This window comes from Synechococcus sp. MU1651 (assembly GCF_023630635.1).
GTDB lineage: Bacteria > Cyanobacteriota > Cyanobacteriia > PCC-6307 > Cyanobiaceae > Parasynechococcus.
On record NZ_JAKUHJ010000008.1, the window covers coordinates 1 to 54,060 of the forward strand.

The following is a 54,060-nucleotide window of genomic DNA, read 5'->3' on the forward strand; positions in this document are numbered from 1 at the left end:
CCCCCAGGCTTTCCCCGGCCCGGAGCTCGAAACTCACCCCATCCACCGCCTTCAGCCAGAGGGGTGCCCAAGGTGCGCCACCCACGGCATGCCAGCAGCGCATCTCCTCCACCCGCAGCACGCTGCCGTTGTCGGGACGTGCCGGTGAGCGTCCCCCTTCCCGGGCCTGGGCGGAGGCCACCAGCCGTTGCCCCACCGGCGACTGCGGCTGGGTGAGCAGCCGATGGCTGGGGCCGTCCTCCACCTTGCGTCCGCCGTCGAGCATGGCCATGCGCTCGCACCAGCGGGCGGCCATGGCCAGGTCGTGGCTGATCAGCAGCAGGGCGCTGCCCAGCTCCTGGCAGAGGCCGCTGAGTTCGGCCATCACTTGCCCGGCCACCGCCACATCCAGGCTGGTGGTGGGTTCGTCGGCGATCAGCAGTGGTGGTTCCAGGGCAATCGCTAAGGCAATGGCCAGGCGCTGGCGCATCCCACCACTGAGCTCATGGGGGTAGGCACGGAAGCGGTTGGCGCCAATGCCCACCCGCTCCAGCAGTTCTCCGGCCCTTTCCTGGTGAGCCCCTGCACTGATTTGAGGTCGGTGGGCCCTGAGGGTGTCGATCAGATGGCCGCCCACGCTCATTAGCGGATTCATCCGCGTCATCGGGTCCTGGAACACCAGACCCACGGCCTCACCCCGCAGCTGCCGCAACTGCGGTCGCCGGAGTTGGCGTGGATCCTGGCCGGTCAAGGCCAGCCGTCCTTCACAAACCGTTCCCTGGGGCAGCAGCTGCATCACGGCCCGCGCCACCGTGCTTTTGCCGCAGCCCGAAGATCCCACCAAGGCCAGGGTCTCTCCCGGCTCGAGGCTCAGATTTAGCCCATCCAGCGTCCAGGAGTTGCTGCCGGGATAGCGCAATCGCAGCTGTTCGAGTTCCAGAACAGGCCGGCCCATGAACAGTGCTGCGCGAGCGACAGGGGGTCCTGCACTGAATACCATGGATTGACCCGATGGGTCGGATGCTCAACGCTGCCTCCACACCCAAAGAGCCCCGAACCAGCACGGGTTCGGCCACTGCGGGCTGCGCGTTGCCCGAAGTAAGGCGTCATCCCGTCCGCCATCCGGACGATTACGGCATCGCCCTCCCGGACTGGTTGAGGGAGTGCATCGCCAATGTGCCGCCCGGCATTGGCCAGAGCTGCCCCACCGATCCCGAGGCGCTGCTGGTGTCGGCCTTCGATTTCGGCTTTCAGCTGCACGAAGGCCAGTTCCGCGCCAGTGGGGACCCCTACATCGTCCATCCGGTGGCGGTGGCTGATCTGTTGCGGGACATCGGCGCCAGCGCTCCGGTGATCGCCGCAGGGTTCCTCCACGACGTGGTCGAAGACACCGACGTCACCCCCGATCAGATCGAGCTGCACTTCGGTTCCGAGGTGCGTGAACTGGTGGAGGGGGTCACCAAGCTCGGCGGCATCCACTTCAACGACCGCACGGAAGCTCAGGCGGAAAATCTGCGCCGGATGTTCCTGGCCATGGCCAGCGACATCCGTGTGGTGTTGGTGAAGCTGGCCGACCGCTTGCACAACATGCGCACCCTGGGTGCGTTGAAGGAGGAGAAGCGTCAGCGGATCGCCCGCGAAACCCGTGAGATCTATGCCCCCCTGGCCAACCGCCTCGGCATCGGTCGCTTCAAGTGGGAGCTTGAGGATCTGGCCTTCAAATTGCTGGAACCGGAGGCCTTCCGGGAGATTCAGGAGGAGGTGGCCACCAAACGCAGTGAACGGGAGCAACGGCTCGGCGTCACGGTGGGGCTGCTGAATGAGCGGTTGGAACGGGCCGGCCTAGAGCACTGCGAGGTGAGTGGTCGCCCCAAACATCTTTTTGGCATCTGGAGCAAGATGCAGCGCCAGCAGAAGGAGTTCCACGAGATCTACGACGTGGCTGCGTTGCGGATCCTCACCCCCAATGTCGAGAGCTGCTATCGCGCCCTCGCGGTGGTTCACGACACCTTCCGCCCGATTCCTGGACGCTTCAAGGACTACATCGGGTTGCCGAAGCCCAACGGCTACCAATCCCTACACACGGCGGTGATCGGTCGGCATCGCCCGATCGAAGTGCAGATCCGCACGCTTGAGATGCACCATGTGGCCGAATTCGGGATTGCGGCCCACTGGAAATACAAGGAAGGTGGCTCGCCGGCCAGCAGCAGCAGTGATGCGGAGCGGTTCAACTGGCTGCGTCAGCTGGTGGATTGGCAGCAGGAAGGCGGCAACGACGACCACAACGACTACCTCTCCTCGATCAAGGAAGACCTCTTCGACGAGGAGGTGTTTGTGTTCACCCCGAAGGGTGATGTGCTCGGTTTGCGCAAGGGAGCAACCGCCGTCGACTTCGCCTATCGCATCCACTCCGAGGTGGGCAACCACTGCCATGGCGTTCGCATCAACGATCGGCTGTGTCCGCTGGCAACGCCGCTGCAGAACGGTGATTTCGTTCAGGTGCTCACCAGCAAAACGGCCCATCCCAGCCTCGATTGGCTGAACTTCGTCGCCACGCCGACGGCCCGCAATCGCATTCGCCAGTGGTACAAGCGCAGCCACCGTGACGAAACGATTGAACGGGGCAAGGATCTGCTGGAGCGGGAGCTGGGGCGGGATGGCTTCGATGCCCTACTCAACGGTGAGGCGATGCAGCGGGTGGCGCAGCGCTGCAATGTCCCCACCACCGAAGACCTTCTGGCTTCACTGGGATTTGGAGACGTCACGCTGCAGCAGGCGCTCAACCGTTTGCGGGAGGAGATGCGTCTGCTGGCGGAACAACAGCAGGCCCCGCCCAGCAACGAAGACGTGGCCGCTGCGCTGCTGCCATCGCGGGGTCCGGCGCCGGACCGTTCCGGAGGCGAAGGGGCGATCCTTGGCCTGGAGGGCTTGGACTACCGCCTCGGTGGCTGCTGCAGTCCGCTGCCGGGTGAGTTGATCGTGGGCACGGTGGCCCTCGGCAACCACGGCATCACCATTCACCGGCAGGACTGCTCCAACGTGGAGACAATCCCGCGGGAACGGCGGCTCCCCGTGCGCTGGAACACCGCCCATGCCGAACAGGAGAAACAGCGCTTCCCGGTGCAGTTGCGGATCGAAGTGATCGATCGCGTCGGCATCCTCAAAGACATCCTGCTGCGTCTCTCCGATGGGGCCATCAACGTCAGTGATGCCCGGGTCACCACGGCAGCGGGCAAGCCGGCCCGCATCGATCTGCGGGTTGAGCTGGAGGGTGCCGATCAGCTCAGCCGCACCATGGACCAGATCCGCTCGATGGCGGATGTGATCGGGATTGCCCGGGTGGGCACGAGCTAGCTGCCTCGGCTCACGACGGCACGGGCTTCACGCTGCAGAAACAGGCGGTAGGCCATCCAGCCGCTGGCGATGGCCATCACCATCCCCACAACGGTGGAGCCCAACAGGATGCGCTGGCTGAACTCCCACCCCTGGGCCCACAGGCTGCTGCGATTCAGCTCCGCCAGGTTGATCCCGCCTTGGCCTGGGCCCAGCAGCCGACAGCCCACCAGATAGTTGAACCAGTAGAGGGGCAGATAGGTGAGGGGATTGCTCACCAGGGTTCCTGCGGCGGCGAGCAGGTGATTGCCACGCACCACGCTGGCCACACCCACGCTGAGGAAGATCTGCAGCCCGAAGAAGGGGTAGCAGCCGCAGAACACGCCAGCGGCCAGGCCACGGGCCCGTTGGCCTGGGGTGCCTTCCTGTCTCCACAACCAGAGGACCCCGCGGCGCATCCGGATGCGACTGAGGCGCAGCAACCGGCGCATGAACCCAGCAGAAATCGGCCGGATCCTAGGTATGGATCACCAGCGGCGACTGCTGTGCCCAGCACCGACACGATTGCGGCCGTGGCCACCGCCGTGGCCCCAGGGCAGGGCGGCATCGCCGTGATTCGTCTCTCCGGGCCGGCTGCAGAAGCGACGGGGCGCAGCGTGGTGCACTGCCCGGGCCGACAGGAGTGGGGATCGCACCGGGTGGTGTATGGCCATGTGATCGATGGCGAGGGCCGCCGTCTTGATGAGGTGCTGCTCCTGCTGATGCGCGGGCCCCGCAGCTTCACCGGTGAGGACGTGGTGGAGATCCACTGCCATGGCGGGGTGATCGCCGTGCAGCGGGTGCTCGAACAGGTGCTGCGGCAGCCGGGAGTGCGGCGGGCCCTGCCGGGCGAGTTCAGCCAGCGGGCCGTGCTCAACGGCCGGCTCGATCTCACCCGTGCCGAGGCGGTGAGTGAGCTGGTGGCGGCCCGCAGCCGCCGGGCGGCCGAGTTGGCGATGGCAGGCCTCGATGGCGGCATTCAGGCCCAGATCACGGCGCTGCGGGAACGGCTGCTCGATCAGCTCACCGAACTGGAAGCTCGGGTGGATTTCGAGGAGGACCTGCCGCCCCTCGATGGCGAGGCCCTGCTGCAGCAGCTGCAGGCCGTGCGGCTGGAGCTTCAGCTGCTGGTGCGCGATGGCGAGCGGGGCGATGCCCTGCGCCAGGGCCTGCGCGTGGCCCTGGTGGGTCGCCCCAACGTGGGGAAAAGTTCCCTGCTCAATCGGCTCAGCCGCCGCGAGCGGGCGATCGTGACCGATCTGCCGGGCACCACCAGGGATCTGCTGGAGAGCGAGATCGTGCTGGAAGGGGTGCCGATCACCCTGCTCGACACCGCCGGCATCCGCAGCACTGATGACGCGGTGGAGCAGCTGGGGATTGCCCGCAGCGAGGAGGCACTGGCCACGGCGGATGTGGTGCTGTTGGTGCTCGACGGCCATGCGGGCTGGACCTCTGAAGATGCCGCCTTGCTGGCGCGCATCCCCGAGCAGATCCCCAGGATCCTGGTGGCCAACAAGGCGGATCTCCCTGTGGGGGCCTTCCCCCAGCCGGTGGATGTTCAGTTGTCGGCCTTGGAGGGCACGGGGGAGGCCGACCTGGTGCAGGCCCTGCTGGAGCGTTGTGGTGCTGCAGGGACCGACGGCATGTTGGTGGCGTTGAACCAACGCCAACGCGATCTGGCAGCGCGGGCGGCCGAGGCTCTGGCCCGCAGCCAGGAGGTGGCGGCCCAGCAGCTCCCATGGGACTTCTGGACGATCGATCTGCGGGAGGCAATCCGCGCACTGGGTGAGATCACTGGAGAAGAGCTCACCGAAGCGGTGCTGGATCGGGTGTTTTCGCGCTTCTGCATCGGAAAATAGGTTCAGCGGACGTCTGAAACGGTTTGGACTGGCAATCCCCGGCACTCACCGCTGCCTTGGAGGCCTGGCTGGCGGAAGACATCGGCCGCGGTGATCTAACGGCGGCTGCCTTGCAGGGACAGCAGGGTCAGGCCCATTGGGTCGCCAAACAGCCGGGCCGCTTCTGTGGTGGGCCGTTGGTGCAGCGCCTGTTCCAGCGCCTGGATCCCGGGGTGAGCCTTCGCCTGCTGCGGCAGGACGGTGACGCCGTCGAGGCCGGGGACTGCCTGCTGGAGCTGCAGGGGCCCGCAGCGGCCTTGGTGGCGGGGGAACGCACCGCCTTGAACCTGGCCATGCGCCTCTCCGGTATTGCCACCGCCACCGCTGCATTGGTGGCCCAGCTTGAGGGCACCGGTGTGCGTCTGGCCGACACCCGCAAGACCACGCCTGGGCTTCGTCTGCTGGAGAAATACGCGGTGCGTTGCGGCGGCGGCATCAACCACCGCATGGGGCTGGATGACGCGGCCATGCTCAAGGAGAACCACATCGCCTGGGCGGGGGGCATCACAGCGGCCATCACGGCTGTGCGTGAGCAGGCCTCTTGGCCCACAGCCGTGATTGTGGAAGCGGAGACGGAGGCTCAGGCGCTGGAGGCGGTGCAGGCGGGCGCCAATGGGGTGCTGCTGGATGAATTCAGCCCTAAGCAGCTCACGCAGCTGGTGCCGCGCCTGCGGGACTGCAGCACCGGTGGGGTGGTGCTTGAGGCCTCCGGCATTCAGCCCGAGCAGTTGCAGGCCTACGCCGCCACCGGCATTGATCTGATCTCCACCAGCGCGCCGGTCACCCGCAGCCGCTGGCTCGACTTGAGCATGCGTTTCACCTGAAGAGGGATGATCAGAGCCGGATTCCCCCGGCCACGCACTGCCCATGCTCAGCCTGTCCCAGTCCCTGGATGCCCAGCTGCGGGCGGCGATGCAACGGGCCTTCCCGGAGGTCGATGCGGGGCTGGACCCCCAGTTGGCCCCTGCCAGCAAGCCGGAATTCGGCGACTTCCAGGCCAATGGCGCGCTGCCCCTGGCCAAGCCCTTGAAGCAGGCTCCTCGGCAGATCGCCACGGCGATCGTGGAGCAGCTGCAGGCTGATCCTGCCTTCACCGACCTCTGCCTGGAGCCGCAGATCGCCGGGCCGGGCTTCATCAACCTCACGATCCGCCCGGAGCGGCTGGCGGCGGAGGTGTCGGCACGGCTGGGGGACGAGCGTCTCGGCGTGCCGGCGGTGGAGAACCCGGCGCCGGTGGTGGTGGATTTTTCCAGCCCCAACATCGCTAAGGAGATGCATGTGGGGCATCTGCGCTCCACGATCATTGGCGACTCCCTGGCGCGGGTGCTCGAGTTCCGCGGCCATCCGGTGCTGCGCCTTAATCATGTGGGCGACTGGGGCACCCAGTTCGGCATGCTCATCACCCACCTCAAGCAGGTGGCGCCGGAAGCCCTGGACACCGCCGATGCGGTGGATCTTGGAGATCTCGTGGCTTTCTACCGCGAGGCCAAGAAGCGCTTCGATGACGATGAAGCGTTCCAGTCCACCTCCCGCGACGAGGTGGTGAAGCTGCAGGGGGGCGATCCGGTGTCGCTCAAGGCCTGGGGCCTGCTCTGCGACCAGTCGCGGCGCGAGTTCCAGAAGATCTACGACCGGCTCGACATCCGACTGAGCGAACGCGGCGAGTCGTTCTACAACCCCTTCCTGCCAGCGGTGATTGATGGCCTGAAGGCGGCTGAGCTGCTGGTCACCGATGACGGTGCCCAGTGCGTGTTCCTTGAGGGTGTGCAGGGCAAGGACGGCAAGCCCCTGCCTGTGATCGTGCAGAAGAGCGACGGCGGCTTCAACTACGCCACCACTGATCTGGCGGCGATCCGCTACCGCTTCGGAGCGGCTCCTGAAGGGGATGGTGCCCGCCGCGTTGTGTATGTCACCGACGCTGGCCAGGCGAACCATTTCGCCGGGGTGTTCCAGGTGGCCGAACGGGCCGGCTGGATCCCGGACGGTGCGCGCCTCGAGCACGTGCCCTTTGGCCTGGTGCAGGGGGAGGACGGCAAGAAGCTCAAGACCCGTGCGGGAGACACCGTGCGTCTGCGGGATCTGCTCGATGAAGCCGTCGAGCGCGCCGAAACCGATCTGCGTTCACGCCTGATGGAGGAGGAGCGCAGCGAGTCGGAGGAGTTCATCCAGCATGTGGCGGGCACCGTGGGTTTGGCGGCGGTGAAATACGCCGACCTCAGCCAGAACCGGATCACCAATTACCAGTTCTCCTTCGATCGGATGCTGGCGCTGCAGGGCAACACGGCGCCTTATCTCCTCTATGCCGTGGTGCGCATCGCCGGTATCGCCCGCAAGGGGGGCGACCTTGCGGCGACCAATGCCCAACTGAACTTCAGCGAGCCCCAGGAGTGGGCCCTGGTGCGGGAGCTGCTCAAGTTCGATGCCGTGATCGCAGAGGTGGAGGAGGAGCTGCTGCCCAACCGCTTGTGCAGCTATCTGTTCGAGCTCAGCCAGGTGTTCAACCGTTTCTACGACCAGGTGCCTGTGCTCAAGGCCGATCCTGAAGCGCTGGCATCCCGCCTCGCCCTCTGCCGTTTGACGGCCGACACCCTCAGACTGGGGCTCGGACTGCTGGGCATCGCCACCCTGGACCGCATGTGAGCGACAACACTCAACCGTTCACAGCCGGTGGTGCTCCGGTGGCCCGCGCCGCCGTTGAGCAGCTCAAGGCCTACAGCGCGCCGTTGGAGGGCCGCCGCCAGATGCTGCGGCTGGATTTCAACGAGAACACGATTGGCCCCAGTCCCTTGGTGGCCCAGGCCCTGCGCAACTTCAGCACCGAAGAGATTGCCGTTTATCCGGAGTACGACGGCCTGCGGGAGGCGTTACTGCAGAACCTGGAGGAAACCGGCTGCCGGCCTGGATTGAAGCCGGATCAGGTGGGCCTGTTCAACGGTGTGGATGCCGCTATCCATGCGGTGTTTCAGGCCTATGGCGATGCCGGTGAGACGTTGCTGACCACAGCGCCCACCTTTGGTTACTACAGCCCCTGCGCCGGCATGCAGGGCATGACGATCGAGGCGATTCCCTACGAAGGGGAGACGTTCGACTTCCCGCTGGCGGCCATTCAGGAGGCGTTAGCGGCTCGAGCGCCGCGGCTGCTGTTGATCTGCAACCCCAACAACCCCACCGGCACGCGCTTGCCAGCAGATCAGGTGATCGCCTTGGCGGCCTCAGCCCCGGGCACCTTGGTGGTGGTGGATGAGCTCTACGAAGCCTTCACCGGAGACAGTGTGCTTCCGAGCGCAGATTTCACGGCCACACCGAACCTGCTGGTGTTCCGCTCCTTGGCCAAAACTGCTGGTTTGGCGGGGTTGCGGATTGGCTTTGCCATCGGCCATGCCGATGTGGTGGATCGGGTTAGCCGCGTCACGGGCCCCTACGACGTCAACAGCGTGGCCGTGGCCGCGGCCTTTGCCGCCTTGGCGGACCAGTCCTATGTGGATGCCTATGTGGCTGAGGTGCTGCGGGCTCGCGACTGGACCCTGCAGGCGCTGCAGGACGCGGGGGTTCGGTATCACTGCGATGGCGGCAACTATCTGCTGATCTGGCCCCAGCGACCCGTTGATGCCGTGGATGCGTCGTTGCGCGAGGCGGGAATTCTGGTGCGTTCGATGGCAGGCAAGCCCCTGATCGATGGCTGCTTCCGGGTCAGCATCGGCACCACCAGCCAGATGCAGCGCTTCATGGAGGCGTTCCTCCCCCTGGAGCAATGAACCGCCTGCTGCTGCTGGCCACCGGCGGCACCATTGCCGGCTGTGCTGAGAACAGCGCAACGCTGAACAACTACACCGCGGGCGTGCTGGGGGGCGACGCCCTGCTTGCGGCGGTGCCGCAGCTGCAGGAGTTGGCGGCGATCGATGTGGTGCAGATCGCCAACGTCGACAGCGCTGATCTGTTGTTTGCCCATTGGCGTGCGCTGGTGGGGCGCATCCGTGCTGCCTTTGCGGCAGACCCTGAGCTGGCTGGGGTGGTGATCACCCATGGCACCAACACGCTGGAGGAAACCGCCTGGTTGCTGCAGCTGTTGATCGACGATCCTCGGCCGGTGGTGCTGGTGGGTGCGATGCGGCCGGCCACGGCCCTCAGTGCCGATGGCCCCCTCAATTTGTTGCAGGCGGTGCAGGTGGCCTCAAGCCCAGAAGCTCGCGGTCAGGGCGTGCTGGTGGTGATGGATGGCCAGATCCATGCCGCCCAGTTGGTCACCAAGCTGGCCTCCCAGGGGGTGGGGGCCTTCGCCAGTCCCGGCCGCGGGCCCTTGGGCTGGGTGGATGACGTTGGCGTTCATCTGCCCATGGCGAGTGGATCCCGGCAGGTGCCCTTTGCTGGGCTCGATTTGCCGGAGCAATGGCCCCAGGTGCCGATCGTCTACGGGTGTGTGGAGCCCGAGCCGCTCCTGCTCAGCGCTTGCCTCAACGCCTGCGTTGATGGCCTGGTGTTCACCGGTACCGGTGCCGGCCAGTTGTCGGCGTGCGAATGCCGTGTGTTGGAGGCGTGGGCTGGACCACGGCCGTTGATGCTGCGGGCCAACCGTTGCGGGTCGGGGCCCGTGCACCACCATCCCGAGGATGAACGGCTCGGGCTGCTGCCGGCAGGGAGCCTCAATCCCCAGAAAGCCAGGGTGATGTTGTTGTTGGCTGTGCTGGCGGGTTGGGACAGAAATCAGCTGCAGGTGCTGATCACTGCATCACCGTGATCACGGTGGTGTCGTCGAGGTGGCCCGGCAGGGTTTGCGACTGGCCCACCCGGCGCACGGCGGTGCCGCCCATGGCATCGAGGAAGGGCTGCACACCCTCTTGATCACAGCCTTCAGGTGCCTCGCCGTTGACGTACTGCACAGGAATGACGCGCTTGGGGTTCAACTGCTCCACCACCGCCGCAGCTTCTTCGGCGGTGTAGATCTTGCTGCCGCCACCCACGCCGATGATCAGCACATCGGGGTTGCCGAGCAGCACGCGGTCGGCAGCCGTGAGCTCTCCAGCGGTGGCACCGAGATGGGCAAAGCTGAGGCCCCCCTGCTGCCAGCGCCAGAGGGTGGCGTTGCCAAAGCGGCGTCCGCCCACGCGGTCGTGGGGATTGGCAAAGCCCTCAAGGCTCAGCCCGCCGATGCGGTACGACCCAGGTTGGGCCAGAAAGCGGCCGCCGGCCACATCGCGGGCCCCTTCATCGGCGAGTTCGGAGTTGGCCAGAACAACGCCGGCCGTCAGCCGAGGCTCGGGCAGGCCTGCTGCACAGCCCACGGGCTTGTAGGGGTTGAGCAGCACCGACTGGCCGCCCCCCTGGATCAGCAGGGCACGTTGCCCGTAGCTGTTGATCGACACCCCACCGCCCGCTAAGGCCGGAGACGTGAGGCTGAGTGCCAGGCCTGCAGCGGCGGTCACGGCGGAACGCAGGACGGACATGGGCGGGGTTGAACGTATTTCGGACGCTAACAGCGTTATCCCTCAGCTTCCCGCAGGAAATTGGCCAGCAGTTGGTGGCCTTGATCGGTGAGCACGCTTTCGGGGTGGAACTGCACCCCCTGTAGGTGCTGATGCTCCCGGTGACGCAGGCCCATGATCGTGCCGTCCTCAAGCCAGGCGGTCACCTCGAGGCAGTCCGGCAGGGTGTCGCGTTCGGCGATCAGGGAGTGGTAGCGGGTGGCCGTCAGCGGTTGGGGCAGTCCCGCGAACACCCCGTCGCCCTTGTGCAGCACGGGGGAGGTTTTCCCGTGCATCTGCTGCTGGGCGCGCACCACCCGGCCGCCGAACACCTGGGCAATGGCCTGATGGCCCAGGCACACCCCCAGGGTGGGCACCGTTGCGGAAAGCTCTTTGAGGATGTCGAGGCAGACGCCCGATTGATCCGGGTCGCCAGGGCCTGGGGAGAGCAGGATCGCGTCGGGCTTCAGGGCACGGATCTGCTCGAGGCTGATGGCGTCGTTGCGATGCACCTGCAGATCGGCCGCCACCGGATGCTGAGCGGCGAGCTCACCGAAATACTGCACCAGGTTGAAGGTGAAGCTGTCGTAGTTGTCGATGACCAGCAGCATCTGCGAATCGGGAGTCAGAGCCCCAGGCGGAGCAGGAGCGGCGGAAGCAGGAGAAACAGAGCGATCAGCAAGGAGCTGATGGCGGCCGTCAGCACGGCGGCAGCAGCACAGTCTTTGGCGATGCGGGCTAAGGGGTGATAGCGCCGGCCAATGGCCAGATCCACCACCGCTTCCATCGCTGTGTTCAGCAGCTCCAACACCAGAACGGCAGCCACCGTAAGCACCAGCACGGCCAGGCGGATCAGATCCAGTTGCAGCCAGGTGGCCAGGCCAAACACCACCAGCCCCGTCACCACATGGATGCGGAAGTTGCGTTGCGTGAGAAAGGCGTAGCCGAGGCCCTGGGCGGCGTAGCGAAAACTTGAGGGCAGATCACCGGCGATGCGCCAGCTGCCCCGTCGTTGCATTCCGTTGGGCACCATGGCCACCTCCTCCGAAGCTGCGTCTGCGGATGGTGTCCGGGGCGATTCGGTGGTCATCGGAACGGAACTCTTACTCCGCAGGGCGCAGACCCGCTCATCGAAGACTACCCGGGTTGTCCAGGCCACCCGTCCCCGAGAAGCCTTTCCTGCAGGGCGAGCATCGCGGCGAGGCTGGCGTCATCGGGATGGTCCCAGCCCAGCAGATGCAGCAGGCCATGGCTCACCAGCCAGCGCAGTTCCCGCTGGAGGCTGTGCCCCTGTTCCTCGGCCTGACGGCGGGCCGTCTCCAGGGAAACCACGATGTCTCCCAGTTCGATGCTGGGGCCTTCCATCCAGTCGCCGGCGTCGTCGAGGGTGGCAAACGACAACACGTCCGTGGGGCCTGTTTTCTGGCGCCAGGCGCTGTTCAACTCGGCAATGCAGGCGTCATCGGTGAAGCGCAGTCCCAGGCTCAGCTCCTCCGCGGATCGCACCAGGGTTGGGCAGTCGAGGCTTGCATCCCCGCAGATGCCTTTGAGCCAGTGCTCCAACTGCTGGAGCCAGGCCGTTTCATCAAGCAGATCGGTGCTGTCGGAGGGTTGCAGCGTCACCCCCTCCCGATCCAGTGCGAGGTCGAGCTCCATGCCTACCCCGGCAGGGTCGGCCGCCCCAGCCAAGCCACGAGGGTGATGAAGCCGAGGAATCCCAGGGCGGTGAGGCCGAAGTGGAACAGGCTCTTGCTGCCCTTGCGCACCATGTTGCGCATGGCCTGTTTGACGAAGCTCGGCGGTGGGGTGCTCTCGCTGGCCATGGGATCAGGAATCGGCGTCGGCGCCGGGGCTGTCGACACCCTGGCGTAAACAGGCATCGATGAAGGGGTCGAGGGCCCCATCCATCACCGCTTGCACATCGTTGGTTTCTTCATTGGTGCGTAGGTCTTTCACCATTTGGTACGGGTGAAACACGTAGTTGCGGATCTGGTTGCCCCAGGCCGCTTCAACGATGTCGCCGCGGATGTCGGCGATTTCGGCGGCCCGTTGTTCCTGGGCGATCACCAGCAGCTTGGCCTTGAGCAGGGCCATTGCTTTTTCCTTGTTCTGAAGCTGGGAGCGTTCCTGGGTGCAACGCACGGCCAGGCCGGTGGGGATGTGGAGAATCCGCACGGCGGTTTCCACCTTGTTCACGTTCTGGCCGCCGGCGCCACCGGAGCGTGAGGTGGTGACTTCGAGGTCCTTTTCAGGGATGTCGATGTCGACTTCCTCCTCTAACTTCGGCATCACTTCGATGCCGGCAAAGCTGGTTTGGCGCTTGTCATTGGCGTTGAACGGTGAGATGCGCACCAGGCGATGGGTGCCCTTTTCGTTGCGCAGATAGCCGTAGGCGTAGCGCCCTTCGATCTCGATCGTGCAGCTCTTGATCCCGGCTTCTTCCCCTTCGGAGAGTTCATCCACGGTCACCTTCATGCCGCGGTCTTCCGCCCAGCGGGTGTACATGCGCAGCAGCATCTGGGCCCAGTCCTGGGCGTCGGTACCCCCGGCGCCTGCATTGATGCTGAGAACGGCACCCTCTTTGTCGTATTCGCCGCTGAGCAGGCGCTCCAGTTCCCAGCGGTCCAGCCCCTGGCGCAGCTGGTTCAGCCCGTTCTGAGCTTCCTGTAGCAGGTCCTCATCGGGCTCCAGTTCGTAGAGCTCAAGGGTGGCTTGGGCGTCGTCGACCGCACCGCGCCATCCGGCCAGCTGAGACAGCTGGGCCTTCACCTCATCCAGACGCCGCATCTGGTTCTGGGCGTTCTGCTGGTCATCCCAGAAATCGGGCTGGGCTGCGAGTTGTTCGAGATCCTGTTGCCTGGCGTTCAGTGCAGGAACGTCAAAGACAGTCCTGGGCATTGCCCAGGCGGTCAGTGAGCTCGGAGAGATCGCGTTTGAAGTCGGTGAGATCCAGCAAGGACTCGGTCCTGATCAGCCTCTGACGCTATCAGCGCAGTAGCTGCATAGGATCCGACCACCGGCATCACCAACGCAATGGCCAAGGTTGAGATCTACACCTGGCAAACCTGCCCGTTCTGCGTCCGCGCCAAGGGGCTTCTGGACCGCAAAGGGGTGAGCTACACCGAACACAGCGTGGATGGGGATGAGCCGGCTCGGGATGCCATGGCGGCGCGGGGTGATGGTCGCCGCAGCGTCCCGCAGGTGTACATCGACGATCGCCACATCGGTGGTTGCGACGATCTCCATGCCCTGGATCGCGCCGGTGAGCTCGATGCGCTGCTGAAGGCCTGATCGATGCGCCAGCTGTTTGTTCTGGATCCGCTGGGGCAGATCAATCCAGCCAAGGATTCCTCTGCTGCGCTGATGCAGGCCGCCCATCGCGCCGGCGATGAGATGTGGGCCTGCACGCCCTCCGATCTGATTGCACGGGGCGATGAACCCCTCGCGATTGCCCTTCCGGTGACGCCGGAGCCCTGGATCACGGTTGGGGTGGCTGAACGTCAGGCGCTGGCTGGGTTTGACGTGATCTGGATGCGCAAGGATCCGCCGGTTGATGAGGCGTATCTGTACGCCACCCATCTGCTGGAGGTGGCGGAGCGAGCGGGGGTGCGGGTGCTCAATCGCCCCAGTGCGCTGCGCAGCTGGAACGAAAAGCTGGGGGCCTTGCGCTTCAGCCGTTGGATGGCTCCCACGCTGGTGGCGGGGCGGGTGTCTGAACTGCTGTTGTTTGCCCAGGAGCAGCAGGAGATCGTGCTCAAACCCTTGGGGGGTCGTGCCGGCCTGGGGGTGATTCGGGTCAACGGCCAGTCGCCGGGCTTGAAGGCCCTGCTGGAGCTGGTGACGGAACAGGAAAGCCTGCCGGTGATGGCCCAGGCCTTTCTGCCATCCGTGAGCGAGGGTGACAAGCGCATCCTTCTGGTGGACGGCGATCCCCTGGGGGCGATCAACCGGCGTCCTTCAGCCGGAGAATTCCGCAGCAATCTGGCCGTGGGTGGCCAGGCGGAAGCCACGGAACTCACCGAGCGGGAACGTCAGATCTGCTCTGCTCTGGCCCCGGCGCTGCGGGCGGAGGGGTTGTTCTTCGTGGGCATCGATGTGATCGGCGGCATGCTCAGCGAAATCAACGTCACCAGCCCCACCGGGGTGCGGGAAGTGGAGCGACTGATGAACCAGCCCCTGGCGGATCAGACGATCGAGCGGTTGCGCGCGCTCGTCTGAAGTTCCAGCTGGTCCGCCAGCACGGCCAACTTCAGCCCTACCTCCTGCAGCTCGCGTTCGGCAACGGATCCCCGCACCAGGCCGGCTCCGGCGGTGAGGTCCAGCTCGCAGCCGCGGGCATGACCGCAGCGGATCGCCACCCGCAGTTCCGCATCTCCAGCACTGTCGATCCAACCGATCGGCGCTGCGTAACTGCCCCGTTCAAACGGTTCGAGGGTGCGCAACCAGGCCATCGCGTCGCGGCGCGGCAACCCGGCAACGGCAGGGGTGGGGTGCAGCTGTTCAGCCAGTGCCAGCACGGGCTGACCCTGGGTTTCGGCCGTGATCGGGGTGTGCAGGTGGGTGAGGTTGCCGTGGCGGGCCAGTTGGGGCTGGCGCCGCCGCCGGGGTGTCAAGCCGTTGCGGCGTAGTTGGTCGGTGATGGTTTCCACCACCAATTCATGTTCGCGGCGGTCCTTGTCGGAGCGCAGCAGCTGCGCCCCGGAATCCCCTTGCCCCGCCGTGCCGGCCAGGGCATCGCTGCGCAGCCAACCGGTGCGCAGGCTGAGCAGCCGTTCCGGCGATGCACCGAAAAAGGCATCGCCGGTGTGACGCTGCCAGAGAAAACGGCAGCTGCCGGCCTGCTGCCGCCGCAGCCGCTTCAACAGCGGCAAGGGGTCGAAGGTGTCGGCCAGAACAATGCGGTGTCGCACCGCCAGCACGAGTTTGTGCAGGTCGCCGCTGTTGACCAGATCAATGCCGCGGGTGAGGGCTGCGGCGTAGCGCTGCCGCCAGGTTTCCGGTTCCGTTGCCGCCACCAGCGCCTGGGGCTTGAGGGGGGGTGGCGTGGCTGGCGTCTTGAGCAGCTGTTCATGCTTGAGCCAGAGATGTTCCGCCAGCTCGCGACAGTCCGCTGCACTGCTCACGACCCCATTCAGCCGCAGCCAGCCGCGGCGTCCCTGACGGCTGAGTTGCCATCGGGGCAGCACGGCCTGCACCGATGGCACCACCGATTCACTGCGGCGGCGCTCACTCACCTGATCAAAGAAGCGGAAGCGCAGCAGCACCCGGGGCCGCGCATGGGCTGGGCTGTCCGCTGCCGTGTCGTGCAGCCGGCTCAGGCAGAGGTCGGCGAAGCGCTGGGCCTGCTCAAAGCGACGGCTGCCGGCCAGCTCCAGTTCCTGGCAGGGCCCGGCGGCAGCCAGGCAGAGGCCCGGTGCGCTGTCCCACAGCACCTGCAGGCTTTCCTGCTCCGCCAGCTGCGGCAAGGCCAGAAGCGGGTCGATCCCTTCGATCGGCAGGGCCAGGCTGAGCAGCGCTTCATCGCCGTCACAGGCCAACCATCCCCGCTGGGCAGCGGAGAGGAGGGTGCTGAAACAACAATCAGCCGACATCCGCGGCGTTTCCGGCCAGGGTTACTGCTCAAATGTATGGGTCTTCGCCCTGCGGGAACGGGTCCTGTCCATGGTTGAGCCGCAGGCTGTCGCATCCCGTTACGCCGATCGGCGCCGTTTGTGGAAGGCAGCGATCAAGTGGCCGATGTATTCCGTCGCCGTGATGCCTGTGCTGCTGGCGGCTGGATGGCAGTTCGGGGTGGCGGGCTCCCTGCGCTGGCTGCAGTTGGGGGGCTTCGTGCTGGCGGCCATCCTGCTGTTGCTTTGGGAAAACCTCAGCAACGATGTTTTTGATGCGGCCACGGGGGTGGATGCCACCGGCAAGCCCCATTCCGTGGTGAACCTCACCGGCCGCCGGGACCGTGTCGCCCAGGGGGCGACCGCTGCGCTGGTGCTGGGGTTGCTGGTGATGGCCGGGTTGGCCTGGAGCAGCAGCGGGGCGGTGCTGGCCCTGGTGTTGGTCTGCTGCGGCCTGGGTTACGTGTACCAGGGCCCGCCGTTCCGCCTGGGCTACCGCGGTCTGGGTGAGCCCCTGTGCTGGCTGGCCTTTGGACCTTTTGCCACCGCAGCGGCCCTCGTGGTGCTGCAGCCCCGGGGGGCAGCTCCGATTCCTTGGGGCACGGCCTGGATCTTGGGATCAGGCCCCGCCCTGGCGACCACCCTGGTGTTGTTCTGCTCCCACTTCCATCAGGTGGAGGAGGACGCCGCCCATGGCAAACGCTCGCCGGTGGTGCGTCTGGGCACGGCCCGGGCGGCAGCCTTGGTGCCCTGGTTTGTGGCCTTGACGCTGGCGTTGGAGTGGGTGCCCGTGCTGCACGGGGACTGGCCTCCGACGGTGTTGTTGAGCGCTCTCGGCCTTCCTGCCGGTGTGCAGCTGATGCGTCTGCTCCAGCGCCACCACGACAGGCCGGAGCTGATCAGCGGCAGCAAGTTTCTGGCCCTGCGCTTCCAGGGCTGGAATGGTCTGGGGCTGAGTGCGGGCCTGGCTCTGGCGCGCGTCTGGACGGGCGGATGACGCTCCGGCTGCAGCGTCGCCGCTTTTGCTTTGCCCTGCTGCAGCCGCTGCGCACCGCAGCCGGCGAGCTGCGGGAGCGTTGTGGCTGGTTGCTGCGGCTGGATGACGATCAGGGGGCCGTGGGCTGGGGCGAAGTGGCTCCGCTGCAGCTGCAGCAGTTCATGGCCTGTGAGCACGCCCTCGCCGCACTGCCGGACGAGCTTCCTCAGGCTCAGCTGGAGGCTGTGTTGCGGGAGGCACCGGGGCCCGTGGGTTTTGGCCTTGGGGCGGCCTTGGCGGAGCTGCAGGGTGTGGTGGGTGCTGCTGCGCCCCAGGGCTGGCTGAAGGCCCCTGCCCCGGCGCTGTTGCTGCCGGCTGGCGAGGCGATGCTTTCGGCTCTGGAGGTTGCTGCGGCATCGATGGGTGGCCTGGAGAGCTGCACCTTCAAGTGGAAGGTGGCCACGGCGCCGGATGAGCTTGAGCGTCAGCTGCTCGAGCAGCTGCTCCAGCGGCTGCCGCCCACGGCCCGGCTGCGTCTGGATGCCAACGGCGGCTGGGATCGCAGCACGGCTGAGGCCTGGATGCAGCGGTTGCGCGATGACCCTCGCTTGGACTGGTTGGAGCAGCCGCTGGCGGTGGAGGATCCAGCCGGCCTGGATCAGTTGGCGGCGCTGGGGCCGGTAGCCCTCGATGAATCCCTCCACCAGCACCCCGAGCTGCGCAGCAGCTGGAGCGGCTGGCAGGTGCGTCGGCCCGCGCTGGAGGGCGATCCCCGCCTGCTGTTGCGGGAGCTGCAGGCGGGGCTGCCCCAACGGATGCTGAGCACGGCGTTTGAAACCGGCATCGGTCGGCGCTGGCTGGAGCATCTGGCCGGTCTTCAGGCCCAGGGCCCCACGCCGGCGGCCCCGGGCCTGGCTCCCGGTTGGACGCCAGCGGGGCCGATGTTCTCCAACGATCCAGAGCAGGTCTGGGCTGCGGCGGCATGAGCGAGCTCGAGCGGCTGGAGCAGGGGCTGGCGGCAGGGCAGTGGGTGCCCCTCTCGCCTGATGCCGACGCGGCCCCCATCGCTCAATTGCCTTCGGGCTCGGGGGTGGTAGTGCGCAGTGGTGGCAGCACTGGCGGCAGCCGTTGCTGCGCCCAACCATCGCTGCATCTGGACCGTTCGGCCGCCGCCACCGCCCATTGGTTGACGGGCATCGGTTTGGACTCAGCGTCCACCTTGTTGCTCAATCCACTGCCGCTGGCCCATGTGAGTGGTCTGATGCCCTGGTGGCGTGCCCGCTGCTGGGGCGCGGTGCATCAGCCACTGGCGCCGGGATTGATGAAAACCCCCACGGAATTGCTCGCGTTCTGTCAGGGTCTGCCCGCTTGGGGCAAGAACCCAGCCGTGCTGTCGTTGGTGCCCACGCAGCTGGCACGTCTGCTGGCCCATCACGACGGGGTGGCGTTCCTGCAGCAGTTGCAGCTGATCTGGATCGGTGGCGCTGCCCTCCCGCCTCCATTGGCGGATCAGGCGCGGGCCTTGCAGCTGCCGCTGTCTCCCTGTTATGGGTCGACGGAGACGGCGGCGATGGTGGCGGCGCTCCCGCCGGACCGCTTTTTGGCCGGCGAGCCCGGGTGTGGGGACCCGCTGGTGGATGTGGAGCTGCGGCTGGCTGCTGATGGGGCGCTTGAGGTGCGCACTGATCGGTTGGCGCTGGGTTGTTGGCGGGCGGATCAGCCGGATCGGTGGGAATCGCTCGGGGATGGCGATGGCTGGTGGCGCTCCGGGGATCAGGCCGCGTTGACCCCCGGTCTCCAGATTGCCGGGCGCATCGATGGAGCCATCCACTCCGGGGGGGAAACCGTGTTCCCCGAGCAGCTGGAGCAGCGCTTGATGACGGCGCTGCAGGCGGCATCGCTCCCGGTGAGCGCCGTGCTGCTGCTTGGTGTGGACGATCCGGAGTGGGGGCAGCGGTTGGTGGCGCTGGTGGGCAGTTCTGACGCTGCCGTGCTGAAGCGGCTTGAGGCCCTCACTCGGCCTTGGCCGGCGGCGGAAACGCCACGGCGTTGGGTGTTGTGTCCTGAGCTGGCCCCCTCCGCGCTGGGGAAATGGCAGCGCCAGCGCTGGCGAGAGTGGTTAAAGCGGTTGGATGCGGCCGAGGCTTGATGCTTCCAGCCAACGGTCCACGCCATCGGGCAGGGCACAGCGGTGCCGGGTTTGCGCGTCGATGGCCACATGACGCAGGCAGCCTTGGGCCACCAGCTGCTCCTCCAGCAGCACTTGGCTGTTCACCGCAAAACTGCTGGGATCGAGCCGTTCCGGTTCCAGGTGGATCAGCAGCTTGTCGCCCACCTGCACCGGGGCGCGGAAATCGGCATGGCAGTGCACGATCGGCAAGGCCACGCTCGGTTGCTCCCCGCGGCCGCCAGGGAAGACTGAACCCGCCGGCAGGCCAAAGCGTTCCAGGCTTTCCTCCCAGGCCTGGTGGCACCAGCCCAGCAGCTGCTGGAAGTGCATCACGCCGGCGGCGTCGGTGTCGCTGAAGCGCACGGTTCGGCTCAGCTCCAGCCAGGGGGCAGAGGTCATGGCGATGTGTTGTTCAAGCCGGTGCCGACTGTCACCCTGACAGAAATCCCGCCCGAACCATCGCCGCGCCGATTGCCTTCGAGCCTCCGTCCATTCAGAAGGCCTGGCAGGCCTTTCTGCAGCACATCCCTGTGGTGCTGGTGAGCTGGGTGGGCTCAATCGAGCTGTCGCTGCTGGCTGTTCTGGCGTACGAACTGATCATCGTTGCGGTGTCGGCGATCATCGGCAGCAGCGATGCGGCATTGGGGCTCGGAGCGGTGCTCGCCCAATTGGTTCAGTTGCCTTTCTCCATCCTCGCCAGCCTGTTGTCGGTGCTGTTGGTGGCCGTTCCTGCCCTTTATTACGAGCGCGGTGAGGTGGTGACGATTTCAACGGCCGCTCAGCTGCTCACCGGCCGTTGGTGGCGTTATGTGCTGGCGGGGCTGTTCTTTTCGCTGGTCACCACCATCGGCTTTCTGCTTTGCATCCTTCCCGGGATTGCCGTGGCGTTGGTGACGCCGGTGTTTGTGAATCGCATCTTCGTCACCGACATGGGCATCGGTGAAGCCTTCTCCAAGTCGTTTCAGGTGGTGTATCGCTCGGAAAACGGCTTGAGCTTCGTGGGGCTTGAGGTGTTGACGGGCATCGTTGTGGGGCTGCTGGCCCTGGCGACCTGCGGTCTGGGGGGCTTTGTGGTGATTCCCATGGCCAGCTTCTTCCTTCAGAACGTCGCCTATCAGCGCGGACTGTTGCGCTGAACGCTCAGCCGCTGGGCCAGCTGTTGGTGCTCAGGCGCAGCAGCCAGTAGCTGATCAACCCTCCAGCCACCAACGGCAGGGGCCAGAGGGGAAGACCTCTGGGGATGAGACGCCGTTGCTGGAGCGCCAGCACACTCCAGAACACCATCCCAAGGGCGGCAATGGGGCCAAACAGATGCCATTGCAGCGATCCGCCCAGATCACCAGTGAGTGCTGCGCTTGTTGCTCGGGTCAGAAAGCAGGTGGGGCAGGGCACGCCGGTGAGGGCGCGAAGCGGGCAGCTGAGGCCGGGTATCCCTGGATGCAAGCCCTTCAGCCATAACGCACCTGTCACGGTTGCGGGCAGCAGATAGCCCGCGCGTTGCAACCGCCGCAGAAACCGGTTCAGAGATCAGCGATCCACCGATCCCATGATCACGTCGATGGAACCGAGGATGGCCATGATGTCGGCCACCTTGTGTCCCTTGAGGATGTGAGGAAGGATCTGCAGGTTGTTACTGTCGGCAGCGCGGATCTTGAAGCGCCAGGGGGTGACGTCGTTATTGCCCTGGATGAACACGCCGATCTCGCCCTTGCCTGATTCCAGCCGGGTGTAGAGCTCGCCGTTGGGGATCTTGAAGGTGGGTGCCACCTTCTTGGCCACGTACTGGAAGTCGAAACCAGCGGCGTCGCTGCCTTTGCCTTCATTGAGGCGCTTGGCCTCGAGGTTTTCGGTGGGTCCGCCGGGGATCATGTCGCAGGCCTGGCGCAGGATCTTGAGCGACTGGCGCATTTCTTCAATGCGCACGCGATAGCGGGCGTAGCAGTCACCTTCCTTCTCCCAGGCCACCTGCCAGTCGAAGTCGTCGTAGCACTCGTAGTGATCCACCTTGCGGAGATCCCAGGGCACGCCGGAAGCGCGCAGCATCGGTCCGGAGAGGCTCCAGTTGATGGCGTCCTCCTTTTCGATCGTTCCCAACCCTTCAATCCGGCGCCGGAAAATGGGGTTGTTGGTGATCAGCTTTTCGTATTCGTCGATCTTGGGGCCGAACCAGTCACAGAAATCACGGCATTTCTCCAGCCATCCCCAGGGCAGGTCAGCGGCAACGCCGCCGATGCGGAAATAGTTGTTGTTGATCAGCCGCTGGCCGGTGGCGGCTTCCCAGAGGTCGTAGATCATCTCCCGCTCGCGGAAGATGTAGAAGAACGGAGTCTGGGCCCCGACGTCTGCCAGGAAGGGTCCAAGCCAGAGCAGGTGGTTGGCGATGCGGTTGAGTTCCAGCATCAGCACCCGGATGTAGCTCGCCCGCTTGGGCACCGGGATGTTCGCCAGTTTTTCCGGGGCGTTCACCACGATCGCCTCGTAGAACATCCCCGCCGCATAGTCCATGCGGCTCACGTAGGGCACGAACATCACGTTCGTGCGGTTCTCGGCGATCTTCTCCATGCCGCGATGGAGGTAACCGATCACCGGTTCGCAGTCGACCACGTCCTCACCATCGAGGGTGACCACAAGCCGCAACACCCCGTGCATGGAGGGGTGGTGGGGCCCGAAGTTCACCACCATGGGCTCCGTGCGCGTTTCCAGCTGCGTCATGGGAGCGGTGGTCCGATCGATGAGTAGATCTTAAGGAGTCTTCGCCTGTGGCTTGTGCCCCCCTTCAGCCATGTGCCCGTGCTGGCCGATGCGGTGCTGGATGCGGCCCGGCAGATCCCCCGTCCGGATGGCCTGTTGATCGACGCCACCCTTGGGGGCGGAGGCCATAGCGCCCTGTTGCTGGAACAGCATCCCGGCCTGCGCCTGATCGGACTGGACCAGGACGCCACGGCCCGGGCCGCGGCGGCGGAGCGTCTGGCCCCCTTCGGTGATCGAGTCTCGATCGTGGCCACCAACTTTGCCGACTATGTGCCGCCCGAGCCCGCCGTGATGGTGCTGGCGGATCTGGGGGTGAGCAGCCCGCAGCTGGATGTGGCGGAGCGGGGCTTCAGTTTTCGCCTGGATGGTCCCTTGGACATGCGGATGAATGCCGGCGGTGAGGGGGAGACCGCGGCTGAGTTGATCGATCGCCTGGAGGAGAACGAGCTTGCGGATCTGATCTATGGCTACGGGGAGGAGCGGCTCTCCCGTCGTATCGCCCGGCGGATCAAAGCGGACCTCAAGGACAAGGGCTCCTATGAGGGCACCGCGGCCTTGGCCTATGCCGTGGCCGGTTGTTATCCCCCCAAGGCGCGGCGGGGACGGATTCATCCCGCCACCCGCACCTTCCAGGCCCTGCGGATTGCGGTGAACGATGAGCTGGGGGTGCTCGATCGCCTTCTCCAGCAAGCCCCCGACTGGCTCGAGCCCGAGGGGCTTCTGGGAATCATCAGCTTCCATTCCTTGGAAGACCGCCGCGTCAAGACCGCCTTCCTGCGTGATGAGCGCTTGCAGCGGATCACCCGCAAGCCGGTGGTGGCCACCGAGCAGGAGGAGGAGGCCAACCCCCGCAGCCGCAGTGCCAAATGGCGTGTGGCCCAGCGTGTGACCCCTGTTTAGCGACCGCTGAGGAACCCGGTGGCAGCTGCGGCGTCGGTGATCGCTGTGATGGCCTGATCCACGTCGTCGGTTGTGGTCTCGCGCCCCAGGCTGAGCCGCAAGGAGGCTTCGGCCTCTGCTCGCGAGCGGCCGATCGCCTGGAGCACGTGGGACGGCGCGCCGTTGCTGCAGGCGGAGCCGCTGCTGCAGGCCAGCTGCGGGCGAAGGGCCCGGTGCAGGCGGCTGCCGTTCACCCCGGGCAGGCTGATGTTGAGGTTGTGGGGCAGGCGAGGCTGCAGGGCCCCATTGAGCAGCACACCGGGGAGGCGCTGCTGCAGGCCATCCCACAGCTGATCGCGAAGGTGCTGTAGGCGGCTGTTGCGTTGATCCTGCTCCTGCAGGGCGATGCGGGCGGCGGCGGCAAAGCCCACGATCAAGGCGGTGGGCAGGGTGCCGGCCCGGAGCCCGGCTTCCTGGCCGCCCCCCCACTGCAGCGGTTCGATGGCGATGCCCTCCCGCAGCACCAGGGCGCCGATGCCCTTGGGCCCGTAGAGCTTGTGGGCACTGAGGCTGAGCAGGTCAACCCCCAGGGCATCAGGGTTCAGCGGCAGCGTCCCGAAGGCCTGGGCCCCGTCGCTGTGCAGGGTGATGCCATGGCGGCGGCAAACCGCTCCCAGTTGCTCGAGCGGCTGGAGCACGCCGATTTCGTTGTTGGCCGCCATCACGCTCACCAGCTGCGTTTCGGGGGTGATCGCCGCCTCCAGCTGCTCGGGGCTGATCAGTCCATCGGGGCCTGGGGTCAGCAGGCTGACGCTGAAACCTTCCCGTTGCAGTTGCTGGAGCGGATCGAGCACGGCGTGGTGTTCGGTGGCCACGCTGATCAGATGGCCGCTCCCAAGGGCGCGGGCATGGCCCAGCAGCGCCAGGTTGTTGGCTTCCGTGGCACCGCTGGTGAACACCAGCCGTTCCGGCTTCACCTCCAACGCCTCCGCCAGCTGGCGCCGCGCCACGTTCACCGCGGCAGAGGCGCTGAGGCCGAGCCGATGCTGGCGGCTGGAGGGATTGCCCCAGTCCGCACTCCAGAAGGGCGCCATCGCCTCCACCACCTCAGCCGCACAGGGGGTGGTGGCCTGGAAATCAAAGGCGAGAGCGGAGCCGCTCAGGACGATGCAGGCAGATGTTGCGATCATGGTGCTGCATTGCGAACGGCACTGGCATGGGTTTGCGATTGCCAATGGCTCTGCTGGGCCTGGGCGGGCTGGTGTGTCTGCAACCCGCCAGTGGCTTCGACCGTGAGCAGGTGCTGGAGCAGATGCGGCAATCGCGGCCAGCCGATCTCAAGGTGCTGATCGAACGCCCTGCCCCCGTCGGCACCCTGTCGATCGGCATCTATGCGGTCAAGCCAGCCTCGTCCAATCCCGATACCCGCAGCTACAGCCTGTGGGAGGAGTCGGCGTCGGATCTGAACGTCTATGTGGAGAGCGTCAACTGCTCCCCAGAGAAGCCCTTGCGGGTGAAACGCACGCCGTCGACGGTTTACGTGCGCACCCTCAACCCCGGCGGTCCGATCACGGACGTGAACCGGGAGGATCACCTGGTGTGGTGGGCAGCCTGCGTGCCGGAGGTGGCGGGAACCGACCCTGCCACGTTGCGCCAGAAGGCCCTGGATCTGGGCTTTTCCACCCTGATTCCCGAACAGCAGGAGCAGTTACCCGCACTGGCCCGTTGAGCGTGCTCTCCATACATTGCGGCCAGAGCGATTCCAGCCATGAGCGACGCGCCCACCCCCACCGCTGAATCCGCAGAGGCCGCGGCGCCCGCCCCGCGTCTTTTGCTGGTGGACGATGAGCCGGGTCTGCGCACGGCGGTGCAGGCCTACCTGGAAGACGAAGGCTTTGAGGTGACCACCGCGGTGGACGGGGAGGAAGGCTTCGCCAAGGCGCAGCAGATGTTGCCCGATGTGGTGATCAGCGACGTGATGATGCCGCGGCTGGATGGCTATGGCCTGCTGCAGAAGTTGCGCGCCGATGAACGGCTTGGCGGCACCCCGGTGATTTTCCTCACCGCCAAGGGCATGACGGCGGACCGCACCCAGGGCTATTTGGCCGGGGTGGATGACTACATCCCCAAGCCGTTCGATCCCGATGAGCTGGTGGCGCGGGTGCGCAACGTGGCCCTGCGCCAGCAACGGCTGCTGCAGGAGGCAGCGCGCTTTGCGGATACCGATATGGGCCAGATGGCCAAGCAGATCACGGAGATCCGTTCGCTGCTGGCCCAGGCCGAAGCATTGCCCTCCACCGAGCCGGTGGTGCACAGCTTCACGCCGCGGGAGGCGAGTGTGCTGCAGCTGGTGGCGGAAGGATTGATGAACAAGGAGATTGCCCGGCAGCTGGAGACGTCGATCCGCAACGTGGAGAAGTACGTGAGCCGGTTGTTCAACAAGACGGGCACCTCCAGCCGCACGGAATTGGTGCGCTATGCCCTGGAGCACCGTCTGGTGACTTGAAGGCGGGCTGGCGCGAGGCGGCGTTCAACAACGGTTGGACCTACTGCGACCGGGTGCCGCGGGCCGCTGCCGGCACCTTGGTGAGCGAATGGCTGGCGGATCGCTACCGCCACTCTGATGCTGGGTTGTGGCAGCAGCGGATCGCCGCCGGTGAGCTGGATTGGAACGGAGCGCTGCTGGCCATTGATCGATCCTTGCAGGGCGGTGAGACCCTCTGTTGGCGGCGTCCGCCCTGGTTGGAGCAGGCGATCCCCGATCAATGGGAGACGATCCACGACGACGGCGACCTGTTGGTGATCAACAAGCCTTCCGGTTTGCCGGTGATGCCCGGTGGTGGCTTCCTGCGCCACACGCTCACGGCCTTGCTTGAACCCACCGGGGCCCGGCCGGTGCACCGCCTGGGGCGCTTCACCTCCGGTTTGCAGGTGTGTGCCCGCACGCCGCAGAACCGTGCCCTCTGGTCGAAGCAGTTCCGGCCCGACGGCGGTTGCCGCAAGGTGTATCAGGCCTGGAGCCAGTGGGTGCCGGGGTTGGAGTTGGGGCAGTGCCTGACGCTGAGCAGTGATGTGGTGGAACGGCCGCATCCGCTCTTGGGCTGGATCTGGGGGCCGGAACCGTTCGACGATGCGCCGATCCGCAAACGCCTCTCAGCCCACTCCGAGCTGGAGTTGTTGGAGCGCACGGCCGAGGGCGATCGACTGCAGGTGACGATCACCACCGGACGACCCCATCAGATCCGCATTCATCTGGCGCAGTTGGGCAGTCCGCTGCTGGGGGATCCGCTCTATCTGATGAATCGCGAGATTTCAGCCACCGCAACGCCCGGTGATGGGGGCTATCGGCTGCATGCCTGGCGGCTTTCGGGTCTCCCTCACTTTAGGGAGATCAACCTCCAGGTGGATCCCCCAGGCGAGGGAGATCAGGCCTTGCGGAATTCGATCAGGCGCGAGAAGTAGAAGGGGGCCTTGTTCAGGCTTCGGCGCACCAGCTTGAAGCCGCAGGCTTCCGCTGCTTTTACGATGCCGTCTTCCTTGAGGGTGTAGGCCCGGGTGGTTTTGCTGGGGCCGGGGAACAGCTGGCCGATGCCCTTCAACAGCGCCAGCAGCGGGGTATAGGGAGCAAAGCTCACGATCAGCCGCTCTTCAGTGAGGCTGCAGAGGTGCTTCACCATCTCCTCGGCCGGTTGCTGGGGGTAGTGGATGAACACATCCAGGCAACACACCGTGTGGAAGGAGCCGCTCAGGCTTTCCAGGTCGCTGGCGAAGAAATTCAGCTTGGCCATGTCGAGGCCGGCCTCGCGGGCCCGGCGCTCGGCTTCCTGGGCCATGGCCTCGGAAATGTCGCTGGCGCTGATGGAACCGGCCCCCATCGCCGCCAGCGGCAGGCTCAGGCTGCCAACACCGCAGCCCGCGTCGCAGAAGCTCGCCTGGCTGAGTTCACCGCTCTCCTTGATCCAGGCCAGCACCTCATCCACGGTCTTCTGGTGACCGATGCGGATGTTGCGCTGCACCTTGTTCACGTCATCGCTGTCGCTGTAGATGCGGTTCCAGCGGTCGAAACCCGTGGTTTCGAAGTAGCCCTTCACTTCCTTTTTCTCGGCCTGTTTCTGCTCCAGCAGCTGATCGGGGGCCATGGCGGAAGGGTTTGCGTCGGCGGGATCCTAAGCAGCGCAGGCCCAGTGCAGCTCACCCTCCTTCAGCTGCCAGCGCAGCAGTTGCGTCAGTGGCCGTCCCATCAGGGCATCCATGCACCCCGTTGCATCGCCGATCACCCGCCGCGGTGCCACCGTGGCGCTCCAGATCGCAGCCCTGGGGGCGTCACTCCAGCGGGCCAGCCGTTTCACCCCCTCCAGTTGCGGCAGGGTCACTCCCGCCAGGGTGCCGTCATCGAGGCGGCAGGTGCCGTTCTCCACCAGCAGCACCCGCTCGTCCCAGCGGTGCTCCCCGTCGGCCAGGCCGTAGGGGGCCAGCGCATCGCTCACCAGCACCGTCTGCTCCGGTGCCAGCCGTTGCAACAGCACCGCCATCGTGGGGTGCACGTGCACGCCATCGGCGATCAGCCCCAGGGCCACCCCTCCGCGCCTGCAGGCTTCCCCAAGAGGGCCCGGTGCCCGGTGGTGCAAGCCCGGCATGGCATTGAAGGCGTGGGTGAGCATGGCCACCCCCTGATCGAAACCGGTGCTGGCCTGTTCGGCCGTGGCAGCGCTGTGGCCGAGGGCCACGCTGATGCCCAGCTTCCGCAGTCGCCCGATCACCGCAGCGGCTCCCTCCAGTTCGGGGGCCAGGGTCACCAGGGCAATCTCCGTTTCGAACCCACCGATTCGTTCCTCGAGAGCCTCCAGGCTGGGGCTGGCCAGGTGTTCACGGGGATGGGCACCGCGGCGGGCTTCGGCCAGAAAGGGGCCCTCCAGATGGGCCCCCATCAGCCGGCAACGGCCTGGTCGGTGCAGGCCCCGCGCTTGCCGCAGCACGGCCAGGGCCTGGCGCAGCGGCGCGATGCCGCAGGTCACCAGGGTCGGCGCGATGGCTTCGACCCCATCGCGCCACAGCAGCTCGAGGAGTTGCTCCAGCCGGGGCAGATCGCTCTCGCTCAGCTCCGGGAAGGCCAGCCCCAGCCCGCCGTTGATCTGCAGGTCCACACCCCGGGGGCTGAGCCAGTCGCCGTTCCAGTCCGCATCGGTTTGTTGAGCCTCTTGTCGCGCCTCGGTGCCCATCGCCGCGATGTGGCAGATCAGCCCCTGCTCGTTCAGGTCGATGGCGTAGCGCTGGTCTCCGTCCCCCGGCAGGGGACCCGGCAGTCGAACGTTGGTGATCCGGTGCATCAACGCAACACTGGCTTCTGCAGCCATGGGGGGAGACGATGGCAGTCTTGCCCCTCTGCGTTGTGCCGCCAGTGCTCCCCCGTGTTGCCGTTGTGATGGGCAGTGACTCTGACCTGCCCACCATGGAACCCGCCGCCGCCATCCTGCGCGAGTTGGGGGTGGAGGTGGAGGTTCGGGTGCTCTCGGCCCATCGCACCCCCTTGGAGATGGTGAACTTCGCTCAAGCGGCCCGGGGTCAGGGGTTTGGGGTGATCGTCGCCGGCGCCGGCGGGGCGGCCCATCTCCCCGGCATGGTGGCCGCCCTCACCACGCTGCCTGTGATCGGCGTTCCGGTGAAAAGCCGGGCCCTGTCCGGGGTTGATTCCCTCCACTCGATCGTGCAGATGCCGGGGGGGATTCCTGTGGCCACCGTCGCCATCGGTGGGGGCCTCAATGCCGGTTTGCTGGCGGCGCAGATCCTTTCTGTGGCCGATGCTGACTTGGCCCGGAAACTTGAGGATTACCGCAGCAGCCTCCACGATGCTGTGGTCGCCAAGGATGCGCGTCTGGTTGATCTGGGCAGCACGGATTACCTCTCCCAGATGACTTCATGAGTGTTCCCGTTCGTTCCACCCTGCGATCCACGCTGCTTTGGGCGGTGGTGCCGGCGGCCATCGTCTATGCGGTTGCCCTGGTCTGGAGTGGTGCTGAGGGCATCAGCGCCAAGCTGGTGCTGAAGGACTTGGCCCAGTCCTGCAAGGCGCCTCTAGGGGAAGGCTTCCTTTCCAGCGTTGGCTACCTGCTCTGGATGGCGGCGGCGGCCATTGCCTTGTTTGCGGCGTCCACCCGGCAGATCCAGGGCTCCGTTCTGAACCGTCAATTCGCCTTCTGTGGGGGTGGTTTCTCGCTCTGGCTCTGCCTCGACGACATGTTCCTGGTGCATGACCGCTACCTCGGTGAGGCGTTCCTCTACATCACCTACGCCTTCTTCACCGGGTTGCTGTTGTTCCGCTTTCGTGGCCCTCTGCGGCGCTTCGGTGGCGACACCTTTGTGGTGTCCGTGGTGTTGTTGGGCCTGTCGGTTCTGACCGATGCCCTCCAGGGGCTGTGGCCGAATTCCTATGAAACGGTGCAGATCTTTGAGGAGGGGTTCAAGTTCCTCGGGATTGCCGCCTGGCTCAGTTTCTGGTGCCATTACGTCAGTTCCGCCTCCAAGCTGGCCGCCGTTGAGCAGCACTGATCGATTCGCGTCATCGCCTCGATGACGCCCTGGCCGGCCTGGTTGCGGCTTGGTCTTCTGCTGCCTGTTCTGGGCTTGAACGCCTTTGTGCTGAAGCGTTTGCTGGTGCAGTTCGCGCCATTCCCCGGGTTGTTCCTCACCGCGGCTTTGATCGCCTTTTTGTTGGACCTGCCCTGCCGCTGGCTCGTGCAACGGGGTCTCCCCCGCGCCTGGGCCATCGTCAGCGTGGTCCTGTTGACCCTGGGGCTTCTGGTCTGGGCCGCTGTGGCCTTGGTGCCGCTCTTGATCGAACAGCTCAGCCAATTGCTCAGTGCCTCGCCGTCTCTGCTCACGGCGGCGGAGCAGTGGATCGATCGGGGTCAGCTCTGGGCGCTGGACCATGGCCTGCCGGCTGATTTCGCTGACCTCAGCAGTGATCTGGTGGCCCAGTTCAGCCGTCTGGCGACGCAGTTGAGCCAGCGTCTGTTGGGCCTGCTGGGGGCCACGGTGGGCACCACGATCAATGTGGTGATCGTGCTGGTGCTGGCGGTCTTCCTGCTGTTTGGGGCGGATCCGATCGTCGATGGTCTGGCCCGTTGGCTGCCCGACCGTTGGCGGGATCTGGTGCAGACGACCCTCGAGCGCACCTTTCGGGGCTATTTCGCTGGCCAGGTGGTGTTGGCGCTGATCCTCAGTGGTGGTCAGCTCCTGGTGTTCACCGCCCTGAACATTCCCTACGGCGTCTTGTTCGCCGTGCTGATCGGCTTCACCACCCTGGTGCCCTATGCCAGTGCCGTGTCGATCGTCTCGGTGAGTGCGGTGCTGGCGGTTCAGGACCCCCGCACAGGCCTTGAGTTGCTCGCCGCGGCGATTGTGGTCGGTCAGATCGTGGATCAGGTGATCCAACCGCGGCTGATGGGCAGCATCGTGGGGTTGCAACCGGCCTGGTTGCTGATCGCCTTGCCCATTGGGGCCCGGGTGGGAGCCCTCTATGGCGTGGGGGATCTTCTGGGCCTGCTGTTGGCGGTGCCGGTGGCTAGTTGCATCAAAACCCTGGCGGATGCTGCCAGGGCTGGCGACGGCGACCTCAGGCGGCCGGAATCACCCCACGCTCCTGGAGCGCTTTGATCACCAGCTCCACGGAGTCGGCCAGATCCTGCTTGCCTGTGTCGATCTTCAGTTCGGGCGTTTCCGGTGCTTCGTAGGGGCTGGAGATGCCCGTGAATTCCTTGATCTGCCCCGCCCGTGCCTTGGCGTAGAGACCTTTGGGGTCGCGGGATTCGCAGACCTCGAGATCAGCGGCGCAGAACACCTCGAGGAAGTCACCGTCCTCCACCAGGTCCCGGGCCTTGTCCCGGTCTCCACGGAAGGGAGACACAAAGGCGGTCAGCACGATCACGCCCGCATCCAGGAACAGCTTGGCCACCTCACCGATGCGGCGGATGTTCTCCTCACGGTCGGCATCGGAGAAGCCCAGGTCTTTGCAGAGGCCGTGGCGGATGTTGTCGCCATCCAGCACATAGGTGGCGAGCCCCCGCTCGAACAGGGCTGCATTGACGGCGTTGGCCAGGGTGCTCTTGCCAGAGCCGGAGAGCCCGGTGAACCAAAGAATGGCGCTGCGGTGCCCACGCTGCTTCGAGCGCTCGTCGCGGCCCACGGAGGCCTCATGCCAGGCGATGTTGGTGGACGCACCCTTGTTGGTGAGTTCTCCGTAGGTGGGGCTGGCGGTCATGGCCACTGCATGAAGTGGCGGCCATTCTCCCTTAGCCCCCAGCCCGTTTCGGCCGGTATCCCTCCTTGCTGAGCAGCTCGAGCGCCAGATCCACCTGATCTCCTTGCAGTTCGATCACGCCGTCCTTGGCGGTCCCGCCACTGCCGATGCGTTTTTTGAGCTTCTTCAGCAGCACCTTGAAGCCCGCAGCATCCAGCTCCAGGCCCCGGATCACCGTCACGGTTTTGCCACCTTTGCCACCACGGGTGGGCTGCACCCGCACCATTTGTTGCGCCTTGGCCGTGGGCTCCGCCGCAGGGCCGCTCGGTCGCTGCAGGCTCTCGGCACTGCTGAATTCCTGCCAGCCTCCCTTCGGCATCCACCCGTCGCAACCGGATTGCATTGTCGATGAGCGCCGATGCGGCGCCCCATGGCGTGACCGCCTGCTTACGCTGAGCCGACGCTCCGCCGTGGATCCGTGACCAGCACCCTGCCCAACGCCAGCACTCCGGATCCCTCCAGCCTGCAGCCAGCGGTGCGCCCCGGAGCCCATGGTCGCTTTGGACGGTTCGGTGGCCAGTACGTGCCCGAGACCCTGATGCCGGCACTGGCGGAACTGGAGCAAGCTGCTGCCCGGGCCTGGAACGATCCCGCTTTCACCGCCGAGCTCAACCGTCTGCTCAAGAACTACGTCGGGCGGGCGACACCGTTATATGAGGCCGAGCGTCTCACCGCCCACTACCGCAGAGCCGACGGTGGCCCCCGCATCTGGCTCAAGCGTGAAGACCTGAACCACACCGGTGCCCACAAGATCAACAACGCCCTGGGGCAGGCCCTGCTGGCCCTGCGCATGGGCAAGAAGCGGATCATTGCCGAGACCGGTGCGGGCCAGCACGGCGTCGCCACGGCCACGGTCTGTGCCCGCTTCGGTCTGGAGTGCGTGATCTACATGGGTGCGGAAGACATGCGCCGTCAGGCCCTCAATGTGTTCCGCATGCGCCTGCTGGGCGCCACGGTGCAACCGGTGACGGCCGGCACCGCCACCCTCAAGGACGCCACCAGTGAAGCGATCCGCGACTGGGTGACCAACGTTGAGACCACCCACTACATCCTTGGATCCGTCGCTGGTCCGCACCCCTATCCGATGTTGGTGCGGGATTTCCATGCCGTGATCGGTGAGGAGTCCAAGCAGCAGTGTCAGGACGCCTTCGGCCGGCTGCCCGACGTGCTGATGGCCTGCGTTGGCGGTGGCTCCAATGCCATGGGCCTGTTCCATCCTTTTGTGCAGGACACGTCCGTGCGCCTGATCGGTGTTGAGGCCGCCGGTGATGGTGTGGCCAGCGGTCGCCACGCCGCGACGATCACCGAGGGTCGTGCCGGTGTGCTGCACGGCGCCATGAGCCTGCTGCTGCAGGACGGCGACGGTCAGGTGATGGAGGCTCACTCCATCAGTGCAGGTCTCGATTACCCCGGAGTGGGGCCGGAGCACAGCTATCTCCGGGAGATCGGACGTGCCGAGTACGCCGCAGTCACCGACCAACAGGCCCTCGATGCCCTGCGCCTGGTGAGTGAGCTTGAGGGCATCATTCCAGCCCTGGAAACCGCCCATGCCTTCGCCTGGCTTGAGCAGCTTTGCCCCACCCTGGCCGATGGCACCGAAGTGGTGATCAACTGCTCTGGCCGCGGCGACAAGGACGTCAACACCGTGGCGGAGAAGCTGGGGGATCAGCTCTAGGGAGCTGACCTCAGGCCAGCAGCAATTCCAGGTGGCGGGCCACCCGCTGCACGGCAGCCCGTGCCGTGGCATAGGCCATCCGCATCGGCCCCACCAGAGCCACATGGCCGAGCCCCTCGTTGCAGCGGTAGGGCGCCTGAACAACGGCACAGGCCTCCAGGGCTGGCTGCGGATGTTCCTCGCCGATCCACACCCGTGCGGATTCACCGCGGCTGATCAAGGTGGCGGGTTGGTCATCGATCAGTTCCAGCAGCGGCCGAAGACTGGAGGTGCTTTCAAATTCCGGTTCGCTCACCAGCCTGGAAAGGCCATGCACCACCACCTGTGTGGAGTTGGAGGGGGTGGGCTGCTCAAGGGCGTTGCGCAGCACAGCACCGCTGCGTTGCAGCTGCCTGGGCAGTGCGTCCCAGTTCAGATCGCCCTGCTCGAGCTGGGCCGACGCCCAGCGTTCCATCGCGGTGAGTTCAGCATCAGCTCCGTGGGGCAGACGCAGGTTGAGGTGGCTGGCGCGGCCATTGGCTTCCACCAGCATCACCAGCAGCCGATCACCGCTGGGCACCAGACGGATCGTCTCCAGTTGCTGGTTCTCCTGCTGCGGTTGGGTGATCAGGCTCATCAGACCGGTGAAATCCGTCAGCCGACGAGCCAGATGCATCAGCAGGTCGTCCAAACCGGCCCAACGAAGACTGAGGCCGGTGAGCTCCCGTTCCAGGTGTTGAACAGCGATGCCGGGTTCCGGCAGCAACGCGTCCACGTAGTGCCGGTATCCCATCGGACTGGGAACGCGTCCGGCGGAGGTGTGCGGTTGATGCAGCAGTCCTCGGCGCTCAAGCGCCCCCATGGCGGAGCGAACGGTGGCGGAGCTGGCGGGAATGCCGAAGCGTTGCACCAGGGTGCGGCTGCCCACCGGCTCCATCGTGTCGACGTAGTGGTGCACCGTCGCCTGAAGCACCTGTTCTTGCCGCAGGGACAGGGGCTTGCTCATCAGTAGCGGGGAACGCTGGGATCCACCTGAAGGCTCCAGGCATCAATGCCTCCCTCAAGGTTCCACACCTCAAGGCCCCAGGGTTGGTCCAGCAGCCACAGGCCGAAGTGGTAGCTGCGCACGCCGGCATGGCAGACCACCACGACGGGTTGATCGGGGTTGAGGTCGGCCTGCAGTGTTCCAAGCCATGCATTGGATTGGCTCAGGGGGCGGTGCAGCACCGCACCTGGAAAGGCAGCGATCGCGAGCTCAGCCTCCTCGCGCACATCCACCAGTTGCGGTGAAGGTCGCTCGCTTTGCAGCCATTGCTGCAGGTCAGAGGCTTGGATTGGTTGTGGTTGTTGGGATTGGCCCATGGCGCCATTCTGCGGTGATGGACAAAGATGAGGCGACCCGAGACCGCCGGCCCATGAAGGCCCGCCCCTTCCTCAGCGCTGCCGGCGCTGTGCTGTTGTCGCTGATTTTGCTGGCCGCTGGCCTGCTCTGGACCATGAACCGCCAGAGCCCCCTGCAGTTGGCGGAGCAGCCGTTGCATCTGCCTCGGGCGGCCCGGTTTGTGCCCCGGGATGCTGACTTGTCCCTCCATTGGTTGGCCGATCCAGGACGGTTGCCGGCCTATGCCCAGGCCGTTGCCCCTGCCTCCCAACGCCGCGATGCCCGTGATGGCGCCCGGCAGTGGCGCGAAGGCGTCTTTGCCTTGGCGGGCCTGCAGTTCGGTCTTGAGCTGGAGCCCTGGCTTGGCGAGGAGGTCAGTCTCACCCTCACCGATGGGGATTCCAACGCCGGTTGGGTGTTGGCTTTGACCAGTCGGGATGACGACGGCGCCCGGCGCTTCCTGCAACGGTTCTGGCAGACCCGCAGCCTGGCGGGCACCGACCTGCAGATCAGCAGTTACCGCGGCATCGGTGTGATCAGCGGCCAGGGGGCGTTGGTGGGGCATGACCCCCAACCCCTGGCCACGGCTTTGATTGACGACGATCTGCTGCTGGTGGCCTCAGGCCGGGGTGTGCTGGAGCAGGCCCTCGATGTCTCCCAGCTTCCGGATCAGCATCAGCTGGGGGATCAACGCCTGCAACGTCAGGTGGCTGAGCTCGGCGAAGGCGTGGCTCTGCTCACGGCATCTCCCCATGCCCTCGAGCATTGGCTGCAGCTGCCTGAGCTGGTGGCCCAACGGGACGATCTGAGCGGACTTGTGGCATCACTGCGACCGGAGGGTTCAACCCTGGCGGTCGATGGGCGTCTCGGGTTCCGGCAAGCCCTTGGCGCCGACCCCTGGCCTGGGCTCACGGATCTGACGGCGTCGGCCGGCGGCCATGCCCGCTGGCTGGCTCAGCTGCAGAGCCCAGCCCGTTTGTTGGATCCCAGCGAAAGCCATCCCCTGGCCCAATGGTTCGCTCCGTTGCTGAAGCAGCGCCTGGCGGACCAGCCGGCGGCCGATGCTGTTGTGGGGGCTGATGCTGGCCCTCTTCTCTGGCAGGAGCAACCCGAGGGCTGGCTGCTGGCCACCCGCCCGCAAAGCCCCGCCAGGGATGCGGTGGATGCACGTCTGCAGGAGCAGGGCCTGACCCGTTCTGAACTGGAGGGCGATGGCGAGGTGTTGAGCGTGTGGACGCGGCTGGTGCGCCAGCGGGGACGCCAGCCTGGGGTGGATGCCCAATTGGCCGTGGCTCAGGTTCGCTCGTCTGCGCTGAACTGGTGGGGCGAGTCCTTGATGGCTCTGGCGCAGCGCCAGAACGGGCGTGCCCTCCAGCCCCGCTTGAACCAATGGCAGGAACTCACAGCGTCCTCCCAACCGGCGCAGGCCCTCCTGCTGGCGGATGAGCCGGCCCGTGCGCTGTTGGGGCAATGGCGGCCCTGGGCCCTGCTGCAGGTGATGGCGGGGCGGCCGCTTCAGGATCAGGTCCGCGGCCTTGCGGTGGCCGTCGATGTTGATCGTCAGGAGCAAGGCAGTACCGAGATTCCGTTGCATGCCCGGCTCGAACTCGGCTGACCTGGTTTTGTTGCGGCATGGCATCGCCGAGCCCCGCCAGGCGGGCCAGGACCATCCGGATCGACCCCTGACCGCCGCTGGCCGTCAGCGAACCCAGCGGGTGATGGCGGCCCTGGTGCAACGGGGGCTGCGCTTGGATCGATTGCTGTCCAGCCCCTATCGCCGGGCTCTGCAAACGGCGGAACTGGCTTTGGAGGCGGGGCTCGCTTCTGAACTCGCGGTGGATGAACGGCTCCAGCCGGGAGGGGCCCTCAACATGCTGGTGACCGCCTTCGATCAACGGCTTGGCTTGGTCGGTCATGAGCCGGATCTTGGCGATCTGGCCTGCGGTCTTCTGGGGTGTGCCCCGGGTGCCCTCGTGCTGAAGAAAGCCGGCGTGATTCAGCTGCGTCGTTCCACGGGCCAGTGGCAGTTGAAGGCTTTGCTTCGGCCAGCACTGTTGATTGACGATTTAGGTTGCTGTTAGAGGCAATCAGGTGGTGGCCCAGCAGCAGACAGGCGACCTGCGCCATGCGCGGACCGGGATCGAACTGCGTCCAGGTCTGGATGGCGTGCCGGCCACCCAGTCGGCGATCTGCGACATCGATGGTGAGAAGGGGCTGCTCACCTATCGCGGCTACCCGATGCAGGATCTGGCGGCCAACAGCAGTTTTCTGGAAACGGCCTACCTGCTGATCTGGGGAGAGCTGCCCAGCCGCGACCAGTTGGCGGAGTTTGAGCACGCGGTGCAGATGCACCGGCGTGTCAGCTTCCGTGTGCGGGACATGATGAAGTGCTTCCCAGCCAGCGGCCATCCCATGGACGCGCTGCAGTCCAGCGCCGCTTCCCTGGGGCTGTTTTATTCGCGCCGGGCGATCGACGACCCGCAGTACATTTATGACGCGGTGGTGCGGTTGATCGCCAAGATCCCCACGATGGTGGCGGCCTTTCAGCTGATCCGCAAAGGCCAGGACCCAATCCAGCCCCGGGATGATCTGGCCTACTCCGCCAATTTCCTCTACATGCTCACCGAACGTGAGCCGGATCCACTAGCAGCGCGGATCTTTGATCGCTGCCTGATGCTCCATGCCGAGCACAGCCTCAACGCCAGCACCTTCAGTGCTCGGGTCACCGCCAGCACCCTCACCGACCCCTACGCCGTGGTGGCTTCAGCCGTGGGCACCCTGGCGGGCCCACTCCACGGCGGCGCCAATGAAGATGTCCTCGCCATGCTCGAGCAGGTGGGCAGTCCCGAGAACGCTGGCGCTTTCTTGGATGAAGCCATCGCGGCCAAACGCAAAATCATGGGCTTCGGCCACCGGGAATACAAGGTGAAGGATCCCCGTGCCGTGATCCTGCAGGCCCTGGTGGAGGAGATGTTCGCCAGCTTTGGCCATGACGACCTCTACGACGTGGCCCGGGCGATCGAAGCAGAAGCAGCGTCCCGCCTCGGCCCCAAAGGCATCTATCCCAACGTCGATTTTTATTCGGGACTTGTGTACCGCAAGCTCGGCATTCCCAGGGATCTGTTCACGCCGGTCTTCGCCATTGCCAGGGTTGCCGGCTGGCTGGCCCATTGGCGGGAGCAGCTCGGGGCGAACCGGATTTTCCGGCCTTCGCAGATCTACTCCGGATCCCAGCCACGCTCCTGGATGCCCATTGAGGAGCGCGTCTCGGCTCCGGCCGCCTAAGTTGCACCCACTTCCGTCGACACCATGGTGAGTCCGGGACTGGACCTGGAATTGAGCTTTAGCCAGGCCCTGCAAGGGTTTGGCTTCTCCCCGGAGGTGGCGAGGCTGCTTTGGCTGCCGCTGCCGATGCTGCTGGTTCTGGTGGCTGCAGTGGTGGGTGTGCTGGTTTCGGTGTGGCTGGAACGCAAGATTTCCGCCGCCGTCCAGCAGCGGATCGGTCCGGAGTATGCCGGTGCCCTGGGCGTGCTTCAGCCCCTGGCTGACGGCCTCAAGCTGCTCGTCAAGGAAGACATCATCCCGGCGCGGGCCGACAGCCTGCTGTTCACCCTCGGCCCGGTGCTGGTGGTTGTGCCGGTGATCATCTCTTGGCTGATCATTCCTTTCGGCCAGAACCTGCTGATCAGCAATGTGGGCGTGGGGATCTTCCTCTGGATCGCCTTCAGCAGCATCCAGCCGATCGGCTTGCTGATGAGCGGCTATGCCTCCAACAACAAGTACTCGCTGCTCGGTGGGCTGCGGGCCGCGGCTCAATCGATCAGCTACGAGATTCCCCTGGCTCTGGCGGTGCTGGCCATCGTGATGATGACCAACTCGCTGAGCACGGTCGACATTGTGGGTCAGCAGACCGGTGCCGGCATCTTGAGCTGGAACATCTGGCGCCAGCCGGTGGGCTTCCTGATTTTCTGGATCTGCGCCCTGGCCGAGTGTGAGCGGCTGCCCTTCGACCTTCCCGAAGCTGAGGAAGAGCTGGTCGCCGGCTATCAGACCGAGTACGCGGGCATGAAGTTCGCCCTCTTCTACCTGGCGGGTTACATCAACCTGGTGCTCTCGGCCGTTCTGGTCAGCGTTCTGTATCTCGGTGGTTGGGGCTTCCCGATTCCTGTGGAGTGGCTGGCCGGCTGGTTGAACCAGCCCATCGATGCCCCCGTGGTGCAGGTGATCACGGGCACCGTTGGCATCGTGATGACGGTGCTCAAGGCCTATCTGCTGGTGTTCGTGGCGATCCTGCTGCGCTGGACCACCCCCCGCGTGCGCATTGACCAGCTGCTCGATCTCGGCTGGAAGTTCCTGCTGCCCCTGTCCCTGGTGAACCTTCTGGTGACAGCAGCGCTCAAGCTCGCATTCCCCTTTGCATTCGGCGGCTAGGTTTTCCTACCTAGGATTTCTTAGCTCCCGGCTCCGCCTCGTCCTCTCCGCTTCAGACCATGTTCGGCTTCCTCAAACAGGTCGGTGATTACACCCGGGATGCAGTCGATGCAGCCCGGAATCTGGCCCAAGGCTTTTCGGTCACGTTCGACCACATGCAGCGCCGTCCGGTCACGGTGCAGTACCCCTACGAGAAGCTCATTCCTTCCGAGCGTTATCGGGGCCGGATTCACTACGAATTCGACAAGTGCATCGCCTGTGAGGTGTGCGTGCGGGTCTGCCCGATCAATCTTCCGGTGGTCGATTGGGTGATGAACAAGGCCACGAAGAAGAAGGAGCTGCGCAACTACTCCATCGACTTCGGCGTCTGCATCTTCTGCGGAAATTGCGTCGAGTACTGCCCCACCAACTGCCTCTCGATGACGGAGGAGTACGAGCTGGCGGCTTTTGATCGCCACAGCCTCAACTACGACAACGTGGCCCTCGGACGCCTTCCCACCAGCGTCACCACCGACCCCTCCGTTGTTCCCCTCAGGGAACTCGCCTATCTGCCGGCGGGCGAGATGGATCCCCACGGTGTTGCCGCTGATCGTCCCCGGGCTGGTCAGCTGCCGTCTCAGGTGTTGGAGACCCTCAGCCCTCCTGCCAAGTCCCCTGCCAAGAATGAGGGACAATCCTCCAGTGAGGCCAAGGAGGGCGACGCATGACCATCGCGACAACCACCGAGCTGATCTGTTTTCTGGTGCTGTCCGCCGTTGTGGTGATCGGCGCCCTGGGTGTGGTGCTGCTCAGCAACATCGTCTATTCCGCCTTCCTGCTGGGCGGGGTGTTCACCGCCGTCGCAGGGCTCTATCTGCTGCTGAATGCCAGTTTCGTGGCCATGGCCCAGATCCTGGTGTACGTGGGCGCGATCAACGTGTTAATCCTGTTCGCGATCATGCTCGTCAACAAGCGGGAAGACCTCAAGGCCATCGCCAACCTCACCACGCGCCGTGTGGTGTCAGCCGGCGTCTGTGCTGGTCTGCTGGCGTTGCTGGTTCGTGTTGTGGTCACCACCCCCTGGTCGCTGCCCGGTCCTGCCGCCGTGGGTGAAGAGGCCACGGCCCGCATTGGTGAACACCTGTTCACTGATTACCTCTTGCCTTTTGAGGTGGCATCGGTGCTGCTGCTGATGGCCATGATCGGCGCCATCGTCTTGGCCCGTCGTGATGTGCTGGCCACCGATGTGGTCACCGGTGAGGTGGCCGATCAAGGCCTGATTGAGAAGGCCCGTACTCCCCTGCTGATGAATCGAGCGGACTGATGAGCGAATTCCTTGCCACGCTTCCCTCCCTGCAGGCCTACCTCCTGGTGGCCGCGATGCTGTTCTGCATCGGCGTTTGGGGTCTGATCAACAGCCGCAATGCGGTGCGCGTGCTGATGAGCATTGAGCTGATGCTCAATGCCGTGAATATCAACCTGATGGCCTTCTCCTCCTTCGTGGATGGTGATCTGATTCGCGGCCAGGTCTTCGCCGTGTTCGTGATCACGGTGGCCGCCGCTGAGGCCGCTGTTGGTCTGGCGATCCTGCTGTCGCTTTATCGCAATCGCGTTACCGTCGACATGGAGCAGTTCAACCTGCTGCGCTGGTAACCCCCGCACACCTGGGTCATGCGTCTCGATCGGGTCTGGGTGATCTATCGGGCCGACAGCCAGCCTGCCCAGCGTGAAGCTCGCCAATGTGCCAAGGAGCTGAAAGCTCTCGGCTCCCACGTGGTCACGGCGATGTCGGGGCCGCGGGTGAATCCTTTCCCCGGCCTGCTGGCTGTTGAGGAGTCGTTGCCCGACCTGGCGCTGGTGCTGGGGGGGGATGGAACTGTGCTTGGGGCTGCCCGCCACCTGGCGGTGCATGACATCCCGATCCTCAGCATCAATGTGGGAGGCCATCTGGGCTTTCTGACCCATGACCGGCGTGTATTGCGCGGCGATCAGATCTGGCAACGCCTTCAGGACGATCAGTTCGCGATCGAACGGCGCATGATGCTTCAGGCGATGGTGGATCGACGCTCCGCTGAAGATCGAGCGGCTTCGCCGGGCCCGTTGCAACAGCCGGATCTCGAAGACGATGAAGAGCACCACTGGGCCTTCAACGACTTCTACCTGCGGGCCTACCGCGATGAGATTTCGCCCACCTGCACCCTGGAGCTCGAGATCGATGGGGAAGTGATCGACCAGGTGCGTGGTGATGGCCTGATCCTCTCCACGCCCACGGGGTCCACCGGGTACGCCCTGGCGGCAGGGGGACCGATTCTTCACCCCGGCATCGATGCCATCATCGTTGCCCCGATCTGCCCGATGAGCCTCTCCAGCCGAACGCTGGTGGTGCCGCCTCGGGCCAGGTTGGCGATCTGGCCCCTCGGGGCTGGGGATCACCGCATCAAGCTGTGGAAGGACGGTGTGGGCTGCACGGTGCTGGAGCCTGGGGAGTGCTGTGTTGTTCAGCAGGCGCGCCACCATGCCCTGATGGTGTTGCTCAATCAAAGCCCGTCGTATTACCGAACCCTCTCCCACAAGCTGCATTGGGCGGGAAGCCTGCACGCGTCTCAGCCCTCGCAGAATTGAGCCATGGCCCTCGAGATTGAACGGCGCTTTCTGGTGCGGTCGGGCGCCTGGCGCAGCAGTGCCGGCCCCGCACAGCCGCTTCGTCAGGGCTACCTGGCCGCCAGTGCCGACGGTGTGACGGTGCGGATGCGTCTGCGCGGATCGGATCAGGCCTGGCTCACCCTGAAGGCGGCGGCTGATGCCGTTGGCCTGGTGCGCCACGAGTTCGAATATCCGATTCCCGTGGCGGATGCCGAAGCCCTCTGGGATCTGGCGCCGCACCGCCTGGACAAAGTCCGCTACGCCCTGGATTGCCCTGGTGGTGACTGGGTGGTGGATTGTTTCCAGGGCGAGAACGCCCCCTTGGTGCTGGCGGAGGTGGAGCTGGCATCGGCCCAGGCGGATCTGCTGATTCCGCCCTGGTGTGGCGAGGAGATCACCGGGGAATCCCGCTGGAGCAATGCGGTGCTGGCCCAGCATCCGGTTCAGTCCTGGCCCGAGGAGCAGCGTCGACGTTTTGGCCTGACGTAAGACCGGACTGGATTTGTCTTCAGATTTCCTTTAGCTTTGAGTTGTCCTGATTGGTGGCTCCTTCCAGTGGTGGGTCTGTACGACACAACTGGAATGCTTCGCTTCGCAGGCTCCAGCGTGGAGGCCTGTCTGGAATACGCCACGCTGTTTCAGATCCCTGTGGGCCCCACCTCCCTTCAAAGCTTGCCGGAGCCTGTCAGCTCCACGATCAGGCTGAGGGGGGATCGTGTTCTGGAAGGACGCAACAGTTGAAGCCGTCCCGGCAGATCTTGCCGTTGTCCATGGCCCAATTGAGCAGTGCCACTCGGTTCTTCGAACCGGTCTTGGTGAACACGTTGCTCACATGGTTATCCACCGTTCGTTTGCTGATTGTGAGACGGTCAGCGATTTCCTGATTGGTCAGTCCTTCGGCCACGAGCTCGATGATCTCGATCTCCCTGGCAGAGAGGGAGATCTCCAGAGGATCGGTACCGTCGAGGGAGGACATGGGCGACCACCGTTGGGATCATGCTAGTCCGGACGACCGGTCTGATCCTGCATAGTGGGCCGGTGAAATGGAACGAGATTTGAGCACGGCGCTGCAGCGCGCAATTGAGGCCGGGGATCAGGTGCTCACGGCCGAGGTGATGCCTCCCCGTGGAGCCGACCCCTCCCACATGTTGGCCATGGCCGCATCGCTGCGAGGCCGTGTCCATGCCGTGAATGTGACCGATGGCAGTCGGGCCGTGATGCGGATGAGCAGCCTGGCCTCCTGCAAGTTGCTGCTTGAGGCCGGTCTGGAGCCGGTGTTGCAGATGGCCTGCCGGGACCGCAACCGCATCGCCCTTCAGGCCGATCTGCTCGGGGCCCATGCCTTGGGGATCCGCAACCTGTTGTGTCTCACTGGCGATCCGGTGCGGGCGGGCGATCAGGCGGATGCCCGGCCGGTGAATGAGTTCGAGTCGGTGAAGCTGCTGCAGCAGGTGGATTCCCTCAATCGGGGCGTGGATCCCGTGCAGGGCACCCTGCCCGATGGGGCGACCACGCTGTTTGCCGGGTGTGCCGCCGACCCACAATCGAGGAGCTGGAGCGGTCTCCAGCGCCGGTTGCAGCGCAAGCAGGCGGCGGGAGCCCGCTTCGTTCAAACCCAGATGGTGATGGACCCTGAAGCGCTCGAGCGCTTCCAGCACGAACTGGCCGGCCCCCTGGGTCTGCCCGTGCTCGCTGGCGTGTTTCTGCTGAAGTCAGCCAAGAATGCCCGGTTCATCAACCGCGTTGTGCCGGGAGCCTGCATCCCCGATGCGTTGATCCATCGGCTGGAGTGCGCCGAGAATCCCGCCATGGAGGGCGTGGCCATCGCCGCTGAACAGGTGAAGCGCTATCTCGGCATCGTTCGTGGCGTGCACCTGATGGCAATCAAGGCCGAGGAGCGCATCCCGTTGATCCTGGATCGCGCTGGACTCAGCTCGCTGCCTGGGTGAGGTCGGTGCCGAGCAGCTCCGCCATGGCTTTCTGCTGCGGGGAAGGCTCCACCAGGTCCTGACGACGGGCATCGGTGATCAGCCAGTCGAGCGAGGCCTCCTGCAGATCGAAGTGATCACCGTCCTTGCCCACGCAGTAGCGGCCGAACACCAGTTTCTCTAGCAGCTGCACGCCGGGGCCGATGCGTGAGTAGTCGAAGATGATCGAGTTGTCGACCGTGGCGCCCTCACAGATGTGGCAGCTGGGGCCGATCATGGTGGGCCCAACGATCGTTGCGCCATCTTCGATCTTGGTCATGCCGCCCACGTAGACCGGGCCGGTGACGTTGATCTTGTCCCAGTTGGCGGCCACATTCAGACCGGTGTAAACCCCGGGACGCACCTCCTTGCCGGGGATGCCCACTTGACGGACGTCACCCATCAACACGCTGCGGATGGCTTGCCAGTAGTCGGGAACCTTGCCGATATCCACCCATTCGAAATCCATCGGGATGGCATAGAAGGGTGCACCGAGCTCGGCCAGTTTCGGGAACAGATCCGAGCCGATGTCGAAGGACTGTCCCGAAGGGATGTGTTCAAAGATCTCCGGCTCAAAGATGTAGATGCCGGTGTTGATCGTGTCGCTGAGGGCTTCGTCGACGCTGGGCTTTTCCTGGAAGCTTGAAATTCTGTTCTGGTCATCGGTGACCACAACGCCGTAGCTGCTCACCTGATCCTTGGGGACCCGTTTGGTGACGAGGCTGGCGATCGCACCCTTCTCTTTGTGCAGGCGTACCGCTTCGCTGAGATCAAGGTCGATCAGCGCATCGCCGCAGAGCACCACGAAGGTGTCGTCGAAGAAGTGCTGGAAATCCTGGATTTTTTTGAGCCCCCCTGCAGACCCCAGGGCACTGCCGATCAGTTCGCCGTCTTCAATCCGTCCTTCAAAGCTGTAGGCAATTTCAACCCCGAAACGCTGGCCATCCCGGAAGTAATTTTCAATCTCTTCGGCCAGGTGGGAGACGTTCACCATCACCTCGGTGAAACCGTGCTCCTTGAGCAGTTCCAGCAGAAATTCCATCACCGGCTTCTGCAGGATCGGAATCATGGGCTTGGGGATCACATGGGTGATCGGTTGGACCCGCGTCCCCTTACCAGCCGCCAGAATCATCGCCTTCATTGGCGTTTGGTCGGGTCAATACAAGGTAGTGACCATAGACCCGGTCTTAGGCCGCCACGACCGTCCGGGTCGGCGACGGATCTGGCACCTGAAGGCTGCGGATCGGCAGTTGCGTTGCAGTGCCACTCGCGGGGATGAATTTCAGTCGCAGCGGTCCGTGGAGCCAAGCCTCCTGTTCCAGCTCAACCCGGCCCTGGGAGGAGAGAAACAGCAGGGCCCAGAACACCCCGACCCGGTCACGGTCCAGGTCCGCCGCGGCGGCCACCTCCCATTGGTCCACCAGTTGATCGAAGCCCACCCAGTCCAGGGCGGTCTCCCAACCGTTCAGAAACACCCCCAGTGCTGCGGTTGTTTCCGGCAGCTTTTCGCGGTGGGCCAGTCCGGCCACCTGGGCGATGGCTTCACGGTTGCTGTAGCGCTTCTGCCGTTTGCGGCGGCGTGCCTCGAGTTCGTCTGATTCCAGCTGCTCGGCAATTGTTTCCAGCTGTTCGATCAGCTCCCCGAGGGTGACGGGCCGACGCAAGGGCGGGGGTGCCACGGGTCGCCGCTGCAGATGACGTTCCGGCCGTCGGGGCAGATCAAAGGCCGGATCCAGCCAGCCTTGCTCATCGAAGTCGGCATCGAAGTGATCTTCGACTTCAGGCGGCGGCGGCAACATGCTGGTTTCAAGCATCTCCGCCTTGAGTCCCACCAGCACGGAGGCGGCCAGGAAGGCTTCGCTGCTATCAGCCAGGTCCCGTTCGTAGCTGCCGCCCCGTCCGGCCAGGGCGGCCGCCACCTGCCCGGGAACTTCGATGCGTTGCCGGAGTTGATCCAGAAAGCCGTCGATGACGGCAATCACATCCACATCCCAGGGATCGAGATCGCCCCGCTCCGCTGCGTCCTGCAGCAGCCGAATCGCAAGGCGGGCTCCAGCATCAGCGCCGTCGTTGGGGGCCACCTGGAGCAAGTCAATTCACCCTTTCCCGGCAAGGTATCGGTCCTCAACCGGTGTCGCCAGTGCTGCCTCAGGCCGCGCTGCTGGCGTCGGAGACCTCCGCCTGGTCGTTGTCGTCGCTCTCGGCACTGGTCGCGCTGACGGTGGTGGCAGGCAGCAGGCCCAGCTGGGTTTCAACGGTGGAGCGGTAGCGGCTGAGGTCGGTCTCCAGTTCCTGGATCCGCACCTGCTGTGCTTCGTATTCGTTCGCCTTGCTGAACTGTTCAACGTTGTTGAGCATCCCGGTCCAGGCGGCGAAGAACCAGGCCGACACGGCTCCCAACCCCGCTGCCAGCAGCAGCAGACCCGCCAAAGGCAGGGTGTACTCGACCCCGGGCAACACGTGAACCGTCGTGGGGCTGGTGTTCGCCAGGGTGAAGAACACCGTGATCAGGCCGAAGCTGAAGATCAGGCCGAAGTTGATCTGACGCATGGCAGGGGAGCGTTCCCTGGAACTTACGGACGGTTGGCTGGGAATGAATCGGAATCGATACGTGATTTATGACGCGCCTTTTATGACGCGCCCAGGCCGGGGGCCTGGATGACTGCTGGAACGGGCGCCTGACCTCGAATCAAGGGGGCCGTTGGTGAGATCACCTGTTCCATCGCACCCAGGTTTCGGTTCACCAGGGCTTCGATCGAGCTGCGGTAGCTGTCGGTCATCAGCTTGGGGTACAGCCCGATTCCGATGATCGGCACCAGCAGGCAGCCGATGATGTACACCTCGCGTGGCTCCGCATCCACCAGGTTGGTGTGGGACACCAGCTCCTCTTTCTCCTTGCCGAAGAAGATTTCGCGAAGCATCGAGAGCAGATAGATCGGTGTGAGGATCACGCCGACGGCGGCCAGCCCGCAGATCACCACGCGGAAGGGCAGGGTGTAGGCCTCATCCGTGGCGAAACCAGCGAACACCATCAGTTCGCTCACGAACCCGCTCATGCCGGGCAGGGCCAGGGAGGCGAGGGCACACACCGTCCAGAGCGCGAACATGATGCGCATCTTCTGGCCGATGCCTCCCATCTCATCCAGCTGAAGCGTGTGGGTGCGGTCGTAGGTGGCACCCACGAGGAAGAACAGGCTGGCCCCAATCAAGCCGTGGCTGATCATCTGCAGCATGGCGCCACTGGTGCCCAGGGCACTGAAGCTGCCCACGCCGATCAGCACGAAGCCCATGTGGCTGATCGAGCTGTAGGCGATCTTTCGCTTGAGGTTGCGCTGGGCGAAGGAGGTGAGTGCGGCGTAAATGATGTTCACCACCCCCAGCACGATCAGCAGTGGGGCGAACTGAGAGTGGGCCGCTGGCAGCAGTTCACAGTTGAAGCGCAGTAGGGCATAGCCGCCCATCTTCAGCAGGATGCCGGCCAACAACATGTGCACCGGTGCCGTTGCTTCGCCATGGGCATCCGGCAGCCAGGTGTGCAACGGCACGATCGGAAGCTTCACGCCGAAGGCGATCAGCAGCCCGGCGTAGCAGAGCAGTTGAAAGCCCGTGCCGAAGTCTTTGGCTGCAAGAGCGGTGTACTCAAAACTGGGGGTGCCGCCGCCGAAGAAGCCCATGGCCAGGGCGGCCAACAGGATGAACAGGGAGCTGCCAGCGGTGTAGAGGATGAATTTGGTTGCGGCGTACTGGCGTTTCTTGCCGCCCCAGATGGCCAGCAGCAGATACACCGGGATCAGCTCCAGCTCCCAGGCCAGGAAGAACAGAAGCATGTCCTGCACGGCGAAGACGGCGATCTGGCCGCCGTCCATGGCCAGCAGCAGGAAATAAAACAGCCGCGGTTTGAAACTCACCGGCCATGCCGCCAGGCAGGCCAGGCTGGTGATGAAGCTGGTGAGCAGGATCAACGGCATTGAGAGCCCGTCGGCTCCCACCGCCCAGGTGAGGCCTAGATCCGGCAGCCAGCTCACCCGTTCGGACAGCTGCAGACCACTCAGATTGGGGTCATAGCCGGTGAGGTAGGCCGCAACGGTGATCAGGAAGGTGATCAGCGTCACGATCAGGGCGTACCAGCGCACCTGTTTTCCCTCGCCTTTGTCCGGAACCAGCGGCACCAGCAGGGCACCCACAATCGGCACCAGGATCGACAGGCTCAGCCATGGAACGGTGGCCTGAACCGGATCGCTGAGTCCGGCGACTGCGAATTCGAACACGCTGATCCGATCCTCACTGGATGGATCGTAGAAATCATGGCCGCTGTGTCATCACCTCGATAGGCGATGACACACATGGACGATGAGCTCTAAGCGATCGGCCCGCCGATCACGCCGAACAGCACCACCAGGCCGATCACACCGGCAAACACAATCAAGGCATAGAACTGGGCGCGTCCGGTCTCGAGATATTTGAGACCTTCGCCGCTGCCGAGGGTGAGCAGTCCGGTGAGGTTGACCACGCCATCCACCACTTTGGCGTCCACCTCGAGCACTTCCCGCGCCAGTTTGCGGCTGCCGCGAACGAACAGCTTTTCGTTCAACACATCGAGGTACCACTTGTTGGCGAGGAAGGCATTCACCGCCGGGAAGCGGCCGGCCACCAGTTGCCCCAGATCAATCTGACGCAGGGCATAGGCCAGAACAGCCAGGCTGATGCCGGCAACGGAGATGGCCACGGAGGCGCCCGCCAGGGGGAGAAACTCGCCCCAGCTGAATTGTTCGGCCATCTCGAGGGCTTCTTCTGGATTGAGAAGGCCCGCAAAGCGGCTGTTCCATGGGGTGCCCAAGAGGCCAATCAGGACGGAAGGCACCGCCAGCACCGCCAAGGGGGCCGCCATCGGCCAAGCCGACTCGTGCACGCTGCCGCCATGGGCGTGGTGCTCGGAAGGATCCTTGCCAGCAGCGGTCAGCAGCTGGGCCTGCATGGCGGTGTCATTGCCGCGGAACTCCCCTTCAAAGGTGAGGAAGTAAAGCCGGAACATGTAGAAGGCCGTCATCCCCGCCGTCAGGAAGCCCACCACCCAGAGCAGTGGGTAGCTGTTGAAGGCCTGGCCAAGAATTTCGTCCTTGCTCCAGAAGCCGGCCAGGGGCGGAATGCCGCTGATGGCGATGCAGCCGATGAAGAAGGTGATCGAGGTGACGGGCATCTTTTTGCGCAGGCCGCCCATCAGGCGCATGTCCTGGGCGAGAACGGGCTCGTGGCCCACCACCTCCTCCATGGCGTGGATGACGGAGCCTGATCCCAGGAACAACATCGCCTTGAAAAAGGCGTGGGTCACCAGGTGGAAGATGCCGGCGACCGGGGCGCCGCAACCCATCGCCAGCATCATGTAGCCGAGCTGGGAGACGGTGCTGTAGGCCAGACCCTTCTTGAGGTCCATCTGGGTGAGGGCAATGGAGGCCCCCAGGAAGCAGGTGATCGTGCCAACGACGGCGATCACGGTTTGAACGATGGGGAACTGGGCGTAGAGGGGATCAAGGCGGGCGACCAGGAACACCCCTGCGGCCACCATCGTTGCGGCGTGAATCAGCGCTGAAATCGGCGTCGGGCCCTCCATGGCATCGGGCAGCCAAACGTGGAGGGGGAACTGGGCCGACTTGGCCATCGGACCCATGAACACCAGCAGGCAGAGCAGCAGCGCTGCCCATGGGGCCACCGTTCCGGTTGCCAGGCCGTTCTGCAGGCCATCGGCGATTCCTTGGAAATCGAAGCTTCCGGTGGCCCAGAACAGGCCAAGGATGCCCAGCAGCAGGCCGAAGTCACCAACCCGGTTCACCACAAAAGCCTTCTGAGCGGCGTGGGCGGCACCGTCGCGGTCGTACCAGAAGCCAACCAGCAGGTAGGAGCACATGCCCACCAGCTCCCAAAAGACGTAGATCTCCAGAAGATTGGGGCTGATGATCAGACCCAGCATGGAGCTGCTGAACAGCGCCAGGTAGGTGAAAAAGCGTACGTAGCCCTTGTCATGGGCCATGTAGCCGTGGGAATACACCAGCACCAGCAGGGCGATGGTGGTGACCAGCGCCAGCATCACCGCCCCGAGTGGATCCACCACGTAACCCATCGGCAGAACGAAGTTGCCAGCACTGGCCCATACGAACAGATGCTCGACTGGCGGAGCCCCATTGAGCTGGTTGAACAGGATGCTGTAGCTGAGGGCCGCAGCTGCGCCAACGCAGGAGATCAACAGCAGCGCAACGGGTTTGCGCAACCGGTTGATCGTGCGGTTGAAGCTGATCAATCCCAACCCGGTCAGCACTGCGCCGAACAGGGGCAGAACCGGTATGAGCCAGGCGAGTTCCTCGGCCGAGGGCATCCGCAAAAAGGAGGTTGAAGCGAGTGTAGGCAGCTCAGCCCAGCAGGTTCTGGAGTGCTGAATTGCGCATCAACTCGGCAGCCGTCGGAATGAAGCGATGGGCCCACCAGAACACGCCGACGGCGATGGCGATGCCCAGTTGTGCCGGTCGAACGAATTCCTGCCACTGCAACTGCTGGCGTCCATCCAGCACTGCTGCGAAAGGCACGATCGAGGTGCTGGCCTTGAGCTCGTCAAAGGCTTCGCCGAAGCGGGCCTTCAGGCGCCGGTCGCCATGCCAGACGGCGAAGAGGTGATGGCCGATCAAGCCCACGCAGGTCACCAGCATGAAGCTGCTGCCGATCCAGAGGGCGTGGGTGAGGCACCAGAGGATTTGCCCGATGGCCTGGGGATGGCGGCTGATGCGGATGATCCCCGTGGCGTAAAGACGCACCTGCGGTTTCAGCACCGCTGGGATCTCCAGCAGGTTGTAGGTGGCTGGATAGAGGAAGAGAAAACTGATGGCGGTTCCGATCCACACGAGCGGAATCACCCCAGGCACGCCCTGGAGATTCCACAGCCGCACCCCGTCGTAGCGATGGGCCAGGAACCATCCGATCACTACCACGGCCGAGGGAATGCTGGCTGCCGCGAAGATCAGGCGCCAGGCCCGTGCTCCGATCACGGCCTCAGCCCGGCTGCGCAGGGCAGCACCACCGCTGTGAATTACGGCAAACAAGATCAGCAGCACCAGCATCACGACGCTGCTGTGGTGGGTGGAGGCCATGGCGGCTGCGTTGGAAGAGCGTGATTCTGGCTTTCTGACGTGGCGGTCCTAAATTTATGGTGTTCCTCCGGGTGTTCCGCGGTGGCCGATCTGCCGTTCACCCTCGACCAGCTGCGGATCCTTCGCGCGATTGTCAGTGAGGGCAGCTTCAAGAAAGCCGCCGATAGTCTTTACGTCACCCAGCCCGCCGTCAGCCTTCAGATCCAGAACCTGGAGAAGCAGCTGGAGGTGTCGCTGTTTGATCGCGGCGGGCGCAAGGCGCAGCTCACTGAGGCTGGCCATCTGCTGCTGAGTTACTGCGACCGGATCCTGAGCCAGTGCCATGAAGCCTGCCGGGCCCTGGATGATCTCCACAACCTCAAAGGTGGATCCCTGATCGTGGGAGCAAGCCAGACCACCGGCACCTACCTGATGCCCCGGATGATCGGCCTGTTCCGCCAGAAATATCCGGACGTGTCCGTGCAGCTCCAGGTCCACAGCACCAGACGCACGGGCTGGAGTGTGGCCAACGGTCAGATCGACCTGGCGATCATCGGTGGTGAATTGCCGCCGGAACTCAATGAACTGCTACAGGTGGTGCCCTACGCCAGTGATGAGCTGGCGCTGGTGCTGCCGGTGAAGCACCCCTTGGCCCGACTGGCTGAACTCACCAAGGAAGACCTGTATCGCCTGGGCTTTGTCTGTCTCGATGCGCAATCCACCACCCGGAAGATGGTCGACCAGCTTCTGGCGCGCTCCGGCCTGGATGTGCAGCGCCTGCGCATCGATATGGAGCTGAATTCGCTGGAAGCCATCAAGAATGCCGTTCAGGCGGGCCTGGGAGCCGCCTTTGTTCCCGTGGTGTCGATCGAGCGGGAGTTATCGGCGGGAACGATTCACCGGCCCCAGGTGGCTGATCTGCAGGTGCGGCGTCAGCTCAAGTTGATCACCCATCCCGCCCGCTACTGCTCACGCGCCTCGGTGGCCTTCCGCAATGACGTTCTGCCCGTCTTTGCCAGCGCTGACAGCCCGATTCGTCAGGCAGCGAAGGTCGTGCCTGAAGCGATCGGGGAGCAACTGGTTCAGAACTGATCGGCCTCGGGTGTCACGCCCACAGCGTCATCTGCCACGCCTCGGGTGAGGAATTTGTTCTCACTGATATCGGTTTGGTAGACGCAGCGCACCACGGGCTTGTCCCGAACGGAGCCGATGTAGGCAAAAGTGTTCATCCGCTGTTTGCACTCACGCTCCTGCTCGGCGGTGATAGCCCCCTCCTTGCGCAGCACCGACCAGTTCTCCCGACGGATCACACAACCCGGTTGCAGGGTTGGCTGGGTCACAAAGCTGCTGGAGGGGTTGAGCGTCGTGTACATCTCGATGTCCATGACGAAGGCGCTCGCCCCCCACTGGCGGCAGAACTCCGGGTCGGGAACGGCCATGTCCAGTTGCTGGGAGCTGGCGATGTTTCCCTGGTCTCCCGTGGTGGTGCTGGTGACAGCGCTGCCGATACCGATTCCCACCACGAGAACTCCTGCCAAGACGGCCACGGTGAGGGTGCTGAATTGAAAGCCGCCCTGGCCGCCTCCACCACCTGGTGGCGGGCCGGGAGGACGGCCGTATCCGCCCCGGGGTGGAGCGTCGTAACGATCCCGCTCACCGCGGTTGTAGCGGCCATCACGCGGTCGGCGGCCGCCGCGGTCGTAGCGCGAGCCGGTCACAACAGTTCTGGGGTGCGGGGCAGGCCCATGGAGAAGTTCTGCACGCGGCCATCTGGGTTGTAGCTGAGTTCTCCAGCCTGGAGCAGTTGTCGGATGAATCCCTCCAGATCGGTGCCGATGCGGCGCAGGGTGTAGTCACTCAGTTCGCCGCCGGCTGCGGCATCCACCAGTTCCTTGAATCGTCCCTGCACCTTGGCGAGGCTGGCGGCATCCCAGAGAAATTCGTTGTCGGGATCCAGATCCAAGGTCAGTTGGTCATCCGAAGGAACCAGATCCTCCTCTTGAAGTGCTGCTGTGAACAGGCGCACGTGGCGGGTGGTGCACTTGAGAAGGGTGTCAGCCAAGACGCGCCCACGGGAAAGCTGACACGACTTTAAGAAGCGAACGGGGGTCAAGCCCTTTTAAGGTTGGTTTCACTTTCGAGACGGCCGCATGCGCGTCGCTATTGCCGGAGCTGGTCTTGCTGGACTCTCCTGTGCCAAATACCTGGCGGATGCCGGCCACACCCCCATCGTTGTGGAAGCCAGGGATGTTCTCGGCGGCAAGGTGGCGGCCTGGAAAGACGAGGACGGCGATTGGTACGAAACCGGCCTGCACATCTTCTTCGGGGCCTACCCGAACATGCTGCAGCTGTTCAAGGAGCTGAACATCGAAGACCGCCTGCAGTGGAAGAGCCATTCGATGATCTTCAACCAACCCGAGGAGCCCGGCACCTACAGCCGCTTTGATTTCCCTGATCTTCCGGCACCGGTGAATGGTGTGGCGGCGATCCTGGGCAACAACGACATGCTCACCTGGCCGGAGAAGATCAGCTTCGGCCTGGGACTGGTCCCCGCCATGCTCCGGGGCCAGGGTTACGTCGAAGAGTGCGACAAGTATTCCTGGACGGAGTGGCTTCGGATCCACAACATCCCGGAGCGGGTGAATGATGAGGTGTTCATCGCCATGAGCAAGGCGCTGAATTTCATCGATCCCGATGAGATCTCCGCCACCGTGGTGCTGACGGCCCTGAATCGCTTCCTGCAGGAGAAAAACGGCTCCCAGATGGCGTTCCTGGATGGTGCACCGCCGGAGCGCCTCTGTCAGCCGGTGGTCGAGCACATCGAATCACTGGGCGGTGAAGTGCACCTCGACAGCCCCCTGCGTGAGATCAAGCTCAATGCCGATGGTTCGGTGGCGGCCTTCCACATCGGTGGCGTGAAGGGCAAGGAGAGCTTCGATCTCACCGCTGATGCCTACGTCAGTGCCTTGCCGGTGGATCCCTTCAAGCTGCTGCTGCCCGAGCCCTGGAAGCAGATGGAGGTGTTCCAGAAGTTGGATGGCCTTCGGGGTGTCCCTGTGATCAACCTGCACCTCTGGTTCGATCGCAAGCTCACCGATATCGACCATCTGCTGTTCAGCCGCTCCCCCCTGCTCAGCGTGTATGCCGACATGAGCATCACCTGCAGGGAGTACGAAGACCCCGACAAGTCGATGCTCGAGCTGGTCTTTGCTCCTGCCAAAGACTGGATCGGCCGCCCCGATGAGGAGATCATCGAGGCCACCATGGGCGAGCTCAAGAAGCTGTTCCCGATGCACTTCAGTGGCGACAACCCCGCCACCCTGCGCAAATACAAGGTCGTGAAGACGCCCTTGTCCGTTTACAAGACGACCCCCGGCTGCCAGGAGCTTCGCCCGGATCAGACCACCCCGATCAAGAACTTCTTCCTCGCGGGCGACTACACGATGCAGCGCTATCTCGCCTCGATGGAGGGTGCTGTTCTCAGCGGCAAGCTCTGCGCAGGTG

The 54,060-nt window shown here is 64.8% G+C and carries 60 protein-coding genes (1 of these 60 only partly in view); 32 read left to right on the forward strand and 28 right to left on the reverse strand.

From position 1 onward, the window contains the following. On the reverse strand, window positions 1-979 hold a 979-nt coding region (locus NCN05_RS07720; RefSeq protein ID WP_250397635.1), incomplete at its 3' end, for an ATP-binding cassette domain-containing protein. 20 nt (window positions 980-999) lie between these two features. Between NCN05_RS07720 and NCN05_RS07725 the strand changes: the two genes are divergently transcribed. Continuing rightward, a complete protein-coding gene (locus NCN05_RS07725) occupies window positions 1,000-3,333 on the forward strand; it encodes a RelA/SpoT family protein (RefSeq protein ID WP_250397636.1) in 2,334 nt (777 codons plus the stop codon). On the opposite strand, the gene NCN05_RS07730 is transcribed toward NCN05_RS07725, so the two are convergent. Further along, window positions 3,330-3,803, reverse strand: a complete 474-nt coding sequence (locus tag NCN05_RS07730; RefSeq protein ID WP_186541470.1) for a DUF2062 domain-containing protein — start codon at window positions 3,801-3,803, stop codon at window positions 3,330-3,332. The genes NCN05_RS07725 and NCN05_RS07730 overlap by 4 nt on opposite strands. Before the next feature lie 54 nt (window positions 3,804-3,857). On the opposite strand from NCN05_RS07730, the gene mnmE reads away from it, so the two are divergent. Genes mnmE through NCN05_RS07755 form a run of 5 tightly spaced genes read left to right on the forward strand, consistent with a single transcriptional unit; the run spans window position 3,858 to window position 9,984 of the window. Beyond that, window positions 3,858-5,210, forward strand: coding sequence for a tRNA uridine-5-carboxymethylaminomethyl(34) synthesis GTPase MnmE (gene mnmE, locus NCN05_RS07735; protein WP_250397637.1), 1,353 nt, complete (start codon window positions 3,858-3,860; stop codon window positions 5,208-5,210). Between the two features lie 23 nt (window positions 5,211-5,233). Continuing rightward, window positions 5,234-6,073, forward strand: coding sequence for a carboxylating nicotinate-nucleotide diphosphorylase (nadC, locus tag NCN05_RS07740; protein ID WP_250397638.1), 840 nt, complete (start codon window positions 5,234-5,236; stop codon window positions 6,071-6,073). A 43-nt stretch (window positions 6,074-6,116) separates the two neighbouring features. Next, window positions 6,117-7,889, forward strand: coding sequence for an arginine--tRNA ligase (gene argS / locus NCN05_RS07745; RefSeq protein WP_250397639.1), 1,773 nt, complete (start codon window positions 6,117-6,119; stop codon window positions 7,887-7,889). Continuing rightward, window positions 7,886-9,004 (forward strand): pyridoxal phosphate-dependent aminotransferase, encoded by a 1,119-nt coding sequence (locus tag NCN05_RS07750; protein ID WP_250397640.1) that lies wholly within the window; start codon window positions 7,886-7,888, stop codon window positions 9,002-9,004. The genes argS and NCN05_RS07750 overlap by 4 nt, the downstream gene beginning before the upstream one ends. Next, window positions 9,001-9,984, forward strand: coding sequence for an asparaginase (locus NCN05_RS07755; protein WP_250397641.1), 984 nt, complete (start codon window positions 9,001-9,003; stop codon window positions 9,982-9,984). The genes NCN05_RS07750 and NCN05_RS07755 overlap by 4 nt, the downstream gene beginning before the upstream one ends. Here NCN05_RS07755 and NCN05_RS07760 read toward each other — a convergent pair. The 6 genes from NCN05_RS07760 to prfB form a co-directional block, all read right to left on the reverse strand. Continuing rightward, window positions 9,968-10,690, reverse strand: coding sequence for an MBL fold metallo-hydrolase (locus NCN05_RS07760; RefSeq protein WP_250397642.1), 723 nt, complete (start codon window positions 10,688-10,690; stop codon window positions 9,968-9,970). The two genes, NCN05_RS07755 and NCN05_RS07760, sit on opposite strands and share 17 nt — an antisense overlap. 35 nt (window positions 10,691-10,725) lie before the next feature. Next, window positions 10,726-11,319: an anthranilate synthase component II gene (locus NCN05_RS07765; protein WP_250397643.1), complete on the reverse strand. Its 594-nt coding sequence runs from the start codon at window positions 11,317-11,319 to the stop codon at window positions 10,726-10,728. 14 nt (window positions 11,320-11,333) lie between these two features. Next, a complete protein-coding gene (locus NCN05_RS07770; RefSeq protein ID WP_250397690.1) occupies window positions 11,334-11,741 on the reverse strand; it encodes a diacylglycerol kinase family protein in 408 nt (135 codons plus the stop codon). 104 nt (window positions 11,742-11,845) lie between these two features. Continuing rightward, window positions 11,846-12,364, reverse strand: a complete 519-nt coding sequence (gene ybeY, locus NCN05_RS07775; protein ID WP_250397644.1) for an rRNA maturation RNase YbeY — start codon at window positions 12,362-12,364, stop codon at window positions 11,846-11,848. Between the two features lie 2 nt (window positions 12,365-12,366). Further along, a complete protein-coding gene (locus NCN05_RS07780) occupies window positions 12,367-12,531 on the reverse strand; it encodes a DUF3285 domain-containing protein (protein ID WP_115081215.1) in 165 nt (54 codons plus the stop codon). 4 nt (window positions 12,532-12,535) lie between these two features. Further along, window positions 12,536-13,664, reverse strand: a protein-coding gene (prfB, locus tag NCN05_RS07785) for a peptide chain release factor 2 (RefSeq protein ID WP_250397645.1) whose coding sequence is annotated in 2 segments (ribosomal slippage) — window positions 12,536-13,588 and window positions 13,590-13,664 — 1,128 coding nt in all. Because the reading frame shifts where the segments join, the coding sequence is not laid out codon by codon here. A gap of 77 nt (window positions 13,665-13,741) precedes the next feature. Between prfB and grxC the strand changes: the two genes are divergently transcribed. Further along, window positions 13,742-13,999: a glutaredoxin 3 gene (grxC, locus tag NCN05_RS07790; protein WP_115009898.1), complete on the forward strand. Its 258-nt coding sequence runs from the start codon at window positions 13,742-13,744 to the stop codon at window positions 13,997-13,999. Between the two features lie 3 nt (window positions 14,000-14,002). After that, entirely contained in the window at window positions 14,003-14,926 is a 924-nt protein-coding gene (gshB, locus tag NCN05_RS07795) for a glutathione synthase (RefSeq protein WP_250397646.1), read from the forward strand. Here the strand turns inward: gshB and NCN05_RS07800 are convergent. Next, window positions 14,893-16,299 carry an isochorismate synthase gene (locus NCN05_RS07800; protein ID WP_250397647.1) on the reverse strand — a complete coding sequence of 469 codons (1,407 nt, stop codon included), beginning with the start codon at window positions 16,297-16,299 and terminating at the stop codon, window positions 14,893-14,895. The genes gshB and NCN05_RS07800 overlap by 34 nt on opposite strands. Before the next feature lie 70 nt (window positions 16,300-16,369). On the opposite strand from NCN05_RS07800, the gene menA reads away from it, so the two are divergent. The 3 genes from menA to NCN05_RS07815 are packed head-to-tail and all read left to right on the forward strand — an operon-like array spanning window position 16,370 to window position 19,442. Then, on the forward strand, window positions 16,370-17,314 hold the full coding sequence (gene menA / locus NCN05_RS07805) for a 2-carboxy-1,4-naphthoquinone phytyltransferase (RefSeq protein ID WP_250397691.1): 945 nt from the start codon (window positions 16,370-16,372) through the stop codon (window positions 17,312-17,314). Next, window positions 17,311-18,279, forward strand: a complete 969-nt coding sequence (gene menC / locus NCN05_RS07810) for an o-succinylbenzoate synthase (RefSeq protein WP_250397648.1) — start codon at window positions 17,311-17,313, stop codon at window positions 18,277-18,279. The genes menA and menC overlap by 4 nt, the downstream gene beginning before the upstream one ends. Then, a complete protein-coding gene (locus NCN05_RS07815; RefSeq protein ID WP_250397649.1) occupies window positions 18,276-19,442 on the forward strand; it encodes an AMP-binding protein in 1,167 nt (388 codons plus the stop codon). Before menC ends, NCN05_RS07815 begins: the two co-directional genes overlap by 4 nt. Here NCN05_RS07815 and NCN05_RS07820 read toward each other — a convergent pair. Then, window positions 19,413-19,862 (reverse strand): acyl-CoA thioesterase, encoded by a 450-nt coding sequence (locus NCN05_RS07820; protein ID WP_250397650.1) that lies wholly within the window; start codon window positions 19,860-19,862, stop codon window positions 19,413-19,415. The two genes, NCN05_RS07815 and NCN05_RS07820, sit on opposite strands and share 30 nt — an antisense overlap. A 149-nt stretch (window positions 19,863-20,011) precedes the next feature. Between NCN05_RS07820 and NCN05_RS07825 the strand changes: the two genes are divergently transcribed. Next, window positions 20,012-20,599: a hypothetical protein gene (locus NCN05_RS07825; protein WP_250397651.1), complete on the forward strand. Its 588-nt coding sequence runs from the start codon at window positions 20,012-20,014 to the stop codon at window positions 20,597-20,599. 4 nt (window positions 20,600-20,603) lie between these two features. Here NCN05_RS07825 and NCN05_RS07830 read toward each other — a convergent pair whose 3' ends face one another. Together NCN05_RS07830 and NCN05_RS07835 are read right to left on the reverse strand one after the other, a co-directional pair. After that, window positions 20,604-20,933, reverse strand: a complete 330-nt coding sequence (locus tag NCN05_RS07830) for a DUF2752 domain-containing protein (protein WP_250397652.1) — start codon at window positions 20,931-20,933, stop codon at window positions 20,604-20,606. Between the two features lie 57 nt (window positions 20,934-20,990). Next, complete coding sequence (locus NCN05_RS07835; RefSeq protein WP_115009907.1) at window positions 20,991-22,175, reverse strand: NAD(P)H-quinone oxidoreductase subunit H; 1,185 nt, start codon at window positions 22,173-22,175, stop codon at window positions 20,991-20,993. A gap of 54 nt (window positions 22,176-22,229) precedes the next feature. On the opposite strand from NCN05_RS07835, the gene rsmH reads away from it, so the two are divergent. Then, the gene (rsmH, locus tag NCN05_RS07840) at window positions 22,230-23,114 is read left to right on the forward strand and encodes a 16S rRNA (cytosine(1402)-N(4))-methyltransferase RsmH (RefSeq protein WP_250397653.1); all 885 of its coding nucleotides are present in this window, start codon (window positions 22,230-22,232) and stop codon (window positions 23,112-23,114) included. Here the strand turns inward: rsmH and NCN05_RS07845 are convergent. Beyond that, entirely contained in the window at window positions 23,111-24,283 is a 1,173-nt protein-coding gene (locus NCN05_RS07845; RefSeq protein WP_250397654.1) for a cysteine desulfurase family protein, read from the reverse strand. The genes rsmH and NCN05_RS07845 overlap by 4 nt on opposite strands. Window positions 24,284-24,309: 26 nt before the next feature. Between NCN05_RS07845 and NCN05_RS07850 the strand changes: the two genes are divergently transcribed. Genes NCN05_RS07850 through NCN05_RS07860 form a run of 3 tightly spaced genes read left to right on the forward strand, consistent with a single transcriptional unit; the run spans window position 24,310 to window position 26,555 of the window. Further along, window positions 24,310-24,822, forward strand: a complete 513-nt coding sequence (locus NCN05_RS07850) for a hypothetical protein (protein WP_170950883.1) — start codon at window positions 24,310-24,312, stop codon at window positions 24,820-24,822. 39 nt (window positions 24,823-24,861) lie between these two features. After that, window positions 24,862-25,599 carry a response regulator transcription factor gene (locus NCN05_RS07855; protein WP_250397655.1) on the forward strand — a complete coding sequence of 246 codons (738 nt, stop codon included), beginning with the start codon at window positions 24,862-24,864 and terminating at the stop codon, window positions 25,597-25,599. Continuing rightward, the gene (locus tag NCN05_RS07860) at window positions 25,596-26,555 is read left to right on the forward strand and encodes a pseudouridine synthase family protein (RefSeq protein WP_250397656.1); all 960 of its coding nucleotides are present in this window, start codon (window positions 25,596-25,598) and stop codon (window positions 26,553-26,555) included. The genes NCN05_RS07855 and NCN05_RS07860 overlap by 4 nt, the downstream gene beginning before the upstream one ends. Here NCN05_RS07860 and bchM read toward each other — a convergent pair. Both bchM and NCN05_RS07870 read right to left on the reverse strand, forming a co-directional pair. Continuing rightward, a complete protein-coding gene (gene bchM / locus NCN05_RS07865; protein WP_186541451.1) occupies window positions 26,519-27,232 on the reverse strand; it encodes a magnesium protoporphyrin IX methyltransferase in 714 nt (237 codons plus the stop codon). The genes NCN05_RS07860 and bchM overlap by 37 nt on opposite strands. Before the next feature lie 27 nt (window positions 27,233-27,259). Continuing rightward, window positions 27,260-28,447 carry an amidohydrolase family protein gene (locus NCN05_RS07870; RefSeq protein WP_250397657.1) on the reverse strand — a complete coding sequence of 396 codons (1,188 nt, stop codon included), beginning with the start codon at window positions 28,445-28,447 and terminating at the stop codon, window positions 27,260-27,262. 11 nt (window positions 28,448-28,458) lie between these two features. Here NCN05_RS07870 and purE point away from each other — a divergent pair, with 11 nt between their 5' ends. The 3 genes from purE to NCN05_RS07885 are packed head-to-tail and all read left to right on the forward strand — an operon-like array spanning window position 28,459 to window position 30,746. Further along, window positions 28,459-29,013: a 5-(carboxyamino)imidazole ribonucleotide mutase gene (purE, locus tag NCN05_RS07875; protein WP_114987595.1), complete on the forward strand. Its 555-nt coding sequence runs from the start codon at window positions 28,459-28,461 to the stop codon at window positions 29,011-29,013. Then, window positions 29,010-29,639: a DUF8692 domain-containing protein gene (locus NCN05_RS07880; protein WP_250397658.1), complete on the forward strand. Its 630-nt coding sequence runs from the start codon at window positions 29,010-29,012 to the stop codon at window positions 29,637-29,639. Before purE ends, NCN05_RS07880 begins: the two co-directional genes overlap by 4 nt. A 21-nt stretch (window positions 29,640-29,660) precedes the next feature. Next, a complete protein-coding gene (locus tag NCN05_RS07885; RefSeq protein WP_250397659.1) occupies window positions 29,661-30,746 on the forward strand; it encodes an AI-2E family transporter in 1,086 nt (361 codons plus the stop codon). On the opposite strand, the gene cysC is transcribed toward NCN05_RS07885, so the two are convergent. Both cysC and NCN05_RS07895 read right to left on the reverse strand, forming a co-directional pair. Then, window positions 30,706-31,350: an adenylyl-sulfate kinase gene (gene cysC, locus NCN05_RS07890; RefSeq protein WP_250397660.1), complete on the reverse strand. Its 645-nt coding sequence runs from the start codon at window positions 31,348-31,350 to the stop codon at window positions 30,706-30,708. The genes NCN05_RS07885 and cysC overlap by 41 nt on opposite strands. A gap of 31 nt (window positions 31,351-31,381) precedes the next feature. Continuing rightward, window positions 31,382-31,708 carry a translation initiation factor gene (locus NCN05_RS07895; RefSeq protein ID WP_250397661.1) on the reverse strand — a complete coding sequence of 109 codons (327 nt, stop codon included), beginning with the start codon at window positions 31,706-31,708 and terminating at the stop codon, window positions 31,382-31,384. Window positions 31,709-31,807: 99 nt separating this feature from the next. On the opposite strand from NCN05_RS07895, the gene trpB reads away from it, so the two are divergent. Continuing rightward, on the forward strand, window positions 31,808-33,064 hold the full coding sequence (gene trpB, locus NCN05_RS07900; RefSeq protein ID WP_250397662.1) for a tryptophan synthase subunit beta: 1,257 nt from the start codon (window positions 31,808-31,810) through the stop codon (window positions 33,062-33,064). Window positions 33,065-33,074: 10 nt separating this feature from the next. Here the strand turns inward: trpB and NCN05_RS07905 are convergent, their stop codons facing one another. Both NCN05_RS07905 and NCN05_RS07910 read right to left on the reverse strand, forming a co-directional pair. Next, the gene (locus NCN05_RS07905) at window positions 33,075-34,049 is read right to left on the reverse strand and encodes an HrcA family transcriptional regulator (RefSeq protein ID WP_250397663.1); all 975 of its coding nucleotides are present in this window, start codon (window positions 34,047-34,049) and stop codon (window positions 33,075-33,077) included. Further along, the gene (locus NCN05_RS07910) at window positions 34,049-34,405 is read right to left on the reverse strand and encodes a rhodanese-like domain-containing protein (protein WP_250397664.1); all 357 of its coding nucleotides are present in this window, start codon (window positions 34,403-34,405) and stop codon (window positions 34,049-34,051) included. Before NCN05_RS07910 ends, NCN05_RS07905 begins: the two co-directional genes overlap by 1 nt. 17 nt (window positions 34,406-34,422) lie before the next feature. Here NCN05_RS07910 and NCN05_RS07915 point away from each other — a divergent pair, with 17 nt between their 5' ends. From NCN05_RS07915 to NCN05_RS07955, 9 genes are read left to right on the forward strand one after another with little or no spacing between them, the layout of a single operon-like run. Then, window positions 34,423-36,039 carry a DUF3352 domain-containing protein gene (locus NCN05_RS07915; RefSeq protein WP_250397665.1) on the forward strand — a complete coding sequence of 539 codons (1,617 nt, stop codon included), beginning with the start codon at window positions 34,423-34,425 and terminating at the stop codon, window positions 36,037-36,039. Next, a complete protein-coding gene (gene sixA, locus NCN05_RS07920) occupies window positions 36,017-36,505 on the forward strand; it encodes a phosphohistidine phosphatase SixA (RefSeq protein ID WP_250397666.1) in 489 nt (162 codons plus the stop codon). The genes NCN05_RS07915 and sixA overlap by 23 nt, the downstream gene beginning before the upstream one ends. Window positions 36,506-36,518: 13 nt before the next feature. Beyond that, window positions 36,519-37,709, forward strand: coding sequence for a citrate synthase (locus NCN05_RS07925; protein WP_114987754.1), 1,191 nt, complete (start codon window positions 36,519-36,521; stop codon window positions 37,707-37,709). A 27-nt stretch (window positions 37,710-37,736) separates the two neighbouring features. Beyond that, window positions 37,737-38,855, forward strand: coding sequence for an NADH-quinone oxidoreductase subunit NuoH (gene nuoH / locus NCN05_RS07930; RefSeq protein WP_250397692.1), 1,119 nt, complete (start codon window positions 37,737-37,739; stop codon window positions 38,853-38,855). 59 nt (window positions 38,856-38,914) lie between these two features. Next, entirely contained in the window at window positions 38,915-39,562 is a 648-nt protein-coding gene (gene ndhI, locus NCN05_RS07935; RefSeq protein ID WP_250397667.1) for an NAD(P)H-quinone oxidoreductase subunit I, read from the forward strand. After that, window positions 39,559-40,158 carry an NADH-quinone oxidoreductase subunit J gene (locus NCN05_RS07940; RefSeq protein WP_038552703.1) on the forward strand — a complete coding sequence of 200 codons (600 nt, stop codon included), beginning with the start codon at window positions 39,559-39,561 and terminating at the stop codon, window positions 40,156-40,158. Before ndhI ends, NCN05_RS07940 begins: the two co-directional genes overlap by 4 nt. Continuing rightward, window positions 40,158-40,487 carry an NADH-quinone oxidoreductase subunit NuoK gene (nuoK, locus tag NCN05_RS07945; RefSeq protein ID WP_250397668.1) on the forward strand — a complete coding sequence of 110 codons (330 nt, stop codon included), beginning with the start codon at window positions 40,158-40,160 and terminating at the stop codon, window positions 40,485-40,487. The genes NCN05_RS07940 and nuoK overlap by 1 nt, the downstream gene beginning before the upstream one ends. 18 nt (window positions 40,488-40,505) lie before the next feature. Then, window positions 40,506-41,456 carry an NAD(+) kinase gene (locus NCN05_RS07950; RefSeq protein ID WP_115160870.1) on the forward strand — a complete coding sequence of 317 codons (951 nt, stop codon included), beginning with the start codon at window positions 40,506-40,508 and terminating at the stop codon, window positions 41,454-41,456. A gap of 3 nt (window positions 41,457-41,459) precedes the next feature. Then, the gene (locus NCN05_RS07955) at window positions 41,460-41,966 is read left to right on the forward strand and encodes a CYTH domain-containing protein (RefSeq protein WP_250397669.1); all 507 of its coding nucleotides are present in this window, start codon (window positions 41,460-41,462) and stop codon (window positions 41,964-41,966) included. Between the two features lie 208 nt (window positions 41,967-42,174). On the opposite strand, the gene pedR is transcribed toward NCN05_RS07955, so the two are convergent. Next, entirely contained in the window at window positions 42,175-42,453 is a 279-nt protein-coding gene (gene pedR, locus NCN05_RS07960; RefSeq protein ID WP_011365335.1) for a photosynthetic electron transport-dependent transcriptional regulator PedR, read from the reverse strand. Window positions 42,454-42,520: 67 nt separating this feature from the next. On the opposite strand from pedR, the gene NCN05_RS07965 reads away from it, so the two are divergent. After that, the gene (locus tag NCN05_RS07965) at window positions 42,521-43,426 is read left to right on the forward strand and encodes a methylenetetrahydrofolate reductase (protein ID WP_250397670.1); all 906 of its coding nucleotides are present in this window, start codon (window positions 42,521-42,523) and stop codon (window positions 43,424-43,426) included. Here the strand turns inward: NCN05_RS07965 and NCN05_RS07970 are convergent. The 6 genes from NCN05_RS07970 to NCN05_RS07995 form a co-directional block, all read right to left on the reverse strand. Beyond that, window positions 43,407-44,585, reverse strand: a complete 1,179-nt coding sequence (locus tag NCN05_RS07970; protein ID WP_115009929.1) for a nucleotidyltransferase family protein — start codon at window positions 44,583-44,585, stop codon at window positions 43,407-43,409. The two genes, NCN05_RS07965 and NCN05_RS07970, sit on opposite strands and share 20 nt — an antisense overlap. A gap of 46 nt (window positions 44,586-44,631) precedes the next feature. Then, complete coding sequence (locus NCN05_RS07975; RefSeq protein WP_250397671.1) at window positions 44,632-45,534, reverse strand: segregation/condensation protein A; 903 nt, start codon at window positions 45,532-45,534, stop codon at window positions 44,632-44,634. 58 nt (window positions 45,535-45,592) lie between these two features. Then, window positions 45,593-45,994: a lipopolysaccharide assembly protein LapA domain-containing protein gene (locus NCN05_RS07980; protein ID WP_115009931.1), complete on the reverse strand. Its 402-nt coding sequence runs from the start codon at window positions 45,992-45,994 to the stop codon at window positions 45,593-45,595. An 80-nt stretch (window positions 45,995-46,074) separates the two neighbouring features. Continuing rightward, a complete protein-coding gene (locus NCN05_RS07985) occupies window positions 46,075-47,712 on the reverse strand; it encodes an NAD(P)H-quinone oxidoreductase subunit 4 (RefSeq protein WP_250397672.1) in 1,638 nt (545 codons plus the stop codon). Window positions 47,713-47,801: 89 nt separating this feature from the next. Beyond that, window positions 47,802-49,811 carry an NAD(P)H-quinone oxidoreductase subunit 5 gene (locus NCN05_RS07990; RefSeq protein ID WP_250397673.1) on the reverse strand — a complete coding sequence of 670 codons (2,010 nt, stop codon included), beginning with the start codon at window positions 49,809-49,811 and terminating at the stop codon, window positions 47,802-47,804. A 34-nt stretch (window positions 49,812-49,845) separates the two neighbouring features. Next, window positions 49,846-50,577: an NnrU family protein gene (locus NCN05_RS07995; protein WP_250397674.1), complete on the reverse strand. Its 732-nt coding sequence runs from the start codon at window positions 50,575-50,577 to the stop codon at window positions 49,846-49,848. Between the two features lie 81 nt (window positions 50,578-50,658). Here NCN05_RS07995 and NCN05_RS08000 point away from each other — a divergent pair, with 81 nt between their 5' ends. Beyond that, complete coding sequence (locus tag NCN05_RS08000) at window positions 50,659-51,648, forward strand: LysR family transcriptional regulator (RefSeq protein WP_250397675.1); 990 nt, start codon at window positions 50,659-50,661, stop codon at window positions 51,646-51,648. Here the strand turns inward: NCN05_RS08000 and NCN05_RS08005 are convergent. Together NCN05_RS08005 and NCN05_RS08010 are read right to left on the reverse strand one after the other, a co-directional pair. After that, the gene (locus NCN05_RS08005) at window positions 51,639-52,274 is read right to left on the reverse strand and encodes a DUF3172 domain-containing protein (RefSeq protein ID WP_250397676.1); all 636 of its coding nucleotides are present in this window, start codon (window positions 52,272-52,274) and stop codon (window positions 51,639-51,641) included. The genes NCN05_RS08000 and NCN05_RS08005 overlap by 10 nt on opposite strands. Continuing rightward, window positions 52,271-52,618: an NAD(P)H-quinone oxidoreductase subunit M gene (locus NCN05_RS08010; protein ID WP_025362552.1), complete on the reverse strand. Its 348-nt coding sequence runs from the start codon at window positions 52,616-52,618 to the stop codon at window positions 52,271-52,273. The genes NCN05_RS08005 and NCN05_RS08010 overlap by 4 nt, the downstream gene beginning before the upstream one ends. Before the next feature lie 88 nt (window positions 52,619-52,706). Between NCN05_RS08010 and pds the strand changes: the two genes are divergently transcribed. Continuing rightward, window positions 52,707-54,060, forward strand: partial view of a 15-cis-phytoene desaturase gene (gene pds / locus NCN05_RS08015; protein WP_115131236.1) — the 5' portion only. 65 nt of this gene lie beyond the right edge of the window; only the first 1,354 of its 1,419 coding nucleotides appear in the window; it begins with the start codon at window positions 52,707-52,709; its stop codon lies beyond the right edge, outside the window.

Bases quoted from the DNA above. Each gene is read 5' to 3' on its own strand.
- NCN05_RS07725 (WP_250397636.1), top strand. From the start codon at position 1,000: ATGCTCAACGCTGCCTCCACACCCAAAGAGCCCCGAACCAGCACGGGT.
- NCN05_RS07730 (WP_186541470.1), bottom strand. From the start codon at position 3,803: ATGCGCCGGTTGCTGCGCCTCAGTCGCATCCGGATGCGCCGCGGGGTC.
- argS (WP_250397639.1), top strand. From the start codon at position 6,117: ATGCTCAGCCTGTCCCAGTCCCTGGATGCCCAGCTGCGGGCGGCGATG.
- NCN05_RS07755 (WP_250397641.1), top strand. From the start codon at position 9,001: ATGAACCGCCTGCTGCTGCTGGCCACCGGCGGCACCATTGCCGGCTGT.
- NCN05_RS07760 (WP_250397642.1), bottom strand. From the start codon at position 10,690: ATGTCCGTCCTGCGTTCCGCCGTGACCGCCGCTGCAGGCCTGGCACTC.
- NCN05_RS07765 (WP_250397643.1), bottom strand. From the start codon at position 11,319: ATGCTGCTGGTCATCGACAACTACGACAGCTTCACCTTCAACCTGGTG.
- NCN05_RS07770 (WP_250397690.1), bottom strand. From the start codon at position 11,741: ATGGTGCCCAACGGAATGCAACGACGGGGCAGCTGGCGCATCGCCGGT.
- ybeY (WP_250397644.1), bottom strand. From the start codon at position 12,364: ATGGAGCTCGACCTCGCACTGGATCGGGAGGGGGTGACGCTGCAACCC.
- NCN05_RS07780 (WP_115081215.1), bottom strand. From the start codon at position 12,531: ATGGCCAGCGAGAGCACCCCACCGCCGAGCTTCGTCAAACAGGCCATG.
- grxC (WP_115009898.1), top strand. From the start codon at position 13,742: ATGGCCAAGGTTGAGATCTACACCTGGCAAACCTGCCCGTTCTGCGTC.
- gshB (WP_250397646.1), top strand. From the start codon at position 14,003: ATGCGCCAGCTGTTTGTTCTGGATCCGCTGGGGCAGATCAATCCAGCC.
- NCN05_RS07800 (WP_250397647.1), bottom strand. From the start codon at position 16,299: ATGTCGGCTGATTGTTGTTTCAGCACCCTCCTCTCCGCTGCCCAGCGG.
- menA (WP_250397691.1), top strand. From the start codon at position 16,370: ATGGTTGAGCCGCAGGCTGTCGCATCCCGTTACGCCGATCGGCGCCGT.
- menC (WP_250397648.1), top strand. From the start codon at position 17,311: ATGACGCTCCGGCTGCAGCGTCGCCGCTTTTGCTTTGCCCTGCTGCAG.
- NCN05_RS07815 (WP_250397649.1), top strand. From the start codon at position 18,276: ATGAGCGAGCTCGAGCGGCTGGAGCAGGGGCTGGCGGCAGGGCAGTGG.
- NCN05_RS07820 (WP_250397650.1), bottom strand. From the start codon at position 19,862: ATGACCTCTGCCCCCTGGCTGGAGCTGAGCCGAACCGTGCGCTTCAGC.
- NCN05_RS07835 (WP_115009907.1), bottom strand. From the start codon at position 22,175: ATGACGCAGCTGGAAACGCGCACGGAGCCCATGGTGGTGAACTTCGGG.
- NCN05_RS07845 (WP_250397654.1), bottom strand. From the start codon at position 24,283: ATGATCGCAACATCTGCCTGCATCGTCCTGAGCGGCTCCGCTCTCGCC.
- NCN05_RS07850 (WP_170950883.1), top strand. From the start codon at position 24,310: ATGGGTTTGCGATTGCCAATGGCTCTGCTGGGCCTGGGCGGGCTGGTG.
- NCN05_RS07855 (WP_250397655.1), top strand. From the start codon at position 24,862: ATGAGCGACGCGCCCACCCCCACCGCTGAATCCGCAGAGGCCGCGGCG.
- bchM (WP_186541451.1), bottom strand. From the start codon at position 27,232: ATGGCCCCCGATCAGCTGCTGGAGCAGAAACAGGCCGAGAAAAAGGAA.
- NCN05_RS07870 (WP_250397657.1), bottom strand. From the start codon at position 28,447: ATGGCTGCAGAAGCCAGTGTTGCGTTGATGCACCGGATCACCAACGTT.
- purE (WP_114987595.1), top strand. From the start codon at position 28,459: ATGGCAGTCTTGCCCCTCTGCGTTGTGCCGCCAGTGCTCCCCCGTGTT.
- NCN05_RS07880 (WP_250397658.1), top strand. From the start codon at position 29,010: ATGAGTGTTCCCGTTCGTTCCACCCTGCGATCCACGCTGCTTTGGGCG.
- NCN05_RS07885 (WP_250397659.1), top strand. From the start codon at position 29,661: ATGACGCCCTGGCCGGCCTGGTTGCGGCTTGGTCTTCTGCTGCCTGTT.
- cysC (WP_250397660.1), bottom strand. From the start codon at position 31,350: ATGACCGCCAGCCCCACCTACGGAGAACTCACCAACAAGGGTGCGTCC.
- NCN05_RS07895 (WP_250397661.1), bottom strand. From the start codon at position 31,708: ATGCCGAAGGGAGGCTGGCAGGAATTCAGCAGTGCCGAGAGCCTGCAG.
- NCN05_RS07905 (WP_250397663.1), bottom strand. From the start codon at position 34,049: ATGAGCAAGCCCCTGTCCCTGCGGCAAGAACAGGTGCTTCAGGCGACG.
- NCN05_RS07910 (WP_250397664.1), bottom strand. From the start codon at position 34,405: ATGGGCCAATCCCAACAACCACAACCAATCCAAGCCTCTGACCTGCAG.
- NCN05_RS07915 (WP_250397665.1), top strand. From the start codon at position 34,423: ATGGACAAAGATGAGGCGACCCGAGACCGCCGGCCCATGAAGGCCCGC.
- sixA (WP_250397666.1), top strand. From the start codon at position 36,017: ATGCCCGGCTCGAACTCGGCTGACCTGGTTTTGTTGCGGCATGGCATC.
- ndhI (WP_250397667.1), top strand. From the start codon at position 38,915: ATGTTCGGCTTCCTCAAACAGGTCGGTGATTACACCCGGGATGCAGTC.
- NCN05_RS07940 (WP_038552703.1), top strand. From the start codon at position 39,559: ATGACCATCGCGACAACCACCGAGCTGATCTGTTTTCTGGTGCTGTCC.
- nuoK (WP_250397668.1), top strand. From the start codon at position 40,158: ATGAGCGAATTCCTTGCCACGCTTCCCTCCCTGCAGGCCTACCTCCTG.
- NCN05_RS07950 (WP_115160870.1), top strand. From the start codon at position 40,506: ATGCGTCTCGATCGGGTCTGGGTGATCTATCGGGCCGACAGCCAGCCT.
- NCN05_RS07955 (WP_250397669.1), top strand. From the start codon at position 41,460: ATGGCCCTCGAGATTGAACGGCGCTTTCTGGTGCGGTCGGGCGCCTGG.
- pedR (WP_011365335.1), bottom strand. From the start codon at position 42,453: ATGTCCTCCCTCGACGGTACCGATCCTCTGGAGATCTCCCTCTCTGCC.
- NCN05_RS07965 (WP_250397670.1), top strand. From the start codon at position 42,521: ATGGAACGAGATTTGAGCACGGCGCTGCAGCGCGCAATTGAGGCCGGG.
- NCN05_RS07970 (WP_115009929.1), bottom strand. From the start codon at position 44,585: ATGAAGGCGATGATTCTGGCGGCTGGTAAGGGGACGCGGGTCCAACCG.
- NCN05_RS07980 (WP_115009931.1), bottom strand. From the start codon at position 45,994: ATGCGTCAGATCAACTTCGGCCTGATCTTCAGCTTCGGCCTGATCACG.
- NCN05_RS07990 (WP_250397673.1), bottom strand. From the start codon at position 49,811: ATGCCCTCGGCCGAGGAACTCGCCTGGCTCATACCGGTTCTGCCCCTG.
- NCN05_RS07995 (WP_250397674.1), bottom strand. From the start codon at position 50,577: ATGGCCTCCACCCACCACAGCAGCGTCGTGATGCTGGTGCTGCTGATC.